This window comes from Bacillus sp. 205(2023), assembly GCF_037027485.1.
Classification (GTDB): domain Bacteria; phylum Bacillota; class Bacilli; order Bacillales; family Bacillaceae; genus Bacillus; species Bacillus halotolerans.
Genome location: NZ_JAXCHF010000001.1, coordinates 1 through 57,671 on the forward strand (window position 1 = coordinate 1; position 57,671 = coordinate 57,671).

56 protein-coding genes and 1 riboswitch (1 of these 57 running past the window's edge) are annotated in these 57,671 nt (G+C 45.6%); of the genes, 53 read left to right on the forward strand and 3 right to left on the reverse strand.

The genetic code is table 11. The features are described from left to right. The first annotated feature begins 255 nt into the window (after positions 1 to 255). The 20 genes from ylyA to sirC all read left to right on the forward strand — a co-directional run bounded on the left by ylyA (position 256) and on the right by sirC (position 20,090). Complete coding sequence (gene ylyA / locus WA325_RS00005) at positions 256 to 630, forward strand: sporulation-related RNA polymerase-binding protein YlyA (protein WP_024121336.1); 375 nt, start codon at positions 256 to 258, stop codon at positions 628 to 630. A 110-nt stretch (positions 631 to 740) separates the two neighbouring features. Further along, positions 741 to 1,205: a signal peptidase II gene (gene lspA, locus WA325_RS00010; protein ID WP_336183037.1), complete on the forward strand. Its 465-nt coding sequence runs from the start codon at positions 741 to 743 to the stop codon at positions 1,203 to 1,205. Position 1,206: 1 nt separating this feature from the next. Further along, positions 1,207 to 2,118 (forward strand): RluA family pseudouridine synthase, encoded by a 912-nt coding sequence (locus WA325_RS00015; RefSeq protein WP_024121337.1) that lies wholly within the window; start codon positions 1,207 to 1,209, stop codon positions 2,116 to 2,118. Positions 2,119 to 2,301: 183 nt separating this feature from the next. Beyond that, on the forward strand, positions 2,302 to 2,847 hold the full coding sequence (pyrR, locus tag WA325_RS00020; RefSeq protein ID WP_024121338.1) for a bifunctional pyrimidine operon transcriptional regulator/uracil phosphoribosyltransferase: 546 nt from the start codon (positions 2,302 to 2,304) through the stop codon (positions 2,845 to 2,847). Between the two features lie 175 nt (positions 2,848 to 3,022). Beyond that, positions 3,023 to 4,330 carry a uracil permease PyrP gene (gene pyrP, locus WA325_RS00025; protein ID WP_024121339.1) on the forward strand — a complete coding sequence of 436 codons (1,308 nt, stop codon included), beginning with the start codon at positions 3,023 to 3,025 and terminating at the stop codon, positions 4,328 to 4,330. Between the two features lie 147 nt (positions 4,331 to 4,477). Next, positions 4,478 to 5,392: an aspartate carbamoyltransferase catalytic subunit gene (locus WA325_RS00030; RefSeq protein WP_336183038.1), complete on the forward strand. Its 915-nt coding sequence runs from the start codon at positions 4,478 to 4,480 to the stop codon at positions 5,390 to 5,392. Then, the gene (locus WA325_RS00035) at positions 5,376 to 6,662 is read left to right on the forward strand and encodes a dihydroorotase (protein WP_101861193.1); all 1,287 of its coding nucleotides are present in this window, start codon (positions 5,376 to 5,378) and stop codon (positions 6,660 to 6,662) included. Before WA325_RS00030 ends, WA325_RS00035 begins: the two co-directional genes overlap by 17 nt. Continuing rightward, positions 6,659 to 7,753, forward strand: coding sequence for a carbamoyl phosphate synthase small subunit (locus WA325_RS00040; RefSeq protein ID WP_059352883.1), 1,095 nt, complete (start codon positions 6,659 to 6,661; stop codon positions 7,751 to 7,753). The genes WA325_RS00035 and WA325_RS00040 overlap by 4 nt, the downstream gene beginning before the upstream one ends. Further along, entirely contained in the window at positions 7,738 to 10,953 is a 3,216-nt protein-coding gene (gene carB, locus WA325_RS00045; RefSeq protein ID WP_105954202.1) for a carbamoyl-phosphate synthase (glutamine-hydrolyzing) large subunit, read from the forward strand. The genes WA325_RS00040 and carB overlap by 16 nt, the downstream gene beginning before the upstream one ends. Continuing rightward, positions 10,950 to 11,720, forward strand: coding sequence for a dihydroorotate oxidase B electron transfer subunit (gene pyrK / locus WA325_RS00050; protein WP_336183039.1), 771 nt, complete (start codon positions 10,950 to 10,952; stop codon positions 11,718 to 11,720). The genes carB and pyrK overlap by 4 nt, the downstream gene beginning before the upstream one ends. Then, positions 11,720 to 12,655 (forward strand): dihydroorotate dehydrogenase, encoded by a 936-nt coding sequence (locus tag WA325_RS00055; RefSeq protein WP_024121344.1) that lies wholly within the window; start codon positions 11,720 to 11,722, stop codon positions 12,653 to 12,655. Before pyrK ends, WA325_RS00055 begins: the two co-directional genes overlap by 1 nt. Continuing rightward, positions 12,624 to 13,343, forward strand: a complete 720-nt coding sequence (gene pyrF, locus WA325_RS00060; protein ID WP_103671392.1) for an orotidine-5'-phosphate decarboxylase — start codon at positions 12,624 to 12,626, stop codon at positions 13,341 to 13,343. Before WA325_RS00055 ends, pyrF begins: the two co-directional genes overlap by 32 nt. Further along, entirely contained in the window at positions 13,340 to 13,972 is a 633-nt protein-coding gene (gene pyrE, locus WA325_RS00065) for an orotate phosphoribosyltransferase (protein WP_313886314.1), read from the forward strand. Before pyrF ends, pyrE begins: the two co-directional genes overlap by 4 nt. Before the next feature lie 144 nt (positions 13,973 to 14,116). Further along, a riboswitch (SAM riboswitch) is annotated at positions 14,117 to 14,222 on the forward strand. Between the two features lie 158 nt (positions 14,223 to 14,380). Next, the gene (locus WA325_RS00070) at positions 14,381 to 15,082 is read left to right on the forward strand and encodes a phosphoadenylyl-sulfate reductase (RefSeq protein ID WP_024121347.1); all 702 of its coding nucleotides are present in this window, start codon (positions 14,381 to 14,383) and stop codon (positions 15,080 to 15,082) included. An 11-nt stretch (positions 15,083 to 15,093) separates the two neighbouring features. Then, positions 15,094 to 16,158 (forward strand): sulfate permease, encoded by a 1,065-nt coding sequence (gene cysP / locus WA325_RS00075; protein ID WP_044155948.1) that lies wholly within the window; start codon positions 15,094 to 15,096, stop codon positions 16,156 to 16,158. 48 nt (positions 16,159 to 16,206) lie between these two features. Further along, positions 16,207 to 17,355, forward strand: a complete 1,149-nt coding sequence (sat, locus tag WA325_RS00080; protein ID WP_024121349.1) for a sulfate adenylyltransferase — start codon at positions 16,207 to 16,209, stop codon at positions 17,353 to 17,355. A gap of 12 nt (positions 17,356 to 17,367) precedes the next feature. Beyond that, on the forward strand, positions 17,368 to 17,961 hold the full coding sequence (gene cysC / locus WA325_RS00085) for an adenylyl-sulfate kinase (RefSeq protein WP_105954206.1): 594 nt from the start codon (positions 17,368 to 17,370) through the stop codon (positions 17,959 to 17,961). Positions 17,962 to 18,061: 100 nt separating this feature from the next. Continuing rightward, positions 18,062 to 18,835, forward strand: a complete 774-nt coding sequence (gene cobA / locus WA325_RS00090; protein ID WP_202852518.1) for a uroporphyrinogen-III C-methyltransferase — start codon at positions 18,062 to 18,064, stop codon at positions 18,833 to 18,835. Continuing rightward, positions 18,836 to 19,621 (forward strand): sirohydrochlorin chelatase, encoded by a 786-nt coding sequence (gene sirB / locus WA325_RS00095; protein WP_336183040.1) that lies wholly within the window; start codon positions 18,836 to 18,838, stop codon positions 19,619 to 19,621. Further along, complete coding sequence (gene sirC, locus WA325_RS00100; protein WP_336183387.1) at positions 19,602 to 20,090, forward strand: precorrin-2 dehydrogenase; 489 nt, start codon at positions 19,602 to 19,604, stop codon at positions 20,088 to 20,090. Before sirB ends, sirC begins: the two co-directional genes overlap by 20 nt. Before the next feature lie 38 nt (positions 20,091 to 20,128). Here the strand turns inward: sirC and rqcH are convergent, their stop codons facing one another. Further along, the gene (gene rqcH / locus WA325_RS00105; protein ID WP_105954210.1) at positions 20,129 to 21,841 is read right to left on the reverse strand and encodes a tRNA modification protein RqcH; all 1,713 of its coding nucleotides are present in this window, start codon (positions 21,839 to 21,841) and stop codon (positions 20,129 to 20,131) included. Between the two features lie 121 nt (positions 21,842 to 21,962). On the opposite strand from rqcH, the gene WA325_RS00110 reads away from it, so the two are divergent. From WA325_RS00110 to spoVM, 17 genes are all read left to right on the forward strand, one after another. Next, the gene (locus WA325_RS00110; protein ID WP_202852521.1) at positions 21,963 to 24,635 is read left to right on the forward strand and encodes a calcium-translocating P-type ATPase, SERCA-type; all 2,673 of its coding nucleotides are present in this window, start codon (positions 21,963 to 21,965) and stop codon (positions 24,633 to 24,635) included. An 84-nt stretch (positions 24,636 to 24,719) separates the two neighbouring features. Beyond that, positions 24,720 to 25,595, forward strand: coding sequence for a YicC/YloC family endoribonuclease (locus tag WA325_RS00115; protein WP_024121354.1), 876 nt, complete (start codon positions 24,720 to 24,722; stop codon positions 25,593 to 25,595). A 76-nt stretch (positions 25,596 to 25,671) separates the two neighbouring features. Next, positions 25,672 to 25,941 (forward strand): extracellular matrix/biofilm regulator RemA, encoded by a 270-nt coding sequence (remA, locus tag WA325_RS00120; protein ID WP_003154355.1) that lies wholly within the window; start codon positions 25,672 to 25,674, stop codon positions 25,939 to 25,941. Positions 25,942 to 25,948: 7 nt separating this feature from the next. Next, positions 25,949 to 26,563 carry a guanylate kinase gene (gene gmk / locus WA325_RS00125; RefSeq protein ID WP_024121355.1) on the forward strand — a complete coding sequence of 205 codons (615 nt, stop codon included), beginning with the start codon at positions 25,949 to 25,951 and terminating at the stop codon, positions 26,561 to 26,563. A gap of 3 nt (positions 26,564 to 26,566) precedes the next feature. After that, positions 26,567 to 26,770, forward strand: coding sequence for a DNA-directed RNA polymerase subunit omega (gene rpoZ, locus WA325_RS00130; protein WP_003221520.1), 204 nt, complete (start codon positions 26,567 to 26,569; stop codon positions 26,768 to 26,770). A 78-nt stretch (positions 26,771 to 26,848) separates the two neighbouring features. Next, positions 26,849 to 28,069 (forward strand): bifunctional phosphopantothenoylcysteine decarboxylase/phosphopantothenate--cysteine ligase CoaBC, encoded by a 1,221-nt coding sequence (gene coaBC / locus WA325_RS00135; protein WP_202852522.1) that lies wholly within the window; start codon positions 26,849 to 26,851, stop codon positions 28,067 to 28,069. Next, positions 28,066 to 30,483, forward strand: a complete 2,418-nt coding sequence (priA, locus tag WA325_RS00140) for a primosomal protein N' (RefSeq protein WP_202852523.1) — start codon at positions 28,066 to 28,068, stop codon at positions 30,481 to 30,483. Before coaBC ends, priA begins: the two co-directional genes overlap by 4 nt. Positions 30,484 to 30,509: 26 nt before the next feature. Continuing rightward, a complete protein-coding gene (gene def / locus WA325_RS00145; protein WP_024121358.1) occupies positions 30,510 to 30,992 on the forward strand; it encodes a peptide deformylase in 483 nt (160 codons plus the stop codon). Between the two features lie 4 nt (positions 30,993 to 30,996). Further along, a complete protein-coding gene (gene fmt, locus WA325_RS00150) occupies positions 30,997 to 31,950 on the forward strand; it encodes a methionyl-tRNA formyltransferase (RefSeq protein WP_059292801.1) in 954 nt (317 codons plus the stop codon). Then, positions 31,937 to 33,280: a 16S rRNA (cytosine(967)-C(5))-methyltransferase RsmB gene (gene rsmB / locus WA325_RS00155; RefSeq protein WP_105954214.1), complete on the forward strand. Its 1,344-nt coding sequence runs from the start codon at positions 31,937 to 31,939 to the stop codon at positions 33,278 to 33,280. Before fmt ends, rsmB begins: the two co-directional genes overlap by 14 nt. A gap of 3 nt (positions 33,281 to 33,283) precedes the next feature. Further along, on the forward strand, positions 33,284 to 34,375 hold the full coding sequence (rlmN, locus tag WA325_RS00160) for a 23S rRNA (adenine(2503)-C(2))-methyltransferase RlmN (RefSeq protein ID WP_024121361.1): 1,092 nt from the start codon (positions 33,284 to 33,286) through the stop codon (positions 34,373 to 34,375). 6 nt (positions 34,376 to 34,381) lie between these two features. Next, the gene (gene prpC, locus WA325_RS00165) at positions 34,382 to 35,146 is read left to right on the forward strand and encodes a protein-serine/threonine phosphatase PrpC (protein ID WP_044155932.1); all 765 of its coding nucleotides are present in this window, start codon (positions 34,382 to 34,384) and stop codon (positions 35,144 to 35,146) included. Further along, positions 35,140 to 37,089 (forward strand): Stk1 family PASTA domain-containing Ser/Thr kinase, encoded by a 1,950-nt coding sequence (gene pknB / locus WA325_RS00170; protein ID WP_105991213.1) that lies wholly within the window; start codon positions 35,140 to 35,142, stop codon positions 37,087 to 37,089. Before prpC ends, pknB begins: the two co-directional genes overlap by 7 nt. Positions 37,090 to 37,103: 14 nt before the next feature. Beyond that, positions 37,104 to 38,006 (forward strand): ribosome small subunit-dependent GTPase A, encoded by a 903-nt coding sequence (gene rsgA, locus WA325_RS00175; protein WP_105954217.1) that lies wholly within the window; start codon positions 37,104 to 37,106, stop codon positions 38,004 to 38,006. Between the two features lie 3 nt (positions 38,007 to 38,009). Further along, positions 38,010 to 38,663 (forward strand): ribulose-phosphate 3-epimerase, encoded by a 654-nt coding sequence (gene rpe, locus WA325_RS00180; protein ID WP_101861202.1) that lies wholly within the window; start codon positions 38,010 to 38,012, stop codon positions 38,661 to 38,663. A gap of 74 nt (positions 38,664 to 38,737) precedes the next feature. Further along, positions 38,738 to 39,382: a thiamine diphosphokinase gene (locus WA325_RS00185; protein WP_101861203.1), complete on the forward strand. Its 645-nt coding sequence runs from the start codon at positions 38,738 to 38,740 to the stop codon at positions 39,380 to 39,382. Between the two features lie 83 nt (positions 39,383 to 39,465). Next, positions 39,466 to 39,546, forward strand: coding sequence for a stage V sporulation protein SpoVM (spoVM, locus tag WA325_RS00190; protein WP_003221545.1), 81 nt, complete (start codon positions 39,466 to 39,468; stop codon positions 39,544 to 39,546). 71 nt (positions 39,547 to 39,617) lie between these two features. On the opposite strand, the gene rpmB is transcribed toward spoVM, so the two are convergent. Then, positions 39,618 to 39,806 (reverse strand): 50S ribosomal protein L28, encoded by a 189-nt coding sequence (gene rpmB, locus WA325_RS00195; RefSeq protein ID WP_003221548.1) that lies wholly within the window; start codon positions 39,804 to 39,806, stop codon positions 39,618 to 39,620. A gap of 278 nt (positions 39,807 to 40,084) precedes the next feature. Between rpmB and WA325_RS00200 the strand changes: the two genes are divergently transcribed. The 13 genes from WA325_RS00200 to ftsY all read left to right on the forward strand — a co-directional run bounded on the left by WA325_RS00200 (position 40,085) and on the right by ftsY (position 55,142). After that, on the forward strand, positions 40,085 to 40,447 hold the full coding sequence (locus WA325_RS00200; RefSeq protein WP_105954218.1) for an Asp23/Gls24 family envelope stress response protein: 363 nt from the start codon (positions 40,085 to 40,087) through the stop codon (positions 40,445 to 40,447). Positions 40,448 to 40,462: 15 nt separating this feature from the next. Beyond that, on the forward strand, positions 40,463 to 42,121 hold the full coding sequence (locus tag WA325_RS00205; protein WP_095713821.1) for a DAK2 domain-containing protein: 1,659 nt from the start codon (positions 40,463 to 40,465) through the stop codon (positions 42,119 to 42,121). Between the two features lie 139 nt (positions 42,122 to 42,260). Continuing rightward, positions 42,261 to 42,923: an L-serine ammonia-lyase, iron-sulfur-dependent subunit beta gene (gene sdaAB / locus WA325_RS00210; RefSeq protein ID WP_105991212.1), complete on the forward strand. Its 663-nt coding sequence runs from the start codon at positions 42,261 to 42,263 to the stop codon at positions 42,921 to 42,923. A gap of 23 nt (positions 42,924 to 42,946) precedes the next feature. Next, entirely contained in the window at positions 42,947 to 43,849 is a 903-nt protein-coding gene (sdaAA, locus tag WA325_RS00215; RefSeq protein WP_024121370.1) for an L-serine ammonia-lyase, iron-sulfur-dependent, subunit alpha, read from the forward strand. Then, positions 43,827 to 45,875 (forward strand): ATP-dependent DNA helicase RecG, encoded by a 2,049-nt coding sequence (recG, locus tag WA325_RS00220; RefSeq protein WP_024121371.1) that lies wholly within the window; start codon positions 43,827 to 43,829, stop codon positions 45,873 to 45,875. Before sdaAA ends, recG begins: the two co-directional genes overlap by 23 nt. A gap of 107 nt (positions 45,876 to 45,982) precedes the next feature. Beyond that, a complete protein-coding gene (gene fapR / locus WA325_RS00225; protein WP_024121372.1) occupies positions 45,983 to 46,549 on the forward strand; it encodes a transcription factor FapR in 567 nt (188 codons plus the stop codon). Between the two features lie 13 nt (positions 46,550 to 46,562). Continuing rightward, positions 46,563 to 47,561 (forward strand): phosphate acyltransferase PlsX, encoded by a 999-nt coding sequence (gene plsX / locus WA325_RS00230; protein ID WP_024121373.1) that lies wholly within the window; start codon positions 46,563 to 46,565, stop codon positions 47,559 to 47,561. 18 nt (positions 47,562 to 47,579) lie between these two features. Continuing rightward, positions 47,580 to 48,533 (forward strand): ACP S-malonyltransferase, encoded by a 954-nt coding sequence (gene fabD, locus WA325_RS00235; RefSeq protein ID WP_336183041.1) that lies wholly within the window; start codon positions 47,580 to 47,582, stop codon positions 48,531 to 48,533. Further along, positions 48,526 to 49,266 (forward strand): 3-oxoacyl-[acyl-carrier-protein] reductase, encoded by a 741-nt coding sequence (gene fabG, locus WA325_RS00240; protein ID WP_024121375.1) that lies wholly within the window; start codon positions 48,526 to 48,528, stop codon positions 49,264 to 49,266. Before fabD ends, fabG begins: the two co-directional genes overlap by 8 nt. A gap of 83 nt (positions 49,267 to 49,349) precedes the next feature. Beyond that, positions 49,350 to 49,583, forward strand: coding sequence for an acyl carrier protein (gene acpP / locus WA325_RS00245; RefSeq protein WP_003154310.1), 234 nt, complete (start codon positions 49,350 to 49,352; stop codon positions 49,581 to 49,583). A gap of 139 nt (positions 49,584 to 49,722) precedes the next feature. Then, positions 49,723 to 50,472 carry a ribonuclease III gene (gene rncS, locus WA325_RS00250; RefSeq protein ID WP_010334220.1) on the forward strand — a complete coding sequence of 250 codons (750 nt, stop codon included), beginning with the start codon at positions 49,723 to 49,725 and terminating at the stop codon, positions 50,470 to 50,472. Between the two features lie 100 nt (positions 50,473 to 50,572). Continuing rightward, the gene (smc, locus tag WA325_RS00255; RefSeq protein WP_336183042.1) at positions 50,573 to 54,133 is read left to right on the forward strand and encodes a chromosome segregation protein SMC; all 3,561 of its coding nucleotides are present in this window, start codon (positions 50,573 to 50,575) and stop codon (positions 54,131 to 54,133) included. A 19-nt stretch (positions 54,134 to 54,152) separates the two neighbouring features. Further along, a complete protein-coding gene (ftsY, locus tag WA325_RS00260) occupies positions 54,153 to 55,142 on the forward strand; it encodes a signal recognition particle-docking protein FtsY (protein WP_202852530.1) in 990 nt (329 codons plus the stop codon). 39 nt (positions 55,143 to 55,181) lie between these two features. Here the strand turns inward: ftsY and WA325_RS00265 are convergent, their stop codons facing one another. Beyond that, positions 55,182 to 55,667, reverse strand: coding sequence for an Ig-like domain-containing protein (locus WA325_RS00265; RefSeq protein WP_105954224.1), 486 nt, complete (start codon positions 55,665 to 55,667; stop codon positions 55,182 to 55,184). 177 nt (positions 55,668 to 55,844) lie between these two features. Between WA325_RS00265 and WA325_RS00270 the strand changes: the two genes are divergently transcribed. The 3 genes from WA325_RS00270 to rpsP form a co-directional block, all read left to right on the forward strand. Beyond that, complete coding sequence (locus tag WA325_RS00270; RefSeq protein ID WP_024121379.1) at positions 55,845 to 56,177, forward strand: putative DNA-binding protein; 333 nt, start codon at positions 55,845 to 55,847, stop codon at positions 56,175 to 56,177. Positions 56,178 to 56,190: 13 nt separating this feature from the next. Then, entirely contained in the window at positions 56,191 to 57,531 is a 1,341-nt protein-coding gene (gene ffh / locus WA325_RS00275) for a signal recognition particle protein (protein WP_024121380.1), read from the forward strand. Between the two features lie 105 nt (positions 57,532 to 57,636). Continuing rightward, positions 57,637 to 57,671: the 5' portion of a 30S ribosomal protein S16 gene (rpsP, locus tag WA325_RS00280; RefSeq protein WP_003220815.1), read on the forward strand. 238 nt of this gene lie beyond the right edge of the window; 35 of the gene's 273 nt are visible here — the first part of the coding sequence; it begins with the start codon at positions 57,637 to 57,639; the stop codon falls past the right edge of the window.

The window sequence follows — 57,671 nt, forward strand, 5'->3', positions numbered from 1 at the left end:
ACTTCAACCGGATAACTCACTCTTGTCCCCATAGAAAAAACACCTCCAAGTCTAATTTCGGCTAACAATCATCCGTTTTCAAACTTGAAGGTGTTTTTTATTTGTCTCATCTTATGGGGTCAGTCCCCAAAAGCCGGGCCTTTTTTTGTGCCAAGAGTGACATCGTTTAGAATGGCAGGAAAAATCTTATGGGCTTTAGATCATCATTCACAGGTAACAATATAGGTATTACGTTAAGAGCAGGAGTTGTGATGAATGAATGATCAACTGACCGCAATTTATACGGAACTTCTTCTGATGAAAGAAGAATTACAGTCGAGATTATTTGAGTATTCTTGCTTTCAGGTTTCAACAAGCCCGCAAGCAGCAATCAATCATAAACAAAAAGCAACTCTGATCTATCATATTAAAGAAGAGCTTCAAGACGTTCTTCTCGCATTGTCGAAAATTGAGGACGGCACATTCGGATACTGTGAAGAAACTGGAGCTCCCATTCCTCTTTCAAAGCTGGCTGTGCTGCCGACAGCGCGAACAGCAAATGATTTTCTGTATTCAGTCCAATTTGAAAAAAAAACACTTCCTCTGTGGAAATCAACTGATATTGAATATGATCAGGCGCTGTATGAATAACAGCGCCTCTCCGATTAAGTCTGTATAGAGGCTGATATTTCTTTACTCCAGTGCTTTTTATTGATAAAATGCATAATGGACTAAAGTAACCGTATAATGGAGGAACGTTTGTGCTGTATTACGTTATCGCACTACTTATTATCGCAGCTGATCAACTGACAAAATGGCTTGTCGTCAAGAACATGGAACTTGGACAAAGCATACCGATCATTGATCAGGTATTCTATATCACCTCCCATCGCAATACGGGTGCGGCGTGGGGGATATTAGCCGGTCAGATGTGGTTTTTCTACCTCATCACAACTGCAGTCATTATTGGTATTGTTTATTACATACAGCATTATACGAAAGGGCAAAAGCTTCTTGGTGTTGCCCTCGGACTCATGCTTGGCGGCGCCATCGGCAATTTTATCGACCGGGCTGTCAGACAGGAAGTGGTGGATTTTATCCATGTCATTATCGTCAATTACAATTACCCGATTTTTAATATCGCGGACTCTTCATTATGTGTCGGCGTAATGCTTTTATTTATACAAATGCTGTTGGACAGCGGGAAAAAGAAGAAGGAGCAATAGCATGAATCAATTTGACATAACCGCTTCAGAAGAACAAAAAAGTGAGCGGATTGATAAATTTCTGGCATCGACTGAAAATGGTTGGTCGAGAACCCAGGTGCAGCTATGGGTGAAGGACGGACAAGTTGTCGTGAACGGAAGCCCTGTAAAATCGAATTATAAAATTCAGCCGGGGGATCAGGTGACTGTCACTGTGCCTGAGCCTGAAGCGCTCGACGTGCTGGCAGAACCTATGGATCTGGATATTTACTATGAAGATCAGGATGTGCTGGTCGTCAATAAACCTCGCGGAATGGTTGTGCACCCAGCTCCCGGGCATCTTACGGGTACACTTGTAAACGGCCTTATGGCTCATTGTACGGACCTATCCGGAATAAATGGCGTGATGCGCCCGGGGATCGTCCATAGAATCGATAAGGACACGTCTGGCTTATTAATGGTGGCGAAGAATGATATGGCGCACGAGTCACTTGTAAACCAATTGGTCAACAAAACGGTTACGCGGAAATATACGGCAGTTGTCCATGGGCTTATTTCTCACGATGACGGTACAATTGATGCGCCGATCGGGCGGGATAAGAAAGATCGGCAAAGCATGACTGTAACACGTGATGGAAAAAACGCCGTCACTCATTTTCATGTTCTTGACCGCTTTCAGGAGTTTACGCTTGTGGAATGCCAGCTTGAAACAGGAAGAACGCACCAAATCCGTGTGCATATGAAGTATATCGGATTCCCGTTAGCGGGAGATCCGAAATACGGGCCGAGAAAAACGATCGATTTTAACGGACAGGCGCTTCATGCCGGAATTTTAGGTTTTCAGCATCCGCGCACTGACGAATATATCGAATTTGAGGCACCGCTTCCTGATGATATGTCTGCTTTAATCGAAAATCTGAGAAAAACCCGTTGACAGGGCATCTCTTTTCTGAAATAATAAACGAAGCTGAATAGATTCTTTAAAACAGTCCAGAGAGGCTGAGAAGGATAACGGATTGACGGGATACGTGTATATGCACGCACCTTGTCCTAAAACCCCTCTCTGCCAATGGCAAGAGGGGTTTTTTCTTCTAAATGAACTGTGAGGTGTCACATAATGAATCAAAAAGCTGTCATTCTCGACGAACAGGCAATCAGACGTGCGCTGACCAGAATTGCTCACGAAATGATTGAACGCAATAAAGGGATGAACAACTGCATCCTTGTCGGTATCAAGACAAGAGGTATTTACTTGGCAAAACGCCTCGCCGAACGGATAGAACAAATAGAAGGGAATCCTGTAACCGTTGGAGAAATTGATATCACCCTTTACAGAGACGATCTATCCAAAAAAACGAGCAATGAAGAACCGCTTGTGAAAGGTGCAGATATACCGGTAGATATCACAGATCAAAAAGTAATTGTCGTAGATGATGTTCTTTACACAGGAAGAACGGTCAGAGCCGCAATGGATGCCCTTGTCGATGTAGGCAGACCTTCCTCAATTCAACTGGCTGTGCTTGTTGACAGAGGACACAGAGAACTGCCGATCCGAGCAGATTACATCGGGAAAAACATCCCGACTTCAAAAGCTGAAAAGGTTATGGTTCAGCTTGATGAGGTTGACAAAAACGATCTCGTCGCCATTTATGAAAATGAATAATGTATCACCTTTTTAAACGCAATCCAGAGAGGTTGCAAAGAGGTGCACAGCGAAGCCCCGAAAGTATGCGGCCGGTCTTTGTATGCCTCTTTGCGTAAAAACAGCAAAGAGGTTTTTTTATACAGTTATTAAGTCATCCTAATATGAAAAGTCATCAATCAGGGGGAAAATCATCATGAGTAAGAAAAAAGTTAATTTAGGAGTCAGGGAAATTCCGAAACCTTTCTCTTGGGTTTCGTTCAGCCTGCAGCATTTATTTGCGATGTTTGGCTCAACGATTTTGGTTCCGAAGCTGGTCGGAATGAGTCCTGCTGTTGCATTGGTGACGAGCGGTATCGGAACACTTGCTTACCTTCTGATCACGAAAGGACAAATACCAGCGTATCTCGGTTCATCCTTTGCCTTTATTTCTCCGATCATCTTGGTAAAAGCGACCGGCGGACCCGGAGCGGCAATGGTTGGTGCGTTTCTGGCAGGGCTTGTGTACGGGCTGATTGCCTTGCTGATCAGACAGCTCGGAACAGGCTGGCTGATGAAGCTTCTCCCGCCTGTCGTCGTAGGTCCGGTTATTATCGTCATTGGACTGGGTCTGGCCGGCACAGCGGTAAATATGGCCATGTATGCTGATCCGAATGCCAGTGAGCTGGTTTACAGCTTAAAACATTTCAGTGTTGCAGGTGTCACTTTAGCGATCACGATCATTTGCGCGATTTTCTTGCGGGGATTCTTAAGCTTAATCCCGGTCTTGATCGGAATCATCGGCGGATACTTGTTTGCCTTGACTCAAGGAATTGTCAACTTCCAGCCGGTGCTTGACGCGAAATGGTTTGCAGTCCCTGAATTTATCATCCCGTTTAAAGATTATACGCCGTCAGTGACACTTGGCATCGCCGCAGCAATGGTCCCTGTCGCATTTGTTACCATGTCAGAGCATATCGGCCACCAGATGGTGCTGAGCAAAGTTGTAGGACAAGACTTCATTAAGAAACCGGGTCTCCATCGCTCAATAATGGGCGACAGCGCGGCCACAATCCTTGCTTCCTTGATTGGCGGCCCGCCTACAACAACTTATGGAGAAAACATTGGCGTACTGGCCATTACGAGAGTGTTCAGCGTCTTTGTTATCGGAGGCGCGGCAGTGATTGCCCTTTGCTTCGGCTTCATCGGCAAAATATCTGCGCTTATCAGTTCAGTCCCGTCAGCGGTTATGGGAGGCGTTTCCTTCCTGCTGTTCGGCATCATCGCTTCCAGCGGTTTGAGAATGCTGATTGACAACAAAATTGATTATGAAAATAACAGAAACCTCATCATCACATCAGTCATCCTTGTAATCGGCGTAGGCGGCGCATTTATTCAGGTGTCTGAAGGAGGATTCCAAGTGTCAGGCATGGCGCTTGCGGCAATTGTAGGTGTCATCTTAAACCTGATTCTTCCGCAAGCGAAGGAAGAGCAGGCAGACACATCCGAACAACATCATATTTAAACCTTTTAATGAAAGTCCAGAGAGGCTTGGAAGGGTTATAAAGAGAAGAAAGCTTCACGCTGCTCCTCTATTTAACCGTACCCCGAGTCTATCCAAGACCGGGGTTTTTTTCAGCCTTAAACAAGTTGAAATGAGAGGGGAAAGAAAATGAAGCATTTAACGACGATGAGTGAACTCAGCACTGGGGAAATCAAAGATTTGCTTCAAACTGCGCAAGACCTCAAAAACGAAAAAACAGACCATCAGCTGACAGGTAAATTTGCAGCGAATCTGTTTTTTGAACCAAGCACCAGAACACGATTCAGCTTTGAGGTAGCTGAAAAGAAACTGGGCATGAATGTCCTGAATCTCGACGGAACAAGCACCAGCGTACAAAAAGGCGAAACCTTATATGACACAATTCGAACGCTCGAATCAATCGGTGTTGATGCGTGTGTCATCAGACACAGTGAGGATGAGTACTACAAAGAACTTGTCGGACATGTAAATATCCCGATTCTGAATGCGGGAGACGGGTGCGGCCAGCATCCGACACAATCATTGCTTGATTTAATGACAATCAATGAAGAATTCAATACGTTCAAAGGCCTTACCGTCTCCATTCACGGCGACATTAAGCACAGCAGAGTCGCGAGGTCTAATGCTGAAGTGTTGACAAGACTCGGTGCCCGCGTTCTGTTTTCCGGTCCGCCGGAATGGCAGGATGAAGAAAATACGTTTGGCGCGTATGTCTCAATGGATGAAGCAGTAGAGACTTCGGATGTTGTCATGCTGCTGCGTATTCAAAATGAAAGACATCAGTCAGCTGTCAGTCAGGAAGGCTATTTAAATGAATTCGGCTTGACTGTAGAACGGGCTGAACGTATGAAGCAGCATGCGATTATTATGCACCCGGCGCCTGTGAACAGAGGAGTGGAGATTGATCACAGCTTAGTAGAAAGCGAAAAATCAAGAATCTTCAAACAAATGCAAAATGGCGTATTTATCAGAATGGCAGTGTTACAGCGAGCCTTACAAACCAATGCGAAAAGAGGAGAAGCAGCGTATGTCATATCTCATTAAAAACGGCTGGATACTTAACGAAAATGGTGAAAAAACAGAACAGGATATTCGGGTGACAGGAGAGGTCATCTCAGAAATCGGCAAGCTTGATGCAGCAGATGGAGAAACGGTTATTGACGCGAAAGGATTGCTCGTTTCACCGGGCTTTGTTGACCTCCATGTACACTTTAGAGAGCCTGGCGGAGAGAAAAAAGAAACCATTGAAACCGGCGCAAAAGCAGCGGCGCGCGGCGGTTATACAACAGTAGCAGCCATGCCGAATACACGGCCGGTTCCTGATACGAAGGAGCAGATGGAATGGGTGCAAAACCGCATTAAAGAAACATCATGCGTCAGAGTCCTTCCTTATGCATCTATTACGATCAGACAAATTGGCGATGAGATGACAAACTTTGAAGCATTAAAAGAAGCTGGGGCATTTGCATTTACAGATGACGGCGTCGGTATACAGACAGCAGGAATGATGTATGAAGCAATGAAACGCGCAGCCGCGATTGACAAAGCGATTGTCGCACATTGCGAGGACAACTCCTTAATTTACGGAGGCAGCGTCCATGAGGGGACGTTTTCAAAAGCGAACGGGCTTAACGGCATTCCTTCTGTGTGTGAATCGGTTCATATTGCCCGTGACGTGTTACTGGCTGAGGCGGCAAACTGCCATTACCATGTATGCCATATCAGCACGAAAGAATCTGTGAGAGTCGTGCGTGATGCGAAAAAAGCGGGAATTCGGGTCACAGCAGAAGTTTCACCTCACCATTTACTGCTTTGTGATGAAGACATTCCCGGGCTGGATACAAACTATAAAATGAACCCGCCGCTGCGCGGTGCGGAAGATAGAGAAGCACTGATTGAAGGACTTTTAGACGGAACGATCGACTTTATAGCAACCGACCACGCGCCGCATACAGAAGAAGAGAAAAACACAGAAATGAAGCTGGCGCCGTTCGGAATTGTCGGTTTGGAAACAGCGTTCCCGCTTCTTTACACACATTTTGTTAAAAACGGCAGCTGGACGCTGAAACAGCTGATTGATTATATGACAATCAAGCCTTGCGAAGCGTTTGGTCTCCCATATGGAACACTGAAAACGGGACAAGCAGCCGACATCACATTAATCGATTTGGAAAGAGAAGCAGTTATAGACAAAGAAACATTCTTATCTAAAGGTAAAAACACACCATTTAACGGCCTTAACTGCAGCGGCTGGCCAGTCGCTACAATTGCAGCAGGAACGCTTGCTTATGAAGAAGGGAGACTTGTGAAATGAAAAGACGATTAGTACTGGAAAACGGAGCGGTATTTGAGGGGAAAGCCTTCGGGAGCTTGGAGCACAGCATGGGAGAAGTCGTTTTCAATACCGGTATGACTGGTTATCAGGAAATTTTGTCAGACCCTTCTTATTGCGGGCAGATCGTTACGTTAACATATCCGCTTATCGGAAATTACGGCATTAACCGTGATGACTTTGAATCCATTACGCCTTTTGTTAAAGGATTGATTGTAAAAGAATTATGTGAACTGCCTTCCAACTGGCGTTCAGCTTACACATTGGATGAGTATTTAAAAATGAAAAACATTCCGGGACTGCAAGGAATTGATACAAGAAAGCTCACGAGAATGATCCGCACGGCAGGCGCGCTAAAAGGAACGTTTGCCTCACCTGATGAAGATATCGAAGCAGTACTGAAAAGACTGAACGAAACTGAACTGCCGAGAAATCAAGTATCCCAAGTGTCAGCCAAAACAGCATATCCTAGTCCGGGAAGAGGCAAACGCATTGTCTTGGTGGACTTTGGCATGAAGCACGGCATTTTAAGAGAGCTGAACAAACGGAAATGTGACGTCATCGTTGTGCCTTACAATGTAACAGCAGAAGAAGTCCTTCAGCTGAAGCCGGACGGCATCATGCTTTCTAACGGACCTGGTGACCCGAAAGATGTACCTGAAGCAATTGAAATGATAAAAGGTGTTCTTGGAAAAGTGCCATTATTCGGAATTTGTCTCGGCCACCAGTTATTTGCGCTGGCGTGCGGAGCCGATACTGAAAAAATGAAATTCGGTCACAGGGGCTCAAACCATCCGGTAAAAGAGCTTGCAACCGGAAAAGTTGCCTTAACATCCCAAAATCATGGCTATACAGTTTCATCTATCAATGAAACAGAGCTTGAAGTCACACACATCGCGATAAACGACGATACGATTGAAGGGCTGAAACACAAAACACTGCCTGCATTTACGGTTCAATATCATCCGGAAGCATCACCCGGTCCTGAGGACGCTAATCATCTATTTGACAGATTTATCGAAATGATCGAAACAACAGAGAAAGAAGGGGAAGCGGTATGCCAAAACGCGTAGATATTAACAAAATTTTAGTAATTGGGTCAGGACCAATTATCATCGGTCAGGCAGCTGAATTTGATTATGCGGGAACTCAAGCCTGCCTTGCATTAAAAGAAGAAGGCTATGAGGTTATTCTTGTCAACTCAAACCCGGCGACGATCATGACCGATACAGAAATGGCTGACCGGGTTTACATCGAACCGCTGACATCTGAATTTCTGACGCGGATCATCAGAAAAGAGCGTCCTGACGCCATTCTTCCTACACTCGGCGGGCAAACAGGCTTGAATCTTGCGGTTGAGCTTTCTGAGCAAGGCGTGCTGGAGGAGTGCGGCGTTGAGGTGCTCGGCACAAAGCTGTCTGCAATCCAGCAAGCTGAGGACCGTGACTTGTTCAGAACATTAATGAATGAGCTGAATGAACCCGTCCCTGAAAGTGAGATCATTCACTCGCTAGAAGAAGCCGAGAATTTCGTCAGCCAAATCGGATTTCCTGTCATTGTCCGCCCTGCATATACATTAGGCGGCACAGGCGGAGGGATTTGCTCCACTGAAGCCGAGCTGAAAGAAATTGTTGAAAGCGGCTTAAAATTAAGCCCGGTTCACCAATGTTTGCTTGAAAAAAGCATTGCCGGCTACAAAGAAATCGAATACGAAGTCATGAGAGACAGCCAAGATCATGCGATTGTCGTTTGTAATATGGAGAACATTGATCCGGTCGGAATCCATACAGGAGACAGTATTGTCGTCGCACCTAGCCAAACGCTCAGCGACCGGGAATATCAGCTCCTGCGGAATGTATCTTTAAAACTGATCCGTGCGCTTGGAATTGAAGGCGGATGTAACGTACAGCTCGCTTTAGATCCAGACAGCTTCCAATACTACATCATTGAAGTGAACCCGCGTGTCAGCCGTTCATCTGCCCTTGCATCAAAAGCGACAGGCTATCCGATCGCAAAGCTCGCAGCTAAAATCGCCGTCGGCCTTTCATTAGACGAGATGATGAATCCGGTGACAGGTAAGACATACGCAGCGTTTGAACCAGCGCTGGACTATGTCGTATCTAAAATACCGCGCTGGCCATTTGATAAGTTTGAATCAGCAAACAGAAGGCTCGGCACTCAGATGAAAGCGACGGGAGAGGTAATGGCGATTGGCCGCACGCTTGAAGAATCGCTGCTGAAAGCTGTGCGTTCACTGGAAGCTGATGTGTATCATCTTGAATTAAAAGATGCCGCTGATATTTCAGATGAGCTTCTCGAGAAGCGGATTAAAAAAGCCGGAGACGAGCGTTTATTCTACCTGGCTGAAGCGTACAGAAGGGGCTACACAGTTGAGCAGCTTCATGAATTCTCTGCCATCGACCTCTTTTTCCTGCATAAGCTGTTCGGAATCGTTCAGTTTGAAAAAGAGCTGAAAGCAAATGCGGGTGATACAGATGTGCTGAGACAGGCAAAAGAACTCGGATTTTCTGATAAGTACATCAGCCGCGAGTGGAAAATGAAAGAATCTGAGCTTTACAGCATGAGAAAACAAGCGGGAATCGCACCGGTATTTAAAATGGTGGATACATGCGCGGCGGAATTCGAATCAGAAACGCCATACTTCTACAGCACATATGAAGAAGAAAATGAATCTGTTGTTACAGATAAGAAAAGCGTGATCGTACTTGGCTCCGGCCCGATTCGAATCGGCCAGGGGGTTGAATTTGACTACGCTACGGTTCACTCCGTGTGGGCAATTAAACAAGCAGGCTATGAGGCAATTATCGTCAATAATAACCCGGAAACCGTGTCGACCGATTTCAGTATCTCAGACAAGCTGTACTTTGAACCGCTTACGATCGAAGATGTCATGCATATCATTGACCTTGAACAGCCGATGGGCGTTGTCGTGCAATTTGGCGGACAAACTGCAATCAACCTTGCTGACGAACTTTCTGCACGCGGAGTCAAAATCCTTGGAACGTCATTAGAAGATTTAGACCGTGCGGAAGACCGCGATAAGTTTGAACAGGCGCTGGAAGAACTTCAAGTGCCGCAGCCGCTTGGCAAAACTGCGACATCGGTTGATCAGGCGGTAAACATCGCAAGCAACATCGGCTATCCGGTACTGGTGCGCCCTTCATATGTGCTTGGCGGACGGGCGATGGAAATTGTCTATCATGAGGAAGAGCTGCTCCATTACATGAAAAACGCAGTCAAAATCAATCCGCAGCATCCAGTCTTAATTGACAGATATCTGACTGGGAAAGAAATCGAAGTGGATGCGGTGTCTGACGGCCAAACCGTAGTCATTCCTGGAATCATGGAGCACATTGAGCGTGCGGGCGTGCACTCCGGAGACTCCATCGCGGTCTATCCGCCGCAGTCTCTGACGGAAGACATTAAGAAAAAAATTGAACAATATACGATCGCACTTGCAAAAGGGCTGAACATTGTCGGCTTGCTCAACATTCAATTCGTCCTGTCAAAAGGTGAAGTATACGTGCTTGAAGTCAATCCGAGATCAAGCAGAACGGTGCCGTTCTTAAGCAAGATCACGGGCATCCCGATGGCGAACCTCGCGACAAAAGTCATTCTCGGGCAAAAGCTGGCTGAGTTTGGCTACAATGAAGGCCTGCAGCCTGAACAGCAGGGCGTATTTGTAAAAGCGCCGGTCTTCTCCTTCGCGAAGCTGAGAAGAGTGGACATTACGTTAGGGCCTGAAATGAAATCAACAGGAGAGGTCATGGGCAAAGATTCCACTCTTGAAAAGGCGCTCTATAAAGCGCTGATAGCTTCAGGCATTCAAATTCCTAACTACGGTTCCGTGCTTTTAACAGTGGCTGATAAGGACAAAGAAGAAGGGCTTGCCATCGCTAAACGATTCCATGCGATCGGGTATAACATTTTAGCGACCGAAGGAACGGCGGGGTATCTCAAGGAGGCGTCAATTCCAGCGAAGGTCGTCGGAAAAATCGGCCAGGACGGCCCGAACTTGCTTGATGTGATCAGAAATGGAGAAGCCCAGTTTGTCATCAATACGCTGACAAAAGGAAAGCAGCCGGCAAGAGACGGATTTAGAATCAGACGTGAATCAGTAGAAAACGGTGTTGCCTGCTTAACATCTTTAGATACGGCAGAAGCCATTTTGCGGGTGCTGGAAAGCATGACGTTCCGTGCCGATCAAATGCCGGCAATCAACACAAATCAGGAGGCGGCAATCACTATATGAAAAAAGCGTATTTGACGGTGTGTGCTAACCAGCAAATTGCAGACCGGGTGTATCAAATGGTTCTAAAAGGGGAGCTTGTCCAAAGGTTTACTGCCCCGGGACAGTTCCTTCATCTGAAAGTGAGCGAAGCGGTTACGCCTCTTTTGCGAAGACCAATCAGCATTGCTGATGTTAACTTTGAAAAAAATGAAGTCACCATGATTTATCGAGTAGATGGGGAAGGAACAAGACTCTTGTCGCTGAAGCAGAAGGGAGATCTCGTAGATGTCCTCGGGCCTTTGGGCAATGGCTTTCCAGTAGATGAAGTCCAACCCGGAAAGACGGCTTTGCTGGTAGGAGGCGGTGTAGGAGTGCCGCCTCTCCAAGAACTGTCGAAACGTTTAAAGGAAAAAGGCGTAAAGGTCATACACGTTTTAGGATTCCAATCGGCAAAGGATGTTTTCTACGAAAAAGAATGCCGACAGTACGGCGACACGTATGTGGCAACAGCTGACGGAAGCTACGGGGAAACCGGGTTTGTCACAGATGTCATCAAACAGAAAAATCTTGAATTTGACATTCTCCTCAGCTGCGGGCCGACACCGATGCTAAAGGCGCTCAAACAAGAATACGCCCACAAAGAGGTTTACATTTCCATGGAAGAACGAATGGGCTGCGGTATTGGTGCATGCTTCGCCTGTGTGTGCCATACAAACGAAAGTGAGACATCCTATGTAAAGGTATGTCTTGACGGACCTGTATTTAAAGCTCAGGAGGTGGCGCTGTAATGCTAGAGGTGAAATTGCCGGGTCTGGATTTGAAAAATCCGATCATTCCCGCATCAGGCTGCTTCGGTTTTGGAAAAGAGTTTGCGCGTTTTTATGATTTGTCTTGTCTCGGAGCAATCATGATCAAAGCTACGACAAAGGAGCCCCGCTTCGGGAATCCGACGCCTAGGGTAGCTGAGACTGGCGCTGGAATGCTCAATGCGATCGGTCTGCAAAATCCAGGGCTGGAAAGCGTCTTAGAAAATGAGCTGCCATGGCTTGAGCAATTTGATACGCCTATTATTGCCAATGTCGCCGGCTCACAAGTCGAGGATTATGTTGAAGTCGCAGAACTTATCAGCAAAGCGCCTAATGTCCATGCGCTTGAATTGAACATTTCCTGTCCGAACGTCAAAACAGGCGGAATTGCTTTTGGAACAAATCCTGCCATGGCTGCTGATTTGACGAAGGCTGTTAAAAAAGTGTCAGATGTGCCTGTATATGTGAAGCTTTCTCCGAATGTGGCAAACATCACAGAAATTGCGGTAGCGATCGAAGAGGCGGGTGCGGATGGTCTAACGATGATCAACACATTAATCGGCATGAGGCTCGATTTAAAATCAGGCAAGCCAATATTAGCCAATAAAACTGGAGGGCTTTCGGGTCCTGCTGTAAAGCCTGTTGCGATCCGCATGGTGTATGAGGTCAGCCAGGCTGTCAGCATTCCGGTTATCGGGATGGGAGGCGTTCAGACGGCCGAAGACGCATTGGAATTTCTTCTGGCTGGAGCAAGTGCGGTCGCTGTCGGAACAGCAAATTTCGTGAATCCTTTCGCATGCCCTGACATCATTGAGCAGCTCCCAGCTGTTTTACGCCAATACGGCTATGAATCTGTTGAAGAATGCATCGGAAGGAGCTGGAAGCATGAAAAACAACCTGCCCATCATCGCGCTTGATTTTGCATCAGCTGAAGAAACACTGTCGTTTTTAGCGCCTTTTCACAAGGAACCGTTATTTGTGAAGGTTGGAATGGAGCTTTTTTATCAAGAAGGCCCGGCTATCATTGCACAATTAAAAGAAAGAAACTGTGAGATCTTTTTAGATTTAAAGCTCCATGACATTCCGACCACGGTGAATAAAGCAATGAAGCGTCTTGCCTGCCTTGGAGTCGATCTCGTCAATGTTCACGCAGCCGGAGGCAAAAAAATGATGGAAGCAGCCCTGGAAGGCTTAGAGGAAGGCACGCCGGCAGGAAAACAACGTCCGTCACTTATTGCGGTAACCCAGCTGACAAGCACATCTGAACAAATGGTGAAGGATGAGCTGCTCATCAGAAAGCCTCTCATCGACACGGTTGTGCACTACAGCAAACTGGCGGAGAATAGCGGACTTGATGGAGTGGTGTGCTCTGTTCATGAAGCAAAAGCCATTTACGAAGCAGTGTCGCCGTCGTTTTTGACGGTGACCCCGGGTATCCGTATGTCAGCAGACACTGCGAATGATCAAGTCCGCGTCGCAACGCCTTCTATAGCAAGAGAAAAAGGGTCATCAGCAATTGTTGTGGGACGCTCTATTACAAAAGCTGCAAATCCGCTAAAAGCCTATGAAGCTGTCAAACTCGAATGGGAGGGAATCAAACAATGAAACAAATCATCGCAAAACATCTATTAGACATTCAAGCTGTATTTTTACGCCCGAATGAGCCGTTTACATGGGCGAGCGGCATCTTATCCCCAATTTACTGTGACAATCGCCTTACCCTTTCTTTCCCAGAGGTAAGAAATGATGTTGCTGCAGGCATCAGCAAGCTTATCCAAGAGCATTTCCCGAAAGCTGAAATGATCGCAGGAACAGCGACAGCAGGTATCCCTCATGCGGCATTGGCGGCTGACCGTTTGAACCTGCCGATGTGTTATGTGAGAAGCAAACCGAAAGCACATGGAAAAGGCAATCAAATTGAGGGTGCAGTTCAAAAAGGCCAAAAAACAGTTGTCATAGAAGATTTAATTTCCACAGGGGGCAGCGTACTTGAAGCTGCAGCAGCTCTGAATGCCGCTGGCTGTGAAGTGCTTGGTGTGGTATCAATCTTTACGTATGGACTTCCTAAAGCACAAGAAGCGTTTGCTGAGGCTGATCTTCCATACTACTCGTTAACTGATTATGACACACTGACAGAGGTTGCACTTGAGAATGGAAATATTCATTCAGATGACCTGAAGAAGCTGCAAACATGGAAAATGAATCCCGAGTCAAAAGATTGGTTTAAAAATTAAAAAATAAATTTAAGTATTGTGAAGGGCTTTAATGCCTTGCCACGATTGAAAACAGGCCCTTGGGTCTGTTTTTTTATTAATCCTATAAAAAAACTCGGGTTGACTTATGTTAGAATTGTGCTAAAATTTACTACAAATCTGAAAAACTTATCAAGAGCGGCTGAGGGACTGGTCCTATGAAGCCCGGCAACCTGCACAATGTGTAAGGTGCTACTTCCAGCAAAATGTATTCCATTTTGAAAGATAAGGGCTACATGCAGTTCCTGTCTTTCTTTCCGCCGGATTGAAAGTTTTTTATTTTAAGAGGGGCTGTTTACGGAGATAACAGCAGCCGCATCACATTACAATTGGGAAAGACAACTGGCAGAAAGCTACTGTTTGTTTGTCTCCGAAAGGAGGAAAGAAGAAATGTTAACGTACGATAATTGGGAAGAACCAACGATTACATTTCCGGAGGACGATCCTTATAAAGGGGCGCTGTCAGTTTTAAAATGGGCTTACGGCCATTACGGCAATCAGCTTGTTTATGCCTGCAGTTTCGGAATTGAAGGAATCGTTCTGATTGACTTAATCTATAAAGTGAAAAAAGACGCAGAGATTGTATTTCTCGATACAGGGCTTCATTTTAAAGAAACCTATGAAACGATAGAACGCGTGAAAGAGCGCTATCCCGGCCTCAATATCATCCTGAAGAAACCGAACCTTACTCTTGAGGAACAGGCGGAAGAACATGGTGATAAACTGTGGGAAAGAGAGCCGAACCAATGCTGCTATCTCAGAAAGATCGTTCCTTTAAGAGAGGCGCTTTCCGGCCACCCGGCATGGCTTTCCGGCCTGCGCCGCGACCAAGGGCCAAGCCGTGCCAATACGAATTTCTTAAACAAAGATGAGAAATTCAAATCAGTAAAAGTTTGCCCGCTTATCCATTGGACTTGGAAAGACATTTGGAGATACACCTCTCGGAATGAGCTGGACTACAATCCGCTCCACGATCAAGGGTATCCAAGTATCGGCTGCGCGCCTTGTACGTCACCTGCATTTACCGCAGAGGACCTGCGCTCAGGCAGATGGAACGGTATGGCGAAAACAGAATGCGGACTGCATGAATAAGGAGCTGCAAAATGGAATTAGCCGCTATTTTATTTAGCTTGTTTTTCGCAGTGAATATTGGCGCAAGCGGCGCTGCAGCTTCAATGGGAGTTGCTTACGGCTCTGGGGCCATCAAAAAGAAAACCTACGCTTTGATCATATGTGCCGTTGGTGTTCTGGCCGGGGCTGTCATTGGCGGGGGCGAAGTTGTGAAAACCATCAGCTCTGGGATTATCCCGGAACAGACGATCACGCTGACGATTGTTTGCATCATTATCGGGGCTGCTGCACTGTCGCTTTTTACAGCTAATCTGCTCGGCATTCCTTTATCGACAAGTGAAGTCACGGTCGGGGCGGTTGTCGGCGTGGGCGTTGCGTACAAAGTATTGTTTGTAAACAATCTTCTGATTATTGTTTCATTTTGGATTTTCGTTCCGCTGTTCGCTTTTGGTTTTACATTTTTTGTAGCAAAGCTGTTTCGTTATTTTAAAATCGAAATTACGTCTTCCCGTAAACAAAACATCCTTGGCATCCTTTTGCTATGCGCTGGTTTTTTTGAAGCATTTTCTGCGGGCATGAACAATGTAGCGAATGCTGTTGGACCGTTAGTGGCTGCCGGCGTACTGGATGTAGCGAAAGGAACCCTGTATGGGGGAGTTTTTGTAGCCCTGGGCGCACTGATATTAGGCCGCAGGGTGTTAGAAACAAACGGGAAGAAAATCACGCGGTTTTCAAAAGGGGAAGGCATTCTCCTATCCGGAACAGGAGCAGGGCTGGTGATCATCAGTTCTATATTTGGAATGCCGGTGCCCTTGGCGCAAGTAACGTCATCGTCTATTATCGGAATAGGCATGGCGAAAAACGGACCAAACGTATTTCATAAACAGGTCGTTCAAACGATGCTGAAAGTATGGATCGTGTCGCCGTTTTTATCTTTATCCATCTCCTATCTGCTTGTATCTATGTTTTTAAAGGCGGATTATTATTCAATCTTTATCATGGTAAGTGTGCTTTTAGCGGCAGGCGGTGCCGTCAGCCTGACAAAAGCCATTCGTAAAGAGAGACGCTCTGTCCACGATCAAGGCGGGGGAATCTAACTATTAATCTGAGTTATTTTATCTGTTAACTAGGAGGAAATGAATATTATGAGCTTAGCACCACATGGAGGAAAACTGGTAAACCGAGTAAATGAGTCATATGAGGTAAGCGGCATTCAGAAAGAAATTGAACTTGATTTGATTTCTTTTGCCGACCTGGAATTGATCGGAATCGGCGGATACAGCCCGATCGAAGGCTTCTTAAATGAGAAAGATTACGTATCTGTTGTTGAAAACATGCGTCTTGCTTCCGGTGTTGTATGGTCTATTCCGATCACGCTGCCGGTAGATGCACAAAAAGCAGCCGAACTGTCAGTCGGCGAAACAGTAAAATTAACGTATGACGGAGAAACATACGGCGTTATCCAAATCGAAGACTTATACGTGCCTGACAAACAAAAAGAAGCTGTTAACGTGTATAAAACGGATGATCAGGCTCATCCGGGTGTAAAAAAACTGTTCAGCCGCGGTGATACATATGTCGGCGGTCCGATCACACTGATTAAAAAAGCTTCCAAACAATTCCCTGAGTTTACATTTGAACCGACGGAAACAAGACGCCAGTTTGCAGAAAAAGGCTGGGAAACAATTGTCGGTTTCCAAACGAGAAATCCTGTTCACAGAGCGCATGAATATATTCAAAAAACGGCTCTTGAGACAGTGGACGGTTTGTTTTTAAACCCGCTTGTCGGCGAAACAAAATCTGATGACATCCCCGCTGATGTCCGGATGGAAAGCTATCAAGTGCTTCTTGACAACTATTACCCGAAAGACCGTGTCTTCCTTGGCGTTTTCTTGGCTGCAATGCGTTATGCCGGTCCGAGAGAAGCGATTTTCCATGCGCTTGTCAGAAAAAACTACGGCTGCACGCATTTCATTGTCGGCCGCGATCACGCTGGTGTCGGTGATTATTACGGCACGTACGAAGCCCAGGAGCTGTTTGACACATTTAAACCTGAAGAACTCGGCATTACACCGCTGAAATTCGAGCACAGCTTCTTCTGCGAAAAATGCGGAAATATGGGGACCGCGAAAACGTGCCCGCACGGCCGAGAGCATCACGTGATTTTATCAGGCACCAAGGTGAGAGGGATGCTGAGAGACGGTGTACTGCCGCCTGCAGAATTCAGCCGCGCAGAAGTTGTAGAGGTGTTAATCAAAGGCATGAAGAAAAAAGAAGAAGCAGGCGTTTCTTAAGGGGGACTGGCAGTGACAAATCGCGATATCGTATGGCATGAAGCCTCTATTACAAAAGAAGAGTATCAGCAAAAAAACAAGCATAAAAGCTCCATTCTCTGGCTGACGGGTTTAAGCGGCTCAGGCAAATCAACCATTGCCAATGCTGCTGCGAGAGAACTTTTTGAGCAAGGTTACCAAGTTATTGTGCTGGATGGTGACAACATTCGCCACGGTTTAAATAAAGATCTCGGTTTTTCTGATGAAGACCGAAAAGAAAACATCCGCCGAATCGGAGAGGTAGCGAAACTTTTTGTGCAGCAGGGCACCATTGTCATGACTGCTTTTATCTCTCCTTTCCGTGAGGACAGAGACCAGGTCCGCCAGCTTGTGGAATCAGGCGAATTTAACGAAGTTTACATTAAATGCGACCTCGATATTTGTGAACAAAGAGATCCAAAAGGGCTCTACAAAAAAGCAAGAAACGGGGAAATTCCGTTCTTCACAGGCATTGATTCTCCTTATGAAGAGCCGGAAGCTCCTGAGCTCGTCCTTGACTCAGGACAATATGATCGTGAAGAGTGCAAAAATCAGCTGATCGAGTTTGTAAAGCAGCAAATGAGCTAAACGCCGCTCAGCTGTATTCTTCTCAGATGCCGAAAATGCAAACAAGAACAACATCGCAGCGAACGTTCTGGAAGAACTCGAATAGATCGGGGGAAAGACGATGGGGAAAGTATATATTGTAGGAGCGGGTCCCGGAGATCCTGATCTGCTGACAATTAAAGCGCTGAAAGCCATTGAAAAAGCTGACGTAATCCTATATGACAGATTAGTAAATAAAGAGATTTTGCAATATGCCAAGGAGCAGGCGGACCTGATCTACTGCGGGAAGCTTCCAGATTTTCATACAATGAAGCAGGAAACCATCAATCGGTTTCTTGTGAAGTATGCGCAAAAAGGGAAAACCGTTGTCAGATTGAAAGGCGGAGACCCATTTGTGTTCGGCAGAGGAGGGGAAGAAGCGGAATGCCTTTCTGAAAATGGCATTCCGTTTGAAATTGTCCCCGGTATTACATCGGGAATCGCTGCGGCTGCTTATGCCGGGATTCCTGTCACTCATCGGGACGCGGGCTCTAACGTGGCTTTTGTAACGGGGCATTATAAAAATGAAGAGGATTTTGAGGAAAAGTGGAAAGCGCTGGCTACAGGGATTGATACACTTGTCATCTATATGGGCATTAAAAATGTGCAGCAGATCGAAAAAAAACTCCTGGAAAACGGCCGGGACGGTTCTACTCCGGCAGCGTTTATTCATTGGGGAACAACGGCCAAGCAAAAATCTGTTTTTTGCACAGTTGACACCCTTTCAGAAACGGTGAAAAAAGAAGACATTAAAAATCCGAGTTTAATTGTCGTTGGAAATGTTGTAAATTATCACTATAAGCTGGAATGGTTTGAATCTGAGCTGAAAAAACAAGATTTAAGCGAGGCGTTGTAAATGAAACAAGCGATTTTATATGTCGGCCACGGCAGCCGGGTAAAAAAGGCGCAGCAAGAGGCCGCTGCATTTTTGGAAGGATGCAAAGCGCACATCTCTGCGCCTGTTCAGGAAATCAGTTTTTTAGAGCTGCAGGAGCCGGCAATTGAGACAGGGTTTGAAGCATGTGTGAAGCAAGGCGCCACTCATATCGCAGTGGTGCCTCTGCTTCTTTTAACGGCTGCGCATGCAAAACATGATATTCCGGAAGAAATTGCCCGTGCCGCGTCCCGGTATCCTTCAATCCATATCTCATACGGAAGTCCGATTGGGATTGACGAAGAAGTGGTCAAAGCTGTCTATCATCGTGTTAAAGACATAGGCGTTTCGTACGAAAACGCCAAGGTTGTGCTCATCGGCAGGGGAAGCTCAGACCCAGATGTAAAAAGAGACGTTACCGGCATTGCCGGATTGCTCCAAAACATCATGCCTGTCAAGGAAGTGATTCCATGTTTTATGACAGCATGCGGTCCCAATTACAAAGAGGTTTTTTCTGAGCTGAAAAAAGATGACGGCGTGACGACCTTTATTGTTCCGTATTTGCTGTTTACCGGGATGCTGATGAATGAGATTGAACGTGAGGTCCAGAAATTGAAGGCCAAAAATCCAAATGTCTACCTCTCTTCCTATATCGGTTTCCACCCGCATGTGAAAAAGGCATTTTTAAATCGTGTGAAAGAAACTGCTGACAACCATGAGGGGCAATTTAATTTTGACGGAGGCTCATATGCTCCCGCTTCACATTAGTCTGCAGAAGAAAAAGGTTGTGATCGCAGGGGGCGGCAGTATTGCGCTCAGAAGGTTAAAAACGGTGCTTTCTGAGGGAGCGGATATTACGCTTGTCAGTCCGGTTACGGAGCCGGAAATCAGGCAGATGGCAGACAATCGCCAAATCAAGTGGCTGAGCCGGAAGATTGAGAAAGAGGATTATCTCGACGCTTTTTTGATTATTGCCGCGACGGATGACGCCGCTGTGAATAAAGAAATCGCTCAAAATGCATCGCCTTCCCAGCTTGTCAACTGTGCCAGTGACGCTGAGCTGGGCAATGTGTACATGCCGAAAATCGTAAAAAGAGGGCATGTTACGGTTTCTGTTTCGACAAACGGAGCCAGTCCAAAGCATACGAAGGAACTTGCTGAAAGAGTGGACATGCTCATTGACGGCGACTTTGTCAGCGAAGTAGACAGGCTTTATCAGATCAGAAGAAATAAATAAGCCAGAGCAGTTGCTGCTCTGGCTTTTCTTTATATAAATCAGCTTTTTTTCAGTCTGATGACAGTATCCGCATCAGGCGTGACAAAGACGGTATGCTGGCTGTCATAAGTCACGAATCCGGGCTTTGCGCCGTTCGGCTTTTTGACGTGCCTGATTTTTGTATAATCAACAGGCACAGAACTTGAATCTTTTGCTTTTGAGAAATAAGCTGCAATTGTGGCGGCTTCAATAATTGTTTGTTCATCCGGCTCGCTGCTTCTGATGACAACATGGGAGCCCGGGATATCCTTCGTGTGAAGCCATATGTCGTCTCTGGCAGCTGCTTTGGTCGTTAAATACTCGTTTTGACGGTTGTTTTTGCCGACTAAAATAGTGTGACCGGAAGAGGATTCGTATGTTTCTAAAACAGGCTTGTTCTGTTTTTGTTTTTTCTGCCCTTTTTGCTGCTTAGGACGTAAATATTTCCCCTCCACAAGCTCTTCTCTGATTTCACTGATATCACGCGGAGAAGCGGAAGACAGCTGCTGAATCAACTGGTCGAAGTATTCAATTTCTTGCTGAGCCAGCCTGATTTGTTCTTCGACAACGGCAACTGAGTTTTTCGCCTTCTGATACTTAGTGAAATAGGCCTGTGCATTCTCTGAAGGCGTCTTGTTCGGATTCAGCGGGATGGCGATTGTCGGATTTTCCTCATCATAGTAGTTGATGACTTCAGCCTGCTTGTCGCCTTTTTTCATCATATATAAATTTGCGGTCAGCAGCTCCCCGTAAAGCTGAAATTCCTTAGCGTTTTCCGAATACTCCAGTGTTTTTTCCAGTTTTTTGATTTTGTTGGCGTTCTTTTTCCGTTCATTCACAACGAACCGCTCAAGATCCTGAGCCTGCTGTTTAACCCGGTCCCGCTCAGCTTTTCCGAAATAAAAACGGTCCAGCAGCTCACTTAATGAATCGAAGCGGCGTGCTTCTCCTTTAAGGTGAGTCAGCTCCAGCAGATAAAAATATTCCTTCCCGTTAACAGTCGTGATGTTAGGGTTGAAACGGTGCTCCCTTACCTCTGCAAAGAGCTCCAGAAGCGCTTTTGGCAGTGTTCCTTTGTTGGCAAGGCCCGCTCTGTGGACAGCTTCTTTTGCGAAGAGCGGAGAAACACCGGAAAAATGATCAACAATTTGTTTATCTAGCCGTCCTTCTTGAAAACTGAGATGACGCAACATGTCATCTTCAGTCGCTTCTAGCGGTGAGATTTTGTCCTGGGCCGGCGGAAGCTTATAATCGTAGCCCGGCAGTACGGTGCGATAGCTGTTCATTGACGGCGATAAATGCTTCAGCCCGTCGATGATCGCATTTTCCTCTCCATCCGTCAGAATGATATTGCTGTGGCGGCCCATAATTTCGACATAAAGTTTTCGATGCGTTTCATCACCGATTTCATTCCGGCTTTTAATATGAAAAATCATAATGCGGTCAAGGCCCGCCTGTTCAATTTTTTCAATAAATCCGCCTTCAATATGCTTTCTTAGCAGCATGCAAAACATCGGCGGTTCACTCGGGTTTTCATACGTTTGGGCCGTGATATGCACCCGTGAATAGCTTGGGTGTGCCGATAATAAAAGCTTTTGGTTTTTTCCATTGGCGCGGATGTGAAAAATCACATCGTGCTTATAAGGCTGATGGACTTTCGTGATCCGTCCGCCCATTATTCGCTCGTTCAGTTCGTGTGTCATTCCGTATGTAAACATGCCATCAAACGACATATATAATACACCCTCTCATTCTTCCTGCATTCGATAATTATAGCATGAAATGGGACGAGTCAGAATAAGCATGCTTATAGAGTGATATCTCTATAAGAGAGCAGGGGAGTGGACGAGCGGAATGAAGTTTCATGAAATGGGACAAACAGATTTATTAGAGGCAACAAATACGTCCATGAAACAAGGATTAACTGAAAAAGAGGTGAAAAAACGCCTCGACAAGCATGGGCCAAACGAGCTTCAAGAAGGGAAAAAAACATCAGCGCTTATCTTGTTTTTGGCGCAGTTTAAAGATTTCATGGTGCTTGTGCTGCTTGCGGCAACATTAATTTCAGGGTTTCTTGGTGAATATGTGGACGCGGTTGCGATTATTGCGATTGTGTTTGTGAATGGCATACTTGGGTTCTTTCAAGAACGGCGTGCAGAGCAATCTCTTCAGGCGTTAAAAGAGCTGTCAACTCCTCATGTGATGGCGCTCAGGGAAGGAAGCTGGACAAAGATCCCTTCGAAAGAACTGGTGCCGGGCGACATTGTGAAGTTTACAAGCGGCGACCGGATTGGAGCAGATGTCCGAATTGTCGAAGCGAAAAGCCTGGAAATTGAAGAATCAGCGTTAACCGGAGAGTCAATCCCGGTTGTGAAACATGCGGATAAATTGAAAAAACCCGATGTGTCGCTGGGGGATATTACGAATATGGCCTTTATGGGAACCATCGTCACCCGCGGCAGCGGTGTCGGTGTTGTCGTCGGTACAGGAATGAACACGGCTATGGGGAAAATCGCTGACATGCTTGAATCGGCGGGAACTCTGTCAACCCCGCTGCAAAGAAGGCTCGAGCAGCTCGGGAAAATTTTAATTGTTGTCGCTTTGCTGCTCACTGTACTTGTTGTCGCTGTCGGCGTGATCCAGGGACACGATCTGTACAGCATGTTTTTAGCCGGTGTTTCGCTAGCGGTAGCCGCCATTCCAGAAGGGCTGCCAGCCATTGTGACAGTAGCTCTGTCATTGGGTGTACAGCGTATGATCAAGCAAAAATCAATCGTGAGAAAGCTTCCGGCTGTTGAGACGCTTGGGTGTGCCTCTATTATTTGTTCAGACAAAACAGGAACAATGACGCAAAACAAAATGACGGTCACACATGTATGGTCAGGAGGGAAAACGTGGAGAGTGTCGGGCACGGGCTACGATCCGAAAGGAGGCTTCACACTGAACGATAAAGAGGTCAGTGTGAATGAGCATAAGCCGCTGGAGCAAATGCTGTTATTCGGAGCGCTTTGTAACAACTCGAATATTGAGAATAGAAACGGTGACTATGTGCTTGACGGAGATCCGACAGAGGGAGCGCTGCTCACTGCGGCAAGAAAAGGCGGCTTTTCAAAGGAGTTTGTGGAATCCCATTACCGGGTGGTTGAGGAGTTTCCGTTTGATTCAGCACGAAAAATGATGACTGTCATTGTAGAGGATCAGGACAGAAAGCGCTATATCATTACGAAAGGCGCGCCGGACGTACTGATGCAGCGGTCCGCCCGTATTTATTATGACGGCTCTGCCGCTCCTTTCTCAAATGAGAGAAAAGCAGAAACAGAGGCAGTATTACGGCAATTGGCTTCCCAGGCGCTCCGAACGATTGCGGTTGCCTATAGACCGGTAAAAGCAGGGGAAACACCGTCAATGGAGCAGGCGGAAAAAGACCTGACAATGCTTGGCCTTTCAGGCATCATAGATCCGCCGCGCCCTGAAGTCAGACAGGCGATTAAAGAATGCCGTGAAGCGGGAATTAAGACTGTCATGATTACAGGGGATCATGTTGAGACAGCAAAAGCTATAGCGAAAGATTTGCGCCTCCTCCCGAAAAGCGGAAAAATCATGGACGGCCAGATGCTGAATGAGCTTTCGCAAGAAGAGCTTTCTGACGTAGTGGAGGATGTGTATGTGTTTGCCCGCGTTTCCCCTGAGCATAAATTGAAGATTGTTAAAGCGTATCAGGAAAACGGACATATCGTTGCAATGACAGGAGACGGCGTCAATGACGCGCCGGCTATCAAACAGGCTGACATCGGCGTTGCCATGGGTATTACAGGAACGGATGTGGCGAAGGAAGCATCATCCCTCATTCTCGTAGATGATAATTTTGCAACCATTAAATCAGCGATTAAAGAAGGCAGAAACATCTATGAAAATATTAGAAAATTTATCCGATACCTGCTGGCTTCTAACGTAGGAGAAATTTTGGTCATGCTTTTCGCCATGCTGCTTGCCCTTCCTTTGCCGCTCGTGCCGATTCAGATTTTGTGGGTCAACTTGGTGACAGATGGATTGCCGGCGATGGCGCTCGGCATGGATCAGCCGGAAGGAGACGTTATGAAGCGGAAACCGCGTCACCCGAAAGAAGGGGTGTTTGCCCGCAAGCTTGGATGGAAGGTGGTCTCCAGAGGGTTTTTAATCGGTGCTGCCACGATTTTGGCTTTTATCATCGTGTATCACCGCAATCCTGAGAATTTGTCTTATGCGCAGACAATTGCGTTTGCGACGTTGGTGCTGGCTCAGCTCATTCACGTATTTGACTGCCGGAGCGAAACGTCCGTTTTTTCCAGAAATCCGTTTGAAAACTTGTATCTGATCGGCGCTGTATTGTCATCGATTTTACTGATGCTGGTGGTCATTTACTATCCGCCGCTTCAGCCGATTTTCCATACGGTTGCCATCACGCCGGGAGACTGGATGCTGGTCATCGGCATGTCGGCCATCCCTACTTTTTTGCTGGCGGGGTCACTTTTGACAAGAAAAAAATAAATTCATATGATATAATCTTAGGGGTAATAGCATGTCTATTGCCCTTTTATTTTGAGAACAGGGAAGAAATTGGGTGTTTTATTTATGATACGAAGTATGACAGGCTTCGGCAGTGCAAGCAAAACACAAGATGATCTCTCTGTAAGCGTTGAACTTAAATCTGTGAATTACAGGTTTAAAGAAGTGAACGCTCGTTTGCCAAGGCCTTTGCTATATTTAGAAGATAAGCTGAAACAGACGATTCTGCAGTACATACAGCGCGGAAGAATTGAGCTTTTCGTCTCCGTTGACAGTGATATGCTTGTAGAGAGAAGGCTTGATATTGATTGGCCGCTTCTCGATGAGTTTGTCGCAGCTGCAGAGGATATGAAAAAGCGATATCAATTGTCCGCAGAGCCTGATGTCATGGACTTCTTCAAGCTTGATCATGTCGTCCAGATTCATGAGGAACAGACTCAAAATGAAAAGCTTGAGGAGTTAATAACAGCTGCTGCAGAGGAAGCCGTAAAAGGACTCTGTGAGATGCGCGAAAAAGAGGGGCTGCTTTTAGCCAAAGACTGTCTGATGCATATTGATCAGCTTGAAGAGCTGGCCGAAAAGACCGAATCTTTGGCAGCCGATGCTGTATCTCGTTACAGGGAACGGCTGTACGCCAGAATAAAGGAATGGACCGAAGACGTGTTGGATGAGAGCCGGCTTGTTACAGAATGCGCTATTTTTGCAGATCGCTCTGATATTACAGAAGAGATTACAAGACTGAAGAGCCACTTCGCTCAGTTTCGTGATATATTAGCTGAAGGCGGAGCTGTCGGGCGCAAACTCGACTTTCTTGTCCAGGAGCTGAATCGGGAAGCAAATACAATCGGCTCAAAAGCAAATGATCACCAGATCACAAAGCTTGTCGTCGAAATGAAAAGTTCTATTGAAAAAATAAAAGAACAAGTGCAAAATATAGAATAGTGACTGTGCGTATTGTTTACAGACGGACTTGCTAGGCTAAACTAGAGACGTCTATTTTACAGGGGGAACGTAGAAGATGACGATTAAACTGATTAATATCGGATTTGGCAATATTATCTCCGCCAATCGGATGATTTCGATTGTCAGCCCGGAGTCTGCGCCAATCAAACGGATGATCCAGGATGCAAGAGACCGCGGAATGCTAATTGACGCTACATACGGACGAAGAACCCGTGCAGTTGTCGTCATGGATAGTGATCACATTATCTTATCTGCCGTCCAGCCTGAGACAGTTGCACACAGACTTTCTGTTAAAGAAGAAATTATGGATGAAGGGCAGGGATAATTGCCGCATGAAAGAAAGAGGTTTATTAATCGTTCTCTCAGGTCCCTCAGGAGTTGGTAAAGGAACGGTTCGGCAAGCGATTTTTTCGCAAGAAGATACAAAATTCGAGTATTCGATTTCAGTAACAACGAGAAACCCTCGAGAGGGCGAAGTGAACGGAGTCGATTATTTTTTCAAAACGAGAGAAGAATTTGAGCAAATGATTGCAAACAATAAACTGCTTGAATGGGCAGAATATGTCGGCAATTATTACGGCACTCCTGTCGATTATGTTGAACAGACGCTCCAAGAAGGAAAAGACGTCTTTTTAGAAATCGAAGTTCAAGGCGCTCTTCAAGTGAGAAATGCTTTCCCGGAAGGTCTGTTTATTTTCCTTGCGCCTCCGAGTCTTTCTGAACTGAAGAACAGAATTGTGACAAGAGGAACGGAAACAGATGCTCTGATTGAAAATCGCATGAAAGCCGCAAAAGCTGAGATCGAAATGATGGACGCATATGATTACGTCGTAGAAAATGATAATGTCGAAACGGCTTGCGACAAAATCAAAGCAATCGTTCTCGCTGAACATTTGAAGCGTGAGCGCGTTGCACCAAGATATAAGAAAATGCTGGAGGTTGAATAACTGATGTTAGATCCGTCAATTGACTCATTAATGAATAAATTGGATTCGAAATACACGCTCGTAACTGTTTCTGCTAGACGCGCGCGTGAAATGCAAATCAAAAAAGACCAGATGATTGAACATACGATTTCACACAAATATGTAGGCAAAGCTTTAGAAGAAATTGATGCAGGCCTGCTTTCGTTTGAAAAGGAAGACCGCGAATAGTAGAACAAGTAGCAACCTATATCATGTAGGTTGTTATTTTTTTCCGTGCTGTTTTAAATTGCAGAGGGGGAGAAGTCATTGCTGAACAATCGAAATGTGTTGCTTTGCGTGAGCGGAGGCATCGCTGTTTATAAAGCCTGTGCGCTGACAAGCAAGCTGGTGCAGGCAGGGGCAAATGTTAAAGTCATTATGACTGAATCTGCGTGCCAGTTCGTTTCACCGCTGACATTTCAGGCATTGAGCCGCCATGAAGTATATACAGATACATTTAAAGAACAAAATCCAAGCGTCATCTCTCATATAGACGCAGCTGACTGGGCCGACCTGATTATTGTTGCGCCGGCTACGGCAAATGTGATTGGAAAACTGGCCAACGGCATTGCTGATGATATGCTGACAACAACCTTATTAGCGGCAACAGCGCCGGTATGGATTGCGCCCGCCATGAATGTGCATATGTATGACCATCCGGCAGTCAAACGCAATATTTCTGTCCTTTATCAGGATGGTTTTCGTTTTATTGAACCGAGCGAGGGCTATTTAGCATGCGGTTACGTTGGAAAAGGAAGATTGGAAGAACCCGAAAACATCGTGAAGCTTGCGGAAAAGCATTTTGCAGAAGAAAAAGACGCGCCTTTAGAAGGCAAACAAGTGGTGATCACAGCAGGCCCGACACGGGAGGCAGTTGATCCTGTGCGTTTTTTCACGAATAAATCGACGGGTAAAATGGGATACGCATTAGCTGAGGCTGCGGTGCGGCTTGGTGCAAACGTGACCTTGATCTCAGGGCCGGTTTCGCTTGATGTCCCTAAAGGGCTTTCTCAGTTTATCCCTGTCCAATCGGCTGCGGACATGCGCGATGCGGTGCTCTCTGTGTATGAGGGAAGCGACGTCGTCATAAAAACAGCTGCTGTTGCCGATTTTACGCCAAAAACAGTATTTGACCAAAAAATGAAAAAACAAGACGGCGGAATGACCCTTGAATTAAAAAGAACAGTCGACATTTTAAAAGAATTGGGCGAGAAAAAACAGCGTCAGCTGTTAGTCGGTTTTGCTGCTGAGACACAAGATGTGGAACATTACGCCCGCAAAAAGCTTTCTGCCAAAAATCTTGACATGATTGTGGCGAATGATGTGAAAGCGGCAGGGGCCGGTTTTGGTGCTGATACGAATATTGTGACGCTCTTTTTCAAAGACGGGCGCAAACGCGAGCTGCCGAAGATGTCTAAGCTCGATGTTTCGTTTGACATTCTTGGAGAAGTCGCAGCCCTCTTAAAACAAACCGGAGAGCACTCATGAATTTTGCCGAAGTCATCGTTGATGTCAGCACCAAAAATATAGACAGGCCGTTTGATTACAAAATCCCAGACCATCTTAAAGGCATGATCAAAATGGGAATGAGGGTCATTGTTCCGTTTGGCCCCCGTAAAATTCAAGGGTTTGTGACAGCTGTCAAAGATACGTCTGATCTCTCAGGTAAATCTGTCAAAGAAGTGGAGGATTTATTAGATCTTACGCCTGTTTTGACAGAAGAGCTGATGCATTTGTCTTCATGGCTGTCAGACAAAACGCTGTCTTTTAAGATTACGGCGCTTCAAGCGATGCTGCCTGCCGCGTTAAAGGCAAAATATGAAAAAGAGCTGAAGATTGCGGAAGGTGCGGATATCCCGCCGCAGGTAGAACGGCTGTTTTCTGAAACAAAGAGCTTGCTGTATTCCGATATACCTGATCACGATACGCTGAAAATCATCCAGAAGCAGGTTCAAAAAGGCCATATCGATGTAACTTATAAAGTGGCGCAAAAAGCGAACAAAAAAATGGTCAGGTATATTCAGGCCAATGCCGGTAAAGAAGAGCTCTCCAAGCAGGCTGAGGGTTTATCCCGACAAGCGGCCAAACAGCAGGCGATCCTGCACTTTTTCATGACGGAACCGGAAGGCGCGAAAATACCTGCTGCGGACCTGTGCAAAAAAACAGACGCAAGCTCAGCCACCATCAAGACCCTGATCCAAAAGGGGCTTCTGAAAGAAACCTATGAAGAGGTTTACAGAGATCCCTATCAGGACAAAATGTTCAAAAAAACAGAGCCGCTGCCGCTGACAGACGAGCAGAGCGCGGCCTTTCAGCCGATACGCCGGACGTTAGACAACAATGAACATCAAGTGTTTCTCCTGCACGGGGTTACAGGAAGCGGCAAAACGGAAATTTATCTCCAGTCGATTGAAAAAGTGCTTGCGAAAGGAAAAGAAGCCATCGTACTTGTACCGGAAATATCGTTAACGCCGCAAATGGTTCATCGCTTTAAAGGGCGCTTCGGCTCTCAGGTAGCCGTGATGCACAGCGGGTTATCCACTGGTGAAAAGTATGACGAGTGGCGCAAAATCCATCGCAAGGAAGTACGGCTTGTCGTTGGCGCGAGGTCCGCTATTTTTGCCCCGTTTGAAAATCTCGGGATGATTATCATCGATGAGGAGCATGAATCGTCCTATAAACAAGAGGAAATGCCGCGCTACCATGCGAAAGAGGTAGCGATCAAGCGGGCGGAGCACCACCGCTGTCCGGTTGTGTTAGGTAGTGCTACACCGACGTTAGAGTCATATGCACGGGCGCAAAAAGGAGTGTACGAGCTGCTTTCGCTGAAACACCGCGTCAATCACCAAGTGATGCCTGAGGTTGCGCTTGTGGATATGAGAGAGGAGCTCAGAAACGGCAATCGATCTATGTTTTCAATAGAATTGATGGAAAAGCTTGAAGAAACCATTGCTAAAGGTGAACAGGCTGTGCTGTTTTTAAATAAAAGGGGCTATTCCTCCTTTGTGATGTGCAGGGACTGCGGATATGTCCCGCAATGCCCTCACTGCGACATTTCCATGACGTATCACCGTTCCGGCCAGAGGATGAAATGCCATTATTGCGGACATGAAGAGCCTGTTCCGCATACTTGTCCTGAATGCGGGAGCGATCATATCCGTTTTTTCGGAACGGGAACACAAAGAGTGGAAGAAGAATTAACAAAGGTGCTGCCACATGCAAGAGTCATACGGATGGATGTTGATACGACCTCTCGGAAAGGTGCCCATGAAAAATTATTGTCTGCTTTCGGAGAAGGCAAAGCAGATATTCTTCTTGGAACGCAAATGATTGCGAAAGGGCTTGATTTTCCGAATGTGACACTTGTCGGAGTCTTAAGCGCTGACACAACACTGCACATTCCTGATTTCAGATCTGCTGAAAAAACGTTTCAGCTGCTAACGCAAGTCAGCGGCCGCGCGGGAAGACATGAAAAACCCGGCAATGTCATCATTCAAACGTACACACCGTCCCATTACAGCATCCAGCTGACGAAAACGCATGATTATGAAACGTTTTATCAGCATGAAATGGCGCACAGGAGGGAGCAATCCTACCCGCCGTATTACTATTTGGCTCTTGTGACGGTTTCTCACGAGGAAGTGGCAAAAGCGGCTGTAACGGCTGAGAAAATCGCACACTTTCTGAAAGCAAACTGCGGGGCAGATACGAAAATACTCGGTCCAAGCGCATCGCCGATCGCCAGGATCAAAGATAGATATCGCTATCAATGCGTGATAAAATACAAACAGGAAACCCAGATATCAGCTTTATTGAAGAAGATACTGGAACATTATAAACGGGAAATTGAACAAAAACATGTAATGATTTCAATTGATATGAATCCTTATATGATGATGTAAGATCTCACGTCTTGGAGGGTAATGAATTGGCAGTAAAAAAGGTCGTCACACATCCCGCGGAGGTTTTGGAAACGCCTGCGGAAACCGTGACTGTTTTTGATAAAAAGCTAAAAAAACTGCTTGATGATATGTACGATACCATGCTCGAAATGGATGGAGTCGGACTGGCAGCGCCGCAGATCGGTATTTTAAAAAGAGCGGCTGTCGTTGATATCGGAGAAGAAAGTGGCAGAATTGACCTTGTGAATCCGGAAATTCTTGAACAAAGCGGCGAGCAAACCGGAGTGGAAGGATGCTTAAGTTTTCCCGGCGTCTACGGAGATGTCACGCGTGCCGATTATGTGAAAGTGCGGGCGTATAACCGTCAAGGAAAACCGTTTATTCTTGAAGCAAGAGGCTTTTTCGCGAGAGCCGTGCAGCATGAAATGGACCACTTGGACGGCGTGCTGTTTACATCAAAAATAAGCAAATATTATACAGAAGATGAACTAGCGGATATGGAAGGATGATTTGATGACGAGAATCGTGTTTATGGGAACACCCGATTTTTCAGTTCCTGTGTTAAAAACCCTGATAGATGACGGATATGAAGTAGTGGGGGTCGTCACGCAGCCGGACCGTCCGAAGGGCAGAAAAAAAGTGCTTACGCCTCCGCCTGTGAAGGAAGAAGCTTTGCGTCACGGTATCCCGGTTCTTCAGCCTGAAAAAGTCAGACTGAAAGAAGAAATTGAAAAGGTGCTGGCATTAAAACCGGATCTTATTGTGACGGCAGCGTTTGGGCAAATTCTGCCTAAAGAGCTTCTCGACAGCCCTAAGTACGGATGCATTAATGTCCATGCGTCTCTTTTGCCTGAACTGAGAGGCGGGGCTCCTATCCATTATTCCATTCTCCAAGGAAAGAAAAAAACCGGAGTTACCATTATGTACATGGTGGAAAAATTAGATGCAGGCGATATGATTTCTAAAGTGGAAGTAGACATTGAAGAAACCGACAATGTCGGAACCCTGCACGATAAATTAAGCGTTGCTGGCGCGAAGCTTCTGTCTGAAACAGTTCCTCAAGTTATAGCCGGCGACATATCACCTGAAAAGCAAGATGACGAGAAAGCGACGTATGCGCCAAACATTAAAAGAGAACAAGAGCTGATTGACTGGTCCAGAGCGGGGGAAGAGCTTTATAATCAAGTTCGAGGTTTAAACCCATGGCCTGTTGCCTATACGACTTTAAATGGACAAAACCTGAAAGTGTGGGCGGCCAAGAAAACAGCGGCGCCGGCAAAAGCCGAGCCCGGCACAGTTATTGCTATTGAAAAAGAAGGAATTATCGTGGCCACAGGAAACGATACGGCACTGTTATTAACAGAGCTGCAGCCTGCCGGCAAAAAACGCATGCGAGGCGAAGACTTTGTCCGTGGCGCTCATGTTGAGACAGGTGATATGTTAGGAGTGCACAATGAAAACAAATAGCGTTCGTGATATTGCGCTGGAGGCGCTGGTCAAATTAGAACAAAATCAGTCATACAGTAACCTGCTCCTGAAATCGGTTATTAAATCCAATAAACTGAGCGATCAGGACCGGGGGCTTTTGACTGAACTCGTGTACGGTACATTGCAAAACAAAATCGCGCTGGATTATATGCTCAAGCCGTTTATCAACAAGCCGCAAAAGGTGAAGCCGTGGGTTATCCAGCTTCTCCGCCTGTCCCTATATCAAATGGAATATTTAGAGAAAATTCCCGACCGGGCAGTCATCCATGAAGCGGTAGAGATTGCTAAAAACCGCGGGCATAAAGGCATTGCCTCATTTGTCAACGGCGTGCTTCGCTCTATTCAGCGGGAAGGAGTCCCTTCCTTTGACGCTATCGAAGATCCTGTTCTCAGGCTTGCGACAGAAACCAGCCATCCTGAATGGCTCGTGAAAGAGTGGGCAGACGCATACGGATTTGATGCGGCTGAAAAGATTTGCCGCATTCATCTCATTCCGCCTAAGCAAACGCTGCGTATCAATCAAATGAAAACAGACAGAGCGGAGATACTTGATCAAATGGCAGCTGAAGGAATCGAAGCAGAAAAAGGCGATCTCGCCGAGGATGCTGTGAAGCTTGTAAAGGGAACAATCGCCGGAACTCACTTCTTCCAGACAGGTGAAGTGTCCATCCAGGATGAAAGTTCCATGCTGGTTGCCCGGGCCCTTGACCCTAAGCCAGGTGAAACGGTGCTTGATGCGTGCGCGGCGCCGGGCGGAAAGTCAGCCCATATCGCTGAATTAATGGAGAACAAGGGAAGTGTGACATCGCTTGACCTTCACAAACATAAGGTGAAGCTGATCAAAGAAGCGTCAGAACGGCTTGGCCTTTCCATTATTGATGCGAAAACAATGGACGCGAGAAAAGCGGGAGAAACGTTTAAAAGTGAACAGTTTGACCGCATTTTGGTTGACGCTCCATGCTCAGGCTTTGGCGTGATCAGAAGAAAGCCGGATATGAAATACACCAAAACCCCGAATGACAGCTCCCGGCTTGCTGAAATCCAGCTGTCTATCTTAAGGGAAATTGCGCCATTAGTAAAAAAAGGTGGCACTCTTGTCTACAGTACGTGTACAATGGATCGGACAGAAAATGAAGAAGTTATCCATGCGTTTATACAAGAACATCCTGATTTTGAACCCGATTTGTCTCTTGAAAAGCGGCTGCCTGAAAAGGCGAGACCCTTTGTTCGGGATGGGAGGCTTCAAATCCTTCCGCATTATTTCGGAACAGATGGTTTCTTTATTTGCAGCATGAGAAAGAAGGGATAAGCAATGACAGAACTTAAAAAAACAAAGATCAGAAAAGAATTGCGGACAGAGCGTCCTTCAATTTATTCTTTTGAATTAGACGAAATCAAACAATGGCTGACAGACAACGGAGAGAAACCGTTCCGCGCGGCGCAGATTTTTGAATGGCTTTACGAAAAACGAGTATCTTCTTTTGACGAAATGACAAACCTGTCAAAGGATCTGCGTGAGAAATTAAACACTCATTTCGTATTAACGACGCTGAAAACAGCAGTTAAACAAACTTCTCAAGATGGCACGATGAAGTTTTTATTCGAGCTTCACGACGGTTATACAATCGAAACCGTATTAATGAGACACGAGTATGGTAATTCTGTATGTGTAACGACACAAGTCGGCTGCCGCATTGGCTGCACATTCTGCGCATCAACGCTCGGCGGCTTAAAACGAAATCTTGAAGCAGGCGAAATTGTCGCTCAAGTGGTGAAAGTTCAAAAAGCGCTGGATGAAACGGATGAACGCGTCAGCTCTGTCGTCATCATGGGAATTGGCGAACCATTTGATAACTTTAACGAAATGCTTGCCTTCTTAAAAATCATTAACCATGATAAGGGACTGAATATCGGTGCCCGCCATATTACTGTTTCTACAAGCGGAATCATCCCGAAAATTTACGAATTCGCTGACCAGCAAATGCAGATTAACTTTGCGATTTCTCTTCACGCGCCAAATACAGAAATCAGAAGCCGTTTGATGCCGATTAACAGAGCGTACAAGCTGCCTGATTTAATGGAAGCCGTTAAATATTACATTAATAAAACAGGACGCCGGATCAGCTTTGAATACGGTCTGTTCGGCGGCGTAAATGACCAGGTCGAGCACGCTGAAGAGCTTGCAGACTTGCTGGAAGGCGTAAAATGCCACGTGAACTTGATTCCGGTAAACTATGTGCCTGAACGGGATTACGTCCGCACACCGCGCGAGCAGATTTTTGCTTTTGAGAAAACGCTGAAATCCCGCGGAGTAAATGTCACGATCCGAAGAGAGCAAGGCCATGACATTGACGCAGCCTGCGGTCAGCTTCGCGCGAAGGAGCGTCAAGACGAGACGAGGTGATGAGGGTTGTTAACAGCCTTAAAAACAGATACAGGGAAAATCCGCCAGCATAATGAAGATGATGCGGGTATTTTTAAGGGGAAAGACGATTTTGTATTAGCGGTTGTCGCTGATGGCATGGGCGGCCATCTTGCTGGAGATGTTGCAAGCAAGATGGCTGTGAAAGCCATGGGAGAGAAATGGAATGAGGCAGATACGATTCCTGCGGCGCCGTCAGAATGTGAAGAGTGGCTCATTGAACAGATTCTCGCGGTAAACAGCAAGATTTACGATCATGCCCAAGCGCACGAAGAATGCCAAGGCATGGGAACAACCATTGTATGCGCTCTTTTCACAGGCAAAACGGTTTCCGTTGCTCATATAGGCGACAGCAGATGCTATTTGCTTCAGGACGATCTTTTCGTTCAGGTGACAGAGGATCATTCTCTTGTGAATGAACTGGTTCGCACCGGTGAAATCTCCAGAGAAGATGCTGAGCATCATCCGCGCAAAAATGTGCTGACGAAGGCGCTCGGAACAGATCAATCTGTCAGTATTGACGCACGTTCTTTCGAAATTGAACCCGGAGATAAACTCCTTTTATGTTCTGATGGACTGACGAATAAAGTGGAAGTCACTGAATTAAAAGACATCCTGCAAAGCGATTCAGCTCCTCAGGAAAAAGTAAACCTGCTTGTGGACAAAGCCAATGAGAATGGCGGGGAAGACAATATTACAGCAGTGTTGCTTGAGCTTGCTTTACATGTTGAAGAGGGTGAAGATCAGTGCTAATCGGCAAGCGAATCAGCGGGCGTTACCAGATTCTCCGTGCCATAGGCGGCGGGGGAATGGCCAACGTTTATTTAGCTGAGGACATTATTCTTGATCGTGAAGTCGCAATCAAAATCCTGCGGTTTGACTATGTGAATGACAATGAGTTTATCAGGCGTTTCCGAAGAGAAGCCCAATCGGCCTCAAGCCTTGATCACCCGAATATTGTCAGCATTTATGATTTGGGCGAGGAAGATGATATTTACTATATTGTCATGGAATACGTAGAGGGCATGACGCTAAAAGAATACATAACAGCAAATGGGCCGCTTCACCCCAAAGAAGCGCTCAGCATCATGGAGCAAATTGTCTCAGCCATTGCCCATGCCCACCAAAATCATATTGTCCACAGGGATATTAAACCGCATAACATTTTGATCGACCATATGGGCAATATCAAAGTAACGGATTTTGGAATTGCGACTGCACTGACTTCGACAACAATCACCCACACCAATTCTGTGCTGGGCTCAGTCCATTATTTATCCCCCGAACAGGCGCGGGGCGGTCTGGCCACAAAAAAATCAGATATTTATGCGCTTGGGATTGTCTTATTTGAGCTGTTAACCGGCCGAATCCCGTTTGATGGAGAATCGGCTGTCAGCATCGCCTTAAAGCATCTTCAGGCTGAAACCCCTTCAGCGAAAAGGTGGAATCCCTCAGTACCCCAAAGCGTTGAAAACATCATATTAAAGGCAACCGCCAAAGATCCTTTTCATCGCTATGAAACTGCTGAAGATATGGAAGAAGATATTCGAACAGCTTTTGACGCGAACAGGCTCAACGAAAAGAAATTTACGATTCAAGATGATGAAGAAATGACGAAAGCGATTCCGATTATTAAGGATGCAGAGCTTGCGAAAGCTTCTAATGAAACCGAAGCTGACATGACATTTCCTCAAGAAAACCAAACGAAGAAAAAAGCAAAGAGAAAAAAATGGCCGTGGATTTTGCTCACCATATGCCTGATTTTTATCACGGCAGGAGTTCTCGCCATCACTGTTTTTCCTTCTCTTTTTATGCCTAAGGATGTCAAAATACCCGATGTAGCAGGGATGGAATATGAGAAAGCGGCAGATCTTCTAGAAAAAGAAGGCTTGCAGGTAGATTCAGACGTATTGGAAATCTCAGATGAGAAGATCGAAGAAGGCCTGATGGTCAAAACCGATCCTAAAGCCGAGTCTACTGTTAAAGAAGGAGCAACGGTTACGCTTTATAAGAGCACAGGTAAAGCAAAAAAGCAGATCGGTGATGTGACGGACCAATCAGTCGACAAGGCAAAAAAAGTGTTAAAGGAACAGGGCTTTAAAAATGTAACGGTGGATGAAGTAAATAATGATGAGAAAGACGCCGGCACGGTCATAGACCAGAATCCGTCAGCAGGGACCGAACTTGTGCCGGACGAAGATCAAGTTAAGCTCACAGTCAGCATCGGGCCGGAAGATATTACGCTCAGAGATTTAAAAACATACAGTAAAGAAGCAGCCTCAGGATATCTGGAAGATAACGGGCTCAAGCTGGTGGAAAAAGAAGTGTACTCAGATGACGTTCCGGAAGGACAGGTTGTCAAACAAAAACCGGCAGCGGGAACGGCGCTAAAGCCGGGAAATGAGGTCGAAGTGACATTTTCTCTCGGACCTGAGAAGAAACCGGCGAAAACAGTGAAAGAAAAAGTCAAGATCCCATATGAGCCTGAAAACGAAGGGGACGAGCTTGAGGTGCAAATCGCGATTGACGACGCGGACCACAGCATTTCTGACACTTACGAACATTTTAAGATTAAAGAGCCCGTAGAACGGACGATCGAACTGAAGATTGAACCTGGCCAAAAAGGGTACTATCAAGTGATGGTAAATAATAAAGTCGTCAGCTACAAAACAATTGAGTATCCGAAAGATGAATAACAAGGAGGGAAAATATGCCTGAGGGCAAAATTATTAAAGCGCTTAGCGGCTTTTATTACGTACTGGATGAATCAGAGGATTCAAATAACGGAAAAGTTATACAATGCAGAGGAAGAGGCATTTTCAGAAAAAATAAAATCACCCCTTTGGTCGGTGATTATGTTGTTTATCAAGCTGAAAATAATAAAGAAGGATATCTTCTGGAGATTAAAGAAAGAACCAATGAACTTATCAGGCCGCCGATCTGCAACGTTGATCAAGCGGTGCTTGTTTTCTCGGCGATGCAGCCATCTTTCAGCACAGCATTGCTCGACCGTTTCTTGGTTCTCGTAGAAGCGAATGACATCCAGCCGATTATTTGTATTACAAAAATGGATTTAATTGAAGATCAACATACTCTAAAGCTCATTCAAGCGTATGCTGAAGACTACCGGAACATTGGCTATGACGTATATCTTACCTCTTCTAAGGACCAAGACAGTTTAACGGAGATCATCCCGCATTTCCGCGGCAAAACAACGGTCTTTGCCGGCCAGTCGGGGGTTGGAAAATCCTCGCTTCTCAACGCGATCAGTCCCGAGCTGGGTTTGAGAACAAACGAGATTTCTGAGCATTTAGGCCGCGGGAAGCACACAACCCGCCATGTGGAGCTCATTCACACGTCCGGAGGTCTGGTTGCGGATACGCCGGGTTTCAGCTCTCTTGAGTTTACAGACATTGAAGAAGGAGAGCTGGGCTACACCTTCCCTGACATCAGAGAAAAAAGCGCATCATGCAAATTCAGAGGATGTCTGCATTTGAAAGAGCCGAAATGTGCAGTCAAACAAGCTGTTGAAGAAGGGGAATTAAAGCAGTACCGCTACGACCATTATGTTGAATTTATCACAGAGATAAAAGACAGAAAGCCGAGGTATTAGATCATGGTAAAGATTGCACCTTCTATTCTTTCCGCTGATTTTGCCGCTTTAGGCAAAGAGATTCAAGATGTAGAAAAAGGCGGAGCCGATTACATTCATGTTGATGTCATGGACGGCCATTTTGTCCCGAATATTACGATTGGGCCGCTGATTGTAGAAGCCATTCGTCCGGTGACGAAACTGCCCCTGGATGTACATTTAATGATTGAAGAGCCGGATCGTTATATCCCGGCTTTCGCAAAAGCTGGAGCAGATATCCTGTCTGTACATGCCGAAGCCTGTCCGCACCTTCACCGGACAATCCAGCTTATGAAAGAGCAGGGTGTAAAAGCTGGGGTTGTCCTGAATCCGCATACACCTGTTCAAGTAATTGAGCATATTTTTGAAGAACTTGATCTCGTTCTCTTAATGACGGTGAACCCTGGATTTGGCGGACAGAAATTTATTCATTCTGTTCTTCCGAAAATAAAAGAAGTGAAACGAATGGCAGAGGAAAAAGGGAAACATGATCTGCTAATTGAAGTAGACGGCGGCGTCAACAAAGAAACAGCCCCGCTAGTCATCGAAGCGGGCGCAAATTTACTTGTTGCCGGTTCTGCTGTTTATGGCCAAACTGACCGCGAAAAAGCTATTTCTGAGATAAGAGGAAGCAAATAAGCAGCAGGAGAAAGAGCCGGGCGCATTTAGCCCGAGCTCTTTTTCCTGTACCCAGAAGCAGAAAGGAAAAAGAGATGAGAAAAATCAATATCGTTGCGGGAGGTCCAAAAGATTTGATCCCTGACCTGACTGGTTATACGGCTGATCACACGATCTGGGTCGGGGTTGACAAGGGCACAGTCACGCTTTTAGATGCCGGCATCATTCCTGATGAAGCTTTCGGAGATTTTGACAGCATTACGGAGCAGGAACGCCGGCAAATCGAAAAAGCCGCGCCCGCTCTCCATGTGTACCAGGCAGAAAAAGATCAAACTGATTTAGACCTCGCTCTTGATTGGGCCCTCGAAAAGCAGCCGGATGTCATTCAGATCTTCGGTATTACGGGAGGCAGAGCAGATCACTTTTTAGGAAATATTCAGCTGCTGTACAGGGGAGTAAAAACAAATTCGAAAATGAAGCTTATAGACAAACAGAATGATATTCAGATGTTCTCTCCAGGCGAATATTCTCTTCTTATCGATCAAAACAAACGGTATATCTCCTTCATCCCATTTACAGAAGAAGTGGATGAGCTGACCCTCATCGGTTTTAAATATCCGCTAAATAAGTGTCATATTACGCTTGGTTCAACACTATGTATTAGTAACGAACTCATTCATTCACGAGGTACTTTTTCGTTTGCGAAAGGCATATTAATAATGATAAGAAGCACGGATTAGCTTCTGCTTTCACTCATTTGTTGAAATTAATGAACCTTAAAGCGATGAACAGGCGGTTACGGGACTTATAGGAGGGGACAAAAATGAAATTTTACACCATTAAATTGCCGAAGTTTTTAGGAGGAATTGTCCGGGCGATGCTGGGCTCATTTAGAAAAGATTAAAGCCCAGGGGTTCAAGCCCCCTTTCACCACATAAAAACGCCTGCCACATATCAGGGCAGGCGTTCATTTTGTTATACACGCTCAACTTTACCGGATTTCAAAGCTCGAGCAGATACATATACTTTTTTAGGTTTTCCGTTCACAAGGATACGAACCTTTTGAAGATTCGCGCCCCAAGTGCGCTTAGAAGCATTCATTGCGTGAGAACGGTTATTCCCAGCTGTTGTTTTTTTACCTGTGATAACGCATTTACGTGCCATTTGTTTCCCTCCTCACTTGCACAAAACATCTACTTTTTCACTTTCATATGTTCTTAGATGCTTTCGATATGGATACTTTAAATAATTTACCACAGCTAAAAAACGTTTGCAACTATTGTTTCATCATCTTTCAAGAAAATTCACTTGACATCTTGCACAAACAGCGGCGCTATAGTATATGTAAAGAGACGTGCAGCGTTTGTCGCGTCTTTTCTTTTCATAATGGAATTCATATAGTAGAATAGCTGTAACTCTATGCATTCGAAGGAGGAACTAGTGTGTCCATTGAATTAAGAACGAAATACGGGCAGATTGATATATCGAATGAAGTCATTGCAATGGTTGCCGGCGGCGCTGCGATTGACTGTTACGGCATTGTTGGAATGGCCTCTAAAAACCAAATTAAAGACGGACTGACTGATATCCTTCGGAAAGAGAATTTCAGCAGAGGTGTTCAAGTTCGCCAAGAAGCAGAACAGATACATATTGACATGTATATCATTGTCAGCTACGGCACAAAAATTTCTGAAGTGGCACATAACGTCCAAACAAAAGTAAAGTACACAGTAAATCAAACAGTCGGACTTGCAGTGGATTCTGTTAATATTTATGTCCAAGGCGTACGAGTGACGAACCCGTAGTTAGGAGGAGTAGGATTGTCTATCAGAACATTAGACGGCAGAACCTTTGCCGAGATGATTCTTGCAGGTGCACAGAATCTGTCGCAAAACGCGAGTGCGGTTGACGCGCTCAACGTGTTTCCGGTGCCGGACGGTGATACGGGAACAAACATGAACCTGTCAATGACTTCCGGGGCAAGAGAAGTGGAGCATTTGGAGACAAGTGATATCGGTAAAGTGGGCTCCGCGTTATCTAAAGGATTGCTCATGGGGGCAAGAGGGAATTCAGGAGTCATCCTGTCCCAATTGTTCCGAGGATTCAGTAAAAGCATTGAAACAAAAAAAGAAATTAATGCAAAAGAGTTTGCCGCCGCGCTGCAAGCCGGTGTCGATATGGCTTACAAAGCAGTCATGAAGCCTGTGGAGGGCACCATCTTAACAGTTGCAAAAGATGCTGCGAAACAAGCGGTGGCCCTGGCGGAAAAAGAAACCGATATCATTGCGCTGATGACATCGGTGACAAAGGAAGCTGAGGCATCCTTAAACCGGACACCAGAATTGCTGCCTGTCCTGAAGGAAGTTGGAGTCGTTGACAGCGGAGGCAAAGGCCTGCTTTGTGTGTATGAAGGTTTCCTCGCTTCATTAAAAGGTGAGACCGTTCCTGAGAAAACCGTTCTTCCGTCACTTGATGACATGGTCAGTGCAGAGCATCATAAGAGCGCGCAAAGTATGATGAATACAGATGATATTGAATTCGGTTTCTGTACAGAAGTGATGGTAAGGCTCGATCAGAATAAAAGAGAATTTGATGAAGGCACATTCAGAAATGACCTCAGCCAATTTGGTGATTCTCTTTTGGTTATTGCAGACGAGTCTCTGGCGAAGGTTCATATTCATGCTGAAGAGCCGGGAAATGTGTTAAACTACGCTCAAAATTACGGTGAATTAATAAAAATCAAAATTGAAAACATGAGAGAGCAGCACACTTCCATCATCAGCCAGGACAGCGAGCCTGCTCACAGCGAGAAAGCGGCAAAGCAGCCGTACGGCATTGTGACTGTTGCGATGGGAGAAGGTATTTCTGATTTATTCAAAAGCATTGGCGCTTCCGTTGTGATTGAAGGCGGCCAGACGATGAATCCGAGCACTGAGGATATCGTCGATGCTGTAAGATCTGTAAATGCAGACACTGTGTTTATCTTACCGAATAACTCCAACATTATCATGGCTGCCAATCAAGCCGCAAGTGTGATAGGCGATAAGGTTTTTGTCATTCCTGCCAAAACGGTTCCGCAAGGGATGTCAGCGCTGCTGGCATTTAATCCGGATCAAGAGCCTGAAGCAAATGAAGCCAATATGCTAAGTGCCATTCAGCAAGTAAAAAGCGGACAGGTGACATACTCAGTCAGGGATACTCATATTGACGGACAAGACATAAAAAAAGGCGACTTTATGGGAATTCTGAATGGAACGATTATCGGCAGTGCTGAAGATCAGCTGGGTGCTGCAAAAATGCTCTTGTCAGAAATGATCGGAGAAGAGGACGAAATTGTCACCATTCTTTATGGAGAAGATGCGTCTCAAGAAGAAGCTGAAGAGCTTGAAGCGTTTCTCAACGACAAGTACGAAGAGATTGAGGTTGAAATCCACAACGGAAAACAGCCGCTGTATTCGTATATAGTTTCTGCAGAATAGAAGGGCAAATTGCCCTTCTATTCTTATGTCTGCTTTTAAGTGCGGCAGCGCTGTAACGCGCCCGCTTGCCATTTTATATCCGATCAATTAGTCTAGAAGCAAAGCCGCTTATAAGCTCTGTTTCATAAGGAGGAATAGCATGAAATACAGAAGCGTTTTTGATATTATCGGCCCGGTTATGATCGGTCCGTCCAGTTCGCATACAGCAGGCGCGGCGAGAATCGGGAGAGTGGCCAGAAGTTTATTTGGCAGAGAGCCTGAGCGCATCGTTGTGTCCTTTTACGGCTCTTTTGGTGAAACATATAAGGGTCACGGCACAGATGTGGCAATTATCGGCGGTCTGCTTGATTTTGATACATTTGACGAACGGATTAAAACCGCTATACAAATTGCAGAAGATAAAGGAATTGATATAGAGTTTCGAGTCGAAGACGCTGTTCCGGTTCACCCGAATACAGCTCGAATCAGTATTTCTGATGAAAAGGGAGAACTTGAACTGACGGGAATTTCGATAGGCGGAGGAAAAATTGAAATCACAGAATTAAACGGCTTTGAGCTCCGTCTGTCTGGAAACCACCCTGCCATTCTAGTTGTTCATAATGACAAGTTTGGCACCATTGCAGGAGTTGCCAATGTCCTTGCGAAATTCTCAATCAACGTCGGCCATATGGAAGTCGCCCGCAAGGATATTGGTCAGCTTGCGCTGATGACAATAGAAGTGGATCAAAATATTGACGATGATGTTCTCGATGAGCTGTCGAAGCTGCCGAACATTATTCAAGTGACAAAGATTGCTGACTAGCGAAGGGTCAGGAGGAGCCAGTTATGTTTCGTAATGTAAAAGAATTAATTGAGATAACGAAAGAAAAGCAAATGTCCATCTCTGACATCATGATCGCTCAAGAGATGGAAGTAACAGAAAAAACAAAAGAAGAAATTTTTCAGCAGATGGATCACAATCTGACTGTTATGGAAGCGGCGGTTCAGAAAGGGCTTGAAGGGGTTACGAGTCAAACGGGCTTAACAGGCGGGGATGCCGTTAAATTACAGGCCTACATTCGATCTGGAAAAAGCCTGTCGGGAGCGCTGATTTTAGACGCGGTATCGAAAGCTGTGGCAACAAATGAAGTGAATGCCGCCATGGGAACAATCTGTGCGACACCGACAGCCGGATCTGCAGGTGTAGTGCCGGGTACGTTATTTGCCGTGAAAGAAAAACTGAACCCGACAAGAGAACAAATGATCCGCTTTTTATTTACGGCCGGAGCTTTCGGATTTGTCGTAGCAAATAATGCAAGTATTTCCGGTGCTGCCGGCGGGTGTCAGGCAGAGGTAGGATCTGCCTCGGGCATGGCAGCTGCGGCAATTGTTGAAATGGCAGGCGGAACACCTGAGCAAAGTGCGGAGGCCATGGCCATTACATTAAAAAATATGCTCGGCCTTGTGTGTGATCCTGTTGCGGGCCTTGTTGAAGTGCCTTGTGTGAAGCGGAATGCAATGGGCGCATCAAACGCGATGATTGCTGCTGATATGGCATTAGCAGGCATTACAAGCCGGATTCCATGTGACGAGGTCATCGATGCGATGTATAAAATCGGCCAAACGATGCCCACTGCCCTTAGAGAAACAGGCCAGGGCGGTTTAGCGGCCACACCGACGGGAAGAGAATTAGAGAAAAAAATATTCGGAGGAGCGCTGGGTTCAAGTGAAACAACATCAGCAAACTAGTATAGCCAACATTAAGGGCATTGGGCCGGAAACAGAAAAAACATTAAATGAACTCGGTATTTATGACATTTCTGATCTTCTGAATTATTTCCCTTATCGCTATGATGACTACGAGCTGAGGGATTTAGAAGAAGTACAGCATGATGAAAGAGTCACAGTTGAAGGGAAGGTTCATTCAGAGCCTTCTCTTACCTATTACGGAAAAAAACGAAACAGGCTGACATTTCGCCTTCTTGTCGGCCATTATTTAATCACTGCCATTTGTTTTAACCGTCCTTATTTAAAGAAAAAGCTTTCGCTGGGCTCTGTTGTGACGATTTCCGGTAAATGGGACAAGCACCGTCAGACCATTTCTGTTCAGGAATTAAAAAATGGGCCGCATCAAGAGGATAAAAGCATTGAACCAGTTTATTCCGTGAAAGAAAATGTCACCGTTAAAATGATGAGACGTTTTATTCAGCACGGGCTGACCCAATATGCAGACTCAATACCTGATCCTCTCCCGGAAAACCTTAAAATTCGCTATAAGCTGCCGGACTATCATCAAGCGTTAAAAGCGATGCACCAGCCAGAAACAAGAGAAGCATTAAAGCTGGCCAGACGCCGATTCGTTTACGAAGAATTTTTATTATTTCAGTTGAAAATGCAGGCGTTCCGAAAGGCGGAAAGAGAGCAGTCACAAGGGATACGGCAGCGTTTTTCAAACGAAGAACTCATGACATTTGTCAAAAGCCTCCCGTTTCCTCTCACCAACGCCCAGTCCCGCGTGCTCCGCGAAATAACAGCAGACATGTCTTCCCCATACAGAATGAACCGTCTTCTTCAAGGAGACGTCGGATCAGGAAAAACGGCAGTCGCTGCCATCGCGCTTTATGCGGCCATTTTATCCGGATATCAGGGAGCGCTTATGGTTCCGACAGAAATTCTTGCTGAACAGCATGCTGATTCCCTTGTTTCACTGTTTGAAAAGTGGGATGTCAATGTCGCCCTTCTGACAAGCTCTGTAAAAGGGAAGCGCCGAAGGGAATTGCTTGAGCGGCTTGGTGCGGGAGAGATTGATATTCTTGTAGGAACCCATGCTTTAATCCAGGATGAGGTCGAGTTTAAAGCGCTAAGTCTTGTCATCACGGATGAGCAGCACCGATTTGGAGTTGAACAGCGGAAGAAGCTTCGGAACAAAGGGCAGGATCCCGATGTGCTCTTTATGACAGCCACTCCGATTCCGAGAACCCTGGCGATTACTGTTTTCGGTGAAATGGATGTCTCCGTCATCGATGAGATGCCGGCGGGGCGGAAACAAATCGAGACCTATTGGGTGAAACATGACATGCTGGACCGTATTCTGGCATTCGTCGAAAAAGAATTAAAGCAGGGCAGACAGGCGTATATTATCTGTCCGCTGATCGAAGAATCAGACAAGCTTGATGTGCAAAACGCTATAGATGTATACAATATGCTTTCTGAGGTTTTCCGTGGAAAATGGAACGTCGGCCTTATGCACGGAAAACTGCATTCCGATGAAAAAGATCAGGTGATGAGGGAATTCAGCGCGAATACGTGTCAAATTCTCGTATCAACCACTGTTGTTGAAGTCGGAGTGAATGTTCCGAATGCAACGATTATGGTCATTTACGACGCCGATCGCTTTGGTTTGTCCCAACTTCACCAGCTGCGCGGCCGTGTCGGCCGCGGCGAGCACCAATCCTACTGCATTCTTATGGCTGATCCGAAATCAGAAACAGGAAAAGAACGGATGAGAATCATGTCGGAAACCAATGACGGCTTTGAACTGTCTGAAAAGGATTTGGAACTGAGAGGCCCGGGAGATTTCTTTGGAAAAAAACAAAGCGGAATGCCTGATTTTAAGGTGGCGGACATGGTTCATGATTACAGAGCGCTTGAAACGGCAAGGCAGGACGCTGCAAATCTGGTGGCTTCGGAAGCGTTCTGGAACGACCCTGAATATGGGGCGCTAAGAGAGCATTTGCTGAAAAGCGGAGTCATGGACGGGGAAAAATTGAGCTGAGATAAGAAGTTTTTGGTGTTTAGCCAGAAACAATCATTGCATTCCAATCTATGAAATTATATACTACTATTAGTACCTAGTCTTAATTTGCCGGATGGTGTTTAGATATGAGAAGAAATAAGAAAGAACGCCAGGAATTACTTCAGCAGACGATCAAAGCAACCCCATTTATTACAGATGAAGAATTAGCGGGAAAATTCGGAGTAAGCATTCAGACGATTCGTTTGGACCGCTTGGAGCTTTCCATACCGGAGCTGAGAGAAAGAATTAAGAACGTGGCAGAGAAAACGCTTGAAGATGAAGTGAAGTCCCTGTCACTAGACGAAGTCATCGGAGAAATTATTGACCTTGAGCTGGATGATCAGGCGATTTCTATTTTAGAAATAAAACAGGAGCATGTATTCAGCCGGAATCAAATTGCGAGAGGACACCATTTATTTGCTCAGGCGAATTCTTTGGCCGTTGCAATTATAGATGACGAATTGGCGCTGACTGCAAGTGCAGACATCCGCTTTACCAGGCAGGTAAAGCAGGGTGAGCGCGTCGTTGCGAAAGCGAAAGTGACGGCGGTTGAGAAAGATAAAGGAAGAACGGTTGTCGAAGTGAACAGCTATGTTGCAGAGGAAATTGTTTTTTCTGGACGCTTTGACATGTACCGTTCAAAACATTCATAAAGGTGGAGCATGCATGAGAATAGCTGTAGATGCAATGGGAGGAGACCACGCTCCCAAAGCTGTTATTGACGGAGTTATGAAGGGTATAGAGTCATTTGATGATCTTCATATTACACTTGTCGGTGACAAGACAACAATAGAATCGTATTTAACAACATCATCAGACCGCATCACGGTGCTGCACGCAGATGAAGTGATTGAGCCTACGGACGAACCGGTCCGCGCCGTGCGGAGAAAAAAGAACTCCTCTATGGTCCTGATGGCGCAGGAAGTTGCAGAAGGCAGAGCTGACGCCTGCATTTCAGCAGGAAATACCGGCGCGTTAATGACAGCCGGCCTGTTTATTGTGGGAAGAATTAAAGGGATTGACCGCCCTGCGCTTGCACCGACACTGCCGACTGTATCAGGCGGCGGGTTTCTGCTCCTTGATGTCGGCGCCAATGTAGATGCCAAGCCTGAGCATCTCGTTCAATACGCCATTATGGGTTCTGTTTATTCCCAGCAAGTCCGAGGCGTGACTTCACCGAGAGTCGGACTTTTGAATGTCGGAACAGAAGATAAAAAAGGAAACGAATTGACGAAGCAGACGTTCCAATTATTAAAAGAGGCAAACATCAACTTTATCGGAAACGTGGAAGCACGGGACCTTTTAGACGATGTAGCAGATGTCGTAGTAACGGACGGATTTACCGGGAATGTTACACTCAAAACGCTTGAAGGCTCTGCGATGTCCATTTTTAAAATGATGAAAGAAGCGCTCACGTCAAACTTTACATCTAAGCTTGCGGCCGCTGTGCTGAAGCCGAAGATGAAGGAAATGAAAATGAAAATGGATTATTCCGAATACGGCGGAGCAAGTCTTTTCGGTTTGAAAGCGCCGGTAATCAAGGCACACGGCTCTTCTGATGCCCGTGCGGTTTACCATGCGATCCGCCAAGCCAGAGAGATGGTCAGCCAAAACATGGCTGCGCTCATTCAGGAAGAAGTAAAAGAAGAAAAAACAGATGAATAGTCTGGAGGTTTTTACATCATGAGTAAGATTGCATTTTTATTCCCTGGTCAGGGATCTCAATTTATCGGCATGGGGAAAGAGCTTTATGAGCAGGTTCCAGATGCAAAACGTCTGTTCGATGAAGCGGACGAAACATTGGAAACAAAGCTCAGCTCACTGATTTTTGAAGGTGATGCCAAAGAATTAACCCTTACATACAATGCGCAGCCTGCTTTGCTGACGACTAGCATTGCTGTGCTTGAAAAATTTAAAGAATCAGGCATTACACCTGATTTCACAGCCGGACACAGCCTTGGAGAATATTCTGCACTGGTGGCGGCTGGCGCAATGAGCTTTAAAGACGCTGTTTATACTGTCAGAAAACGCGGTGAGTTCATGAACGAAGCGGTGCCGGCCGGAGAAGGAGCGATGGCTGCCATTCTCGGAATGGATGCCGACGTATTGAAACAAGTAACCGATAAAGTCACTGAGGATGGCCACCTTGTGCAGCTTGCCAATCTCAACTGTCCCGGACAAATCGTAATTTCCGGAACGGCAAAAGGAGTAGAGCTTGCATCTGAACAGGCAAAAGAGAACGGCGCTAAACGTGCGATTCCGCTTGACGTAAGCGGTCCGTTCCATTCTGAACTGATGAAGCCTGCCGCTGATAAGCTGAAGGAAGTCTTGGACTCGTGTGAACTGAAAGACGCAGACGTGCCGGTGATCTCAAATGTTTCTGCAGATGTGATGACAGATAAGGCAGACATTAAAGAGAAACTCATTGAGCAGCTGTACTCCCCGGTTCGTTTTGAGGAAACTGTTAACAAGCTGATCGCAGAGGGTGTTACGACGTTTATTGAAATCGGTCCCGGCAAAGTGCTTTCAGGCCTTGTGAAAAAAGTAAACAGACGCTTAAAAACCATTGCCGTATCAGACCCGGAAACGATTGAACTGGCAATTCAAACGCTTAAGGAGGAGAATGAGAATGCTTAATGAAAAAACAGCTGTTGTCACTGGCGCATCCCGCGGAATCGGCCGTTCAATCGCCCTTGACTTGGCCAAAAACGGTGCAAACGTTGTCGTTAACTACTCAGGCAGCGAAGCGAAAGCAAATGAAGTCGTAGATGAAATCAAATCAATGGGCAGAAAAGCAATTGCTGTCAAAGCCGATGTATCAAATCCTGAAGATGTACAAAACATGATAAAAGAAGCGATTTCTGTTTTCTCTACGATTGACATTCTAGTGAACAACGCCGGAATTACAAAAGACAATCTCATCATGAGAATGAAAGAAGATGAGTGGGATGATGTCATTAACATTAACCTGAAGGGTGTTTTCAACTGCACGAAAGCTGTGACAAGACAAATGATGAAGCAGCGTTCAGGCCGGATTATTAATGTATCGTCTATCGTCGGCGTCAGCGGAAATCCTGGACAAGCCAACTACGTGGCTGCAAAAGCAGGTGTGATCGGCTTAACAAAGTCTTCAGCTAAAGAGCTCGCAAGCCGCAACATCACAGTTAATGCGATTGCGCCTGGATTTATCTCAACTGATATGACAGATAAGCTTGCTAAGGACGTTCAAGATGAAATGCTGAAACAAATTCCGCTCGCTCGCTTTGGCGATCCCGGCGATGTCAGCAGCGTCGTCACGTTTCTTGCTTCAGAGGGAGCGCGTTACATGACAGGCCAGACGCTTCATATTGACGGCGGAATGGTAATGTAAGTTTTTTCTCGAAAATTTCATCATAGTTACTCTAGTTTTTTAAAAACGAATCCACTATAATACTTGAGGGGAGGTGAATTGCTATGGCAGATACATTAGAGCGTGTAACGAAAATCATCGTAGATCGCCTTGGCGTTGATGAAGCAGACGTCAAACTTGAAGCTTCTTTCAAGGAAGACTTAGGTGCTGATTCCCTGGATGTAGTTGAGCTTGTTATGGAACTTGAAGACGAGTTTGATATGGAAATTTCTGACGAAGATGCTGAAAAGATTGCAACAGTCGGCGACGCTGTGAACTACATACAAAACCAGCAATAAGCTGATGCTAAAAGTCCCGCCGAAACGCGGGGCTTTAGCCCTTTATTCGTGCAGTTATTACAGCATGCCGCTTTTACGCGCGCTGTATCCGGTTTAGTCAGAGAAGCGCGGTGAACCTGATGTGCCTATGGAGGTTACTATGTCAAAACACTCACATTATAAAGATAAGAAAAAGTTCTATAAAAAAATAGAACAATTTAAAGAGTTTCAAGAACGGATCTCGGTTCACTTTCAAAATGAAAAGCTTTTGTATCAAGCATTTACACATTCATCTTATGTGAATGAGCATCGGAAAAAGCCGTATGAAGATAATGAAAGGCTTGAATTTTTAGGTGACGCTGTTTTGGAACTGACGATCTCCAGATTCTTATTTGCCAAGTATCCGGCTATGAGTGAAGGAGATTTGACGAAATTGAGAGCCGCGATTGTATGCGAACCGTCTCTCGTTTCATTGGCTCACGAACTGTCATTCGGCGATCTTGTCCTATTAGGGAAAGGCGAGGAAATGACGGGCGGCAGAAAACGTCCTGCACTTTTGGCGGATGTCTTCGAAGCTTTTATCGGAGCCTTGTATCTTGACCAGGGATTAGAGCCGGTCGAAAGTTTCTTAAAAGTCTATGTGTTCCCTAAAATAAACGATGGTGCTTTTTCTCATGTGATGGATTTTAAAAGCCAGCTGCAGGAATACGTGCAGCGGGACGGCAAGGGCTCGCTGGAGTATAAAATATCCAACGAAAAAGGACCTGCCCATAACCGCGAATTCGAAGCCATCGTATCTCTAAAAGGTGAACCACTCGGAGTCGGAAACGGCCGTTCAAAGAAAGAAGCCGAACAGCACGCTGCTCAGGAAGCTCTAGCTAAATTGCAAAAACACCATACGAAACAATAAAATCCCCCTAAGTTATAAGGGGGATTTCAGTATGTTTGCCGTCTTATTTCATCCATGTTTATGATAAAATTGAAATACTTATTACATAAGGAGGATCGCTATGTTCCTCAAACGTTTAGACGTTATAGGATTTAAATCATTTGCAGAACGGATTTCCGTTGATTTTGTAAAAGGCGTCACTGCGGTTGTCGGCCCGAACGGAAGCGGAAAAAGCAATATCACAGACGCTATTCGCTGGGTTCTTGGAGAACAATCAGCACGTTCCCTTCGCGGCGGGAAAATGGAAGATATTATTTTTGCCGGCAGTGATTCGAGAAAACGGTTAAATCTTGCCGAAGTTACACTTACGCTTGATAATGGCGATCATTTTTTGCCAATTGACTTCCATGAGGTCAGTGTCACAAGACGTGTGTACAGATCTGGCGAGAGTGAATTTTTAATTAACAATCAGCCGTGCCGCTTAAAAGATATTATTGATTTATTTATGGACTCAGGACTTGGAAAAGAAGCATTTTCGATTATCAGCCAAGGGAAAGTGGAAGAAATCCTGAGCAGCAAAGCGGAGGATCGCCGCAGTATTTTTGAAGAAGCAGCAGGGGTGCTCAAATACAAAACGAGAAAGAAAAAAGCAGAAAACAAGCTGTTTGAAACCCAGGATAATTTAAACCGGGTAGAAGATATATTACATGAGCTGGAAGGCCAGGTTGAGCCTCTTAAAATACAGGCCTCAATCGCGAAAGACTACCTGGAGAAAAAGAAAGAGCTTGAGCACGTTGAAATTGCGCTGACCGCTTACGATATTGAAGAGCTGCACGCCAAATGGTCAAGCCTTCAGGAGAAAGTGCAAGCCGCTAAGGAAGAAGAGCTCGCTGAATCGTCTGCTATATCAGCAAAAGAAGCGAAAATTGAAGATGCGCGCGACAAAATTCAAGCGCTCGATGAATCAGTGGACGAGCTCCAGCAAGTCTTGCTTGTGACAAGTGAGGAGCTTGAAAAGCTGGAAGGGCGCAAAGAAGTACTGAAAGAACGCAAAAAAAACGCTGTGCAAAACCGAGAGCAGCTTGAAGAAGCCATCGTACAGTTTCAGCAAAAAGAAGCTGTGCTGAAAGAAGATCTTGCGAAGCAGGAAGCTGTTTTCGAAACGCTTCAGACAGAAGTGAAAGATTTAAAAGCACAGGTGAAGGAAAAGCATCAGGCTCTCAGTCTTCATAATGAAAATGTCGAAGAGAAAATTGAACAGCTGAAAAGCGATTACTTTGAGCTGTTAAACAGCCAGGCGTCGATTCGCAATGAGCTCCAGCTGCTTGATGACCAGATGTCCCAATCAGCCGTTACCCAGCAGAGGCTAGCTGATAATAATGAAAAGCATCTGCAGGAACGGCGCGATATTTCCGCCCAAAAAGCTGCATGTGAAACCGAGTTTGCCCGCATAGAGCAGGAGATTCACAGCCAAGTCGGCGCGTATCGTGAAATGCAGGTCAAATACGAGCAGAAAAAGCGTCAATATGAGAAAAATGAATCTGCTCTTTACCAAGCATACCAATACGTCCAGCAGGCGAGATCGAAAAAAGACATGCTTGAGACGATGCAGGGAGATTTCTCTGGCTTTTATCAAGGTGTTAAAGAGGTGCTGAAAGCGAAAGGGCGGCTTGGCGGTATTCGAGGGGCAGTTCTTGAACTGATTTCAACAGAACAAAAGTATGAAACGGCCATTGAAATAGCACTCGGAGCTTCAGCACAGCATGTCGTGACCGATGATGAACAGTCCGCCCGTAAAGCGATTCAATATTTAAAACAGAATTCGTTCGGCCGGGCGACATTTCTGCCGCTTTCTGTCATCAAAGACCGTCAGCTTCAAAGCAGGGACGCGGCAACTGCGGAGCAGCACCCGTCATTTCTCGGGGTTGCCAGTGATCTTGTCACATTTGATCCCGCGTATCGCCGTATCATTCAAAACCTGCTTGGCACCGTTCTGATTACAGAGCATTTAAAAGGCGCAAATGAGCTTGCGAAGCTGCTTGGACACCGTTACCGCATTGTTACTCTCGAGGGCGATGTCGTGAATCCTGGAGGTTCAATGACGGGGGGCGCCGTTAAAAAGAAAAACAACTCCCTGCTAGGAAGAAGCCGGGAATTAGAGGATGTCACCCAGCGGCTCGCTGAGATGGAAGAAAAAACAGCGCAGCTTGAACAAGAGGTCAAAATCCTTAAGCAATCCATTCAGGAGATGGAGAAAAAACTGGCTGATTTAAGAGAGGCCGGGGAAGGCTTAAGAGTGAAGCAGCAGGATGTGAAAGGCCAGCTGTATGAGCTTCAAGTCGCTGAGAAGAATATCAATACTCACTTAGAGCTCTATGATCAAGAAAAATCAGCTCTTTCAGAAAGCGATCAAGAGAAGAAAGCGCGCAAACGCGAACTGGAAGAAAAGCTTTCTTCCGTATCCGAAAAGATGAAACAGCTTGAAGAGGATATTGATAGACTGACAAAACAAAAACAGACACAGTCCTCTACAAAAGAGTCTCTCTCCAATGAGCTGACTGAGCTGAAGATCGCAGCAGCGAAAAAAGAGCAAGCATGTAAGAGCGAAGAGGACAACCTCGCTAGATTAAAGAAAGAGCTCCAAGAAACTGAGCTTGCTTTAAAAGAGACGAAAGAGGACCTAAGCTTCTTAACGTCAGAAATGTCATCAAGCACAAGCGGCGAAGAAAAACTGGAAGAGGCCGCGAAACATAAATTGAATGACAAAACAAAAACAATTGAATTGATTGCGTTAAGGCGTGACCAGAGAATCAAACTTCAGCAGGGGCTTGATACGTATGAGCGCGAGCTGAAAGAAATGAAGCGCCTGTATAAACAAAAAACAACGCTCTTAAAAGACGAAGAAGTAAAACTAGGCCGAATGGAAGTCGAGCTTGATAATTTGCTGCAATACTTGCGGGAAGAATACAGCTTGTCTTTTGAGGGAGCCAAAGAGAAATACCAGCTTGAAACAGATCCTGAGGAAGCACGAAAGCGCGTGAAGCTGATTAAACTCGCAATAGAAGAGCTTGGAACGGTAAACCTAGGAAGCATAGATGAGTTTGAGAGGGTTAACGAACGCTATCAATTCTTGTCAGAGCAAAAAGAAGATTTAACAGAAGCAAAAAATACCCTGTTCCAAGTGATTGAGGAAATGGACGAAGAGATGACGAAACGCTTTAATGACACATTCGTCCAAATCCGCTCTCACTTTGATCAAGTCTTCCGCTCCTTATTCGGAGGAGGACGAGCGGAATTAAGGCTTACCGATCCGAATGATCTGCTGCATTCCGGAGTGGAAATTATCGCGCAGCCGCCGGGGAAAAAACTGCAAAACTTAAACCTTTTGTCTGGCGGAGAGCGTGCGCTTACTGCTATTGCGCTCTTATTCTCAATTTTAAAGGTGCGCCCTGTGCCGTTTTGTGTTCTAGACGAGGTAGAAGCCGCGCTTGACGAAGCAAATGTGTTCCGGTTTGCGCAGTATTTGAAAAAATACAGTGCCGATACCCAGTTTATTGTGATTACCCACAGAAAAGGCACAATGGAGGAAGCTGATGTGCTTTATGGCGTGACGATGCAGGAATCCGGTGTTTCTAAGGTCATCTCAGTGAAGTTGGAAGAGACAAAAGAATTCGTTCAGTAACGAGGAAAGAGGTTATAAGATGAGTTTTTTTAAAAAATTAAAAGAGAAAATCACCAAACAGACAGATTCCGTATCTGAAAAGTTTAAGGACGGCCTTGAAAAAACGAGAAACTCCTTTCAAAACAAAGTGAATGATCTCGTGTCCCGTTACCGTAAAATTGATGAGGACTTCTTCGAAGAGCTTGAAGAGGTCCTGATCAGTGCTGATGTCGGTTTTACAACGGTTATGGAGCTGATAGACGAGCTCAAAAAAGAAGTGAAACGCAGAAATATTCAAGATCCGCAGGAAGTGCAGTCTGTTATTTCTGAGAAGCTGGTGGAGATTTATAACAGCGGAGACGAACAAATTTCTGAGCTGAACATTCTGGAAGGGCGTTTAAATGTTATTCTCCTAGTCGGCGTAAATGGAGTCGGCAAAACGACAACGATCGGAAAGCTTGCTCATAAACTAAAGCAAGAAGGGAAATCTGTTGTACTCGCTGCCGGAGACACTTTCAGAGCAGGAGCGATTGAACAGCTTGAAGTATGGGGAGAACGTACGGGTGTGCCTGTCATTAAGCAGGCGGCCGGCAGCGATCCTGCGGCTGTCATCTATGATGCTGTTCACGCTGCCAAAGCGAGAGAAGCCGATGTATTGATTTGTGATACGGCAGGGCGTCTTCAAAATAAGGTAAACCTGATGAAGGAGCTCGAAAAGGTGAAACGCGTTATCGAAAGAGAAGTGCCTGAAGCGCCTCATGAGGTGCTGCTTGCCCTTGATGCCACGACTGGACAAAACGCAATGGCACAGGCGAAGGAGTTCTCTAAAGCAACAAACGTTACAGGAATTGCTTTAACAAAGCTTGACGGCACTGCAAAAGGCGGCATTGTCCTTGCGATTCGCAACGAGCTTCATATTCCGGTTAAATTAGTCGGCTTAGGAGAAAAAGTTGATGATCTTCAGGAGTTTGACGCTGAATCTTACGTATACGGGCTCTTTTCAGATTTAGTGGAAAAAGCGGAGGATTAAAAAGACAGACAGCCCCCAAAAGCATTGGGGGCTGTTTTGTTATCGTCTCACTTGATAGGCGAAATGATAAAGGCTGTTATCAGTGGATAGCAATCTCGCATCACCTGAATAAACTCTGAATGGAATAATGTCATAGTAATGAACGGAAACAGATGTGTAATACGTGTAGTATCCAGCAGCAGGTCCTAAATACATTGGAACGTTAAACTTTCCGTTTTCATCAGTTGTTCCCGCAGCTGTCTGTGTTGTATTCCCGACTTTTGTATCTGCTTCGAAGCTGACTGGTGTGTTTGGCACTGGCGCTCCATTTTCGTCGAGCAATGTACCGCTTATCGTAATATTGTACTTGACTCGCCAAAATTGGCCCTGTCCGTAATTGATTTTGCCGTACACGCCTCCGTCCGTGCTAATATTTGAGATGGAGGCCTTATAAGGGGCTCCGGCCGCAGCTGCTTGCTGGGCGGGAAAAATAAATGGTAACACGGCAGCCAAGCATAACATAACCAATAAACCGATTTTTTTCATGAGAATCCTCCTTTAAAATAGGGTTCATATACAATATCGGAATAAATTAGATGATGTTTAGTTAATATTGGAAAAAGTGATCGTTGCTTTGACAAGATAAAAACTTGACACTCATATTAAAACCATGTAAACTAAGTTATCGTAAAGGGATTTGACTTAACAAAGGGGAGAGCTCATATGTCGCTCGAAAAGACAACGAGAATGAATTATCTGTTTGATTTTTATCAGTCGTTGTTGACGTCTAAACAGAAGAGCTATATGTCTCTTTATTATTTGGACGATTTCTCCCTTGGCGAAATAGCCGAAGAGTATGAGGTTTCAAGACAAGCTGTTTATGATAACATCAAACGAACAGAAGCGATGCTTGAACAATATGAAGAAAAGCTGCTCCTTTTGAAAAAGTTTCAGGAGCGTAAAGAGATGTTTAATAAGCTGAAGGAGCTTGCTTCCGGTACTAAAGAAGAGGAAGAAATTACAGCTCTGATTGAAGCGCTTGAGAAATTAGATTAGGAGGCGGCAAACTATGGCATTTGAAGGATTAGCCGACCGACTGCAGCAGACGATTTCTAAAATCCGCGGAAAAGGGAAAGTCAGCGAACAAGATGTAAAAGAAATGATGCGTGAGGTTCGTCTTGCGCTGCTTGAGGCTGACGTTAACTTTAAAGTAGTAAAGGATTTTGTGAAAAAAGTAAGTGAACGGGCTGTAGGCCAAGACGTCATGAAAAGCCTGACGCCCGGCCAGCAGGTCATTAAAGTCGTTAAAGAGGAACTGACAGAGCTGATGGGCGGCGAAGAAAGCAAAATTGCCGTCGCGAAGCGGCCGCCGACTGTTATTATGATGGTTGGTCTCCAGGGTGCCGGTAAAACGACAACGAGCGGTAAGCTTGCAAATCTGCTGCGCAAAAAGCATAATCGCAAACCGATGCTGGTTGCTGCCGATATTTACCGTCCTGCTGCAATCAAGCAGCTGGAAACGCTAGGCAAGCAGCTCGACATGCCTGTTTTTTCCCTTGGTGATCAGGTCAGCCCTGTAGAAATAGCCAAGCAGGCTATCGAAAAAGCCAAGGAAGAACACTATGATTATGTCATTTTGGATACGGCAGGCCGTTTGCATATCGACCATGAGCTTATGGATGAACTGACCCAAGTGAAAGAAATCGCGAATCCGGAAGAAATCTTTCTGGTTGTCGATTCAATGACCGGGCAGGATGCCGTGAATGTAGCCAAAAGCTTTAACGAACAGCTCGGTTTAACCGGTGTTGTGTTAACGAAGCTTGATGGAGACACGCGCGGGGGTGCTGCACTTTCCATTCGTGCGGTGACAAACACGCCGATTAAATTCGCCGGTTTAGGCGAAAAGCTTGATGCATTAGAAGCATTCCATCCTGAACGCATGGCATCAAGGATTCTCGGCATGGGTGACGTGTTAACATTGATTGAAAAAGCTCAGGCAACCGTCGATGAAGACAAGGCCAAAGAGCTGGAACAAAAAATGAGAACAATGAGCTTCACATTGGATGATTTTCTGGAGCAGCTCGGACAGGTCAGAAACATGGGACCTCTGGATGAGCTTCTGCAAATGATGCCGGGTGCAGGTAAGATGAAAGGCTTGAAAAATATTCAAGTTGATGAAAAGCAGCTGAATCATGTGGAAGCGATCATTAAATCAATGACTGTTCTTGAAAAAGAACAACCGGATATCATTAATGCCAGCCGGCGCAAGCGGATTGCGAAAGGAAGCGGGACGTCCGTACAGGAAGTCAACCGTCTGCTTAAGCAGTTTGACGAAATGAAAAAAATGATGAAGCAGATGACAAACATGTCAAAAGGAAAGAAAAAAGGATTTAAGTTACCTTTTATGTAATCGGTTATACATGATAAAACCGTTGTTAAGAAAAAACACTTTACAAACACTTTTATCATTGTTAATATACTATCTTGTTGAAATATTTTCGGAGGTGCTAGTAAAATGGCAGTAAAAATTCGTTTAAAACGTATGGGAGC

Coding starts and splice junctions, on each gene's coding strand:
- ylyA (WP_024121336.1), top strand. CDS start 256: ATGAATGATCAACTGACCGCAATTTATACGGAACTTCTTCTGATGAAA.
- WA325_RS00015 (WP_024121337.1), top strand. CDS start 1,207: ATGAATCAATTTGACATAACCGCTTCAGAAGAACAAAAAAGTGAGCGG.
- pyrR (WP_024121338.1), top strand. CDS start 2,302: ATGAATCAAAAAGCTGTCATTCTCGACGAACAGGCAATCAGACGTGCG.
- pyrP (WP_024121339.1), top strand. CDS start 3,023: ATGAGTAAGAAAAAAGTTAATTTAGGAGTCAGGGAAATTCCGAAACCT.
- WA325_RS00030 (WP_336183038.1), top strand. CDS start 4,478: ATGAAGCATTTAACGACGATGAGTGAACTCAGCACTGGGGAAATCAAA.
- WA325_RS00035 (WP_101861193.1), top strand. CDS start 5,376: ATGTCATATCTCATTAAAAACGGCTGGATACTTAACGAAAATGGTGAA.
- WA325_RS00040 (WP_059352883.1), top strand. CDS start 6,659: ATGAAAAGACGATTAGTACTGGAAAACGGAGCGGTATTTGAGGGGAAA.
- carB (WP_105954202.1), top strand. CDS start 7,738: ATGCCAAAACGCGTAGATATTAACAAAATTTTAGTAATTGGGTCAGGA.
- pyrK (WP_336183039.1), top strand. CDS start 10,950: ATGAAAAAAGCGTATTTGACGGTGTGTGCTAACCAGCAAATTGCAGAC.
- WA325_RS00055 (WP_024121344.1), top strand. CDS start 11,720: ATGCTAGAGGTGAAATTGCCGGGTCTGGATTTGAAAAATCCGATCATT.
- pyrF (WP_103671392.1), top strand. CDS start 12,624: ATGAAAAACAACCTGCCCATCATCGCGCTTGATTTTGCATCAGCTGAA.
- pyrE (WP_313886314.1), top strand. CDS start 13,340: ATGAAACAAATCATCGCAAAACATCTATTAGACATTCAAGCTGTATTT.
- WA325_RS00070 (WP_024121347.1), top strand. CDS start 14,381: ATGTTAACGTACGATAATTGGGAAGAACCAACGATTACATTTCCGGAG.
- cysP (WP_044155948.1), top strand. CDS start 15,094: ATGGAATTAGCCGCTATTTTATTTAGCTTGTTTTTCGCAGTGAATATT.
- sat (WP_024121349.1), top strand. CDS start 16,207: ATGAGCTTAGCACCACATGGAGGAAAACTGGTAAACCGAGTAAATGAG.
- cobA (WP_202852518.1), top strand. CDS start 18,062: ATGGGGAAAGTATATATTGTAGGAGCGGGTCCCGGAGATCCTGATCTG.
- sirB (WP_336183040.1), top strand. CDS start 18,836: ATGAAACAAGCGATTTTATATGTCGGCCACGGCAGCCGGGTAAAAAAG.
- sirC (WP_336183387.1), top strand. CDS start 19,602: ATGCTCCCGCTTCACATTAGTCTGCAGAAGAAAAAGGTTGTGATCGCA.
- rqcH (WP_105954210.1), bottom strand. CDS start 21,841: ATGTCGTTTGATGGCATGTTTACATACGGAATGACACACGAACTGAAC.
- WA325_RS00110 (WP_202852521.1), top strand. CDS start 21,963: ATGAAGTTTCATGAAATGGGACAAACAGATTTATTAGAGGCAACAAAT.
- WA325_RS00115 (WP_024121354.1), top strand. CDS start 24,720: ATGATACGAAGTATGACAGGCTTCGGCAGTGCAAGCAAAACACAAGAT.
- remA (WP_003154355.1), top strand. CDS start 25,672: ATGACGATTAAACTGATTAATATCGGATTTGGCAATATTATCTCCGCC.
- gmk (WP_024121355.1), top strand. CDS start 25,949: ATGAAAGAAAGAGGTTTATTAATCGTTCTCTCAGGTCCCTCAGGAGTT.
- rpoZ (WP_003221520.1), top strand. CDS start 26,567: ATGTTAGATCCGTCAATTGACTCATTAATGAATAAATTGGATTCGAAA.
- priA (WP_202852523.1), top strand. CDS start 28,066: ATGAATTTTGCCGAAGTCATCGTTGATGTCAGCACCAAAAATATAGAC.
- fmt (WP_059292801.1), top strand. CDS start 30,997: ATGACGAGAATCGTGTTTATGGGAACACCCGATTTTTCAGTTCCTGTG.
- rsmB (WP_105954214.1), top strand. CDS start 31,937: ATGAAAACAAATAGCGTTCGTGATATTGCGCTGGAGGCGCTGGTCAAA.
- rlmN (WP_024121361.1), top strand. CDS start 33,284: ATGACAGAACTTAAAAAAACAAAGATCAGAAAAGAATTGCGGACAGAG.
- rsgA (WP_105954217.1), top strand. CDS start 37,104: ATGCCTGAGGGCAAAATTATTAAAGCGCTTAGCGGCTTTTATTACGTA.
- rpe (WP_101861202.1), top strand. CDS start 38,010: ATGGTAAAGATTGCACCTTCTATTCTTTCCGCTGATTTTGCCGCTTTA.
- WA325_RS00185 (WP_101861203.1), top strand. CDS start 38,738: ATGAGAAAAATCAATATCGTTGCGGGAGGTCCAAAAGATTTGATCCCT.
- spoVM (WP_003221545.1), top strand. CDS start 39,466: ATGAAATTTTACACCATTAAATTGCCGAAGTTTTTAGGAGGAATTGTC.
- rpmB (WP_003221548.1), bottom strand. CDS start 39,806: ATGGCACGTAAATGCGTTATCACAGGTAAAAAAACAACAGCTGGGAAT.
- sdaAB (WP_105991212.1), top strand. CDS start 42,261: ATGAAATACAGAAGCGTTTTTGATATTATCGGCCCGGTTATGATCGGT.
- sdaAA (WP_024121370.1), top strand. CDS start 42,947: ATGTTTCGTAATGTAAAAGAATTAATTGAGATAACGAAAGAAAAGCAA.
- fapR (WP_024121372.1), top strand. CDS start 45,983: ATGAGAAGAAATAAGAAAGAACGCCAGGAATTACTTCAGCAGACGATC.
- plsX (WP_024121373.1), top strand. CDS start 46,563: ATGAGAATAGCTGTAGATGCAATGGGAGGAGACCACGCTCCCAAAGCT.
- fabD (WP_336183041.1), top strand. CDS start 47,580: ATGAGTAAGATTGCATTTTTATTCCCTGGTCAGGGATCTCAATTTATC.
- fabG (WP_024121375.1), top strand. CDS start 48,526: ATGCTTAATGAAAAAACAGCTGTTGTCACTGGCGCATCCCGCGGAATC.
- acpP (WP_003154310.1), top strand. CDS start 49,350: ATGGCAGATACATTAGAGCGTGTAACGAAAATCATCGTAGATCGCCTT.
- rncS (WP_010334220.1), top strand. CDS start 49,723: ATGTCAAAACACTCACATTATAAAGATAAGAAAAAGTTCTATAAAAAA.
- smc (WP_336183042.1), top strand. CDS start 50,573: ATGTTCCTCAAACGTTTAGACGTTATAGGATTTAAATCATTTGCAGAA.
- ftsY (WP_202852530.1), top strand. CDS start 54,153: ATGAGTTTTTTTAAAAAATTAAAAGAGAAAATCACCAAACAGACAGAT.
- WA325_RS00265 (WP_105954224.1), bottom strand. CDS start 55,667: ATGAAAAAAATCGGTTTATTGGTTATGTTATGCTTGGCTGCCGTGTTA.
- WA325_RS00270 (WP_024121379.1), top strand. CDS start 55,845: ATGTCGCTCGAAAAGACAACGAGAATGAATTATCTGTTTGATTTTTAT.
- ffh (WP_024121380.1), top strand. CDS start 56,191: ATGGCATTTGAAGGATTAGCCGACCGACTGCAGCAGACGATTTCTAAA.